We start from the raw sequence: 46,819 nt of genomic DNA, 5'->3' as shown, positions 1-46,819 counted from the left end.
CGGCCAGCAGCGCCTTCGAGGGCACACACCCGACGTTCACGCACGTGCCCCCGACCGTCCCGCGCTCCACCATCACCACCCGTTTGCCGAGGTTGACCGCGGCGATGGCGGCGGCGAACGCCGCCGAGCCGGAACCGATGATCGCCAGATCGGCGCGGGAATCTGTCAAGGTCACGAGGGTGCCTCCTGGTCGGGCAACCGCTGAACCGACAACGGCTGCTATTCGTGTTGACGAATATCTACCGGAACCATATTATGCGTTTATCCGAATAGTTCAAGTCTCGTGGAGGCGATCCCATGGCCCGGTCCACCACCGCCACTGTCACCGTGCCCGGTGCCGAGTCGGCGTGTACGCATCTGGATACGACGGCGAAGTTTTTTCGCGCCCTGTCGGATCCGACCCGGCTCAAGCTCCTCGAATTCATCCTCGCCGGGGAGCGCACCTCCGCCGACTGCGTCGAACACGCCGGCATCTCGCAGCCCCGGGTGTCGGTACACCTGTCCTGCCTGGCCGACTGCGGGTATGTCCTCGCGCGCCGCGACGGGAAGAAACTGCGGTACTCCGTGGGTGATCCGCGGGTAGCTGACCTGGTGATGCTGGCGCGGTCGCTGGCGGCCGACAACTCCGCCGCGCTGGGCTGCTGCCCGCGCATCCCCGCCGCGGACGGTAGTGGGCGGCGATGAACACACCCGACAACAAGGCGATGAACACACCCGACAACGACTCGGGCGGGTTCGGTGGTCTGCTCGCAGTGGCCGGTGGCGTGCTGGTGATGGTCGCCTGCTGCGCCGGTCCCGCCCTGATCGCCGGCGGCGTGCTCGCCGGTCTCGGCGGTGTCTTGACCAGCCCGTGGCTGCTTGCCGCAGGCGTGCTGGTCGTGGCCGCCGCCGTCGGCTACACCCTGCGGCGCCGCGCCCGTAAGGCCACGGGGTGTTGTCCGCCCCGACCCGGATCCCCTCGGTCGGCTCCGGCCGACCGCGACCGGACGGAAACCCCGGCATGACCGTCTCGAACTCTGACACCCCGATGAGCGGTCGCGAGACCGCGCTGACACTCCCTCGCCCCCCGCACGAAAGGCCACTGTCCTCGAATGGCCACTCTGCCACGCTTTCGCCGCCCCGCCCTCGCCGCCGCCGCGCTGGCGCTGTCCGCAGCCCTGGCCCTCACCGGGTGCACCTCGACCGACACGACGGCGCAGGATCCGGTGGCGCCGGTGCAGGTCGACACCGTCACCGGCACCTCCATCAGCGTGCCCGGTGACAAGCCGACCGCGTTGTTCTTCTTCTCCGTCGGCTGCGGCGAATGCGTGGGCGGCGCGAAATCGGTGGCGCAGGCGGCCGGACAACTCGGCGACAAGGCGTCGTTCGTGCTGGTCGACATGGATCCGGGTGAATCCGCGCAGACGGTGGCCGGGTTCCAGGACTTCACCGGCACCCAGGCGCTGCCCGCCGTGATCGACACCGGCGCCACCCTCACCACACGACTCTCGGTGGCGTCGCTCTCGACGCTGGTCGTGGTCGATCCGGCGGGCAAGGTCACCTACCGCGCCACCGACCCGTCCGCCGACCAGATCACCACCGCACTGCGCGACGCGGGAGCGGCGTGATGGGCGGACTGCTGGCGCTGGCGTTCACCGCCGGGATGCTCGCCCCGGTCAACCCGTGCGGATTCGCGCTGCTGCCCGCCTGGATCACCCACACCCTCGGCGACACCACCACCGACGCGTTCCCGGTCCGCATGGCGCGCGCCCTGCGCGCCGGGACCGCGCTCACCCTCGGATTCGCGGGCACCCTCGCCGCGGCGGGCCTGGCCGGCAGCGCCGGCGCCCGCGCGCTCATCGCCGCGGCCCCCGCCTCGGCCTGGCCGTCGGCGCGGCGCTGGCGGTGCTCGGGCTGGTCATGCTCACCGGCCGTGGCCTTGGCCTGCGCCTGCCCCGCCGCGCTCAGCGCCCGCCCCGCGCATCGATGACCACCACCGGTATGGTGGCCGCCGGTGCCGGCTATGCGGCCGCGTCGCTGTCGTGCACCTTCGGGGTGCTGCTCGCCGTGATCGCCCAAGCCCAGGCCACCGCCGGATGGGCAGCGCTGCTGGTGGTGTTCGCCGTCTACGCCGCCGGGGCCGCGACGGTCTTGCTGCTGGTCAGCCTCGCCACCGCCGCGGCGGGCACCGCTGCCACCCGCTACCTCGCGGTGCTCGCCCGCCACGGCACCCGCATCACCGCCGTCGTGCTCGTCGCTACCGGCGCCTACCTCGTCTGGTATTGGTGGCCCGCCGCTATCGGCAGTACCGGTGGTGCCGCGATGGGCTCCACCGCCTGGTCCGCCGCGGTGAGCATCTGGATTCAAAACCACACCGGCACGGTCATCATTCTCGCCGTGGCGGCCGTGGCCGCCACGCTTGCCGCCACCGTCGTTGCCCGCAACACCCGGGCCCGACACCGCGACGCCACCCCCGACAACGACTGCTGCGCCCCCGCACCCGCCACAATCGAGGAGAAACACGCGCGCTGACCGCGCCGACCGGTCGACTGCCGTACCCCTTCCAGAGCGATTCGATCGAGGAAAGGCACCGAGCACATGAGCGAACGCTACGACACCCTGGTACTCGGCGGCGGCATGGCCGGCCTGCCGCTCGCGCTGCGCGCGGCCCGGCACGGCCGCGTCGCGTTCGTGGAGAAAGAACTGCTCGGCGGGACCTGCCTCAACCGCGGCTGCATCCCCACCAAGACCATGATCGCCTCCGCCGCCGTGGCGCACCAGGCGCGCCGCGCCGCCGAATTCGGGGTCCGCCTACCCGGACCGGTCACCGTCGATTTGGCCGCCGTGGTCGACCGCAAGAACACCATCGTCGACTCCATCCGCGCGGGCTCCTACCGCACCGTCGAGAAATCAACGGACCTCGACTTCTACCACGCCACAGGACATTTCACCGCACCCCGCACACTCACCGTCGACGGCACCGACCTGACCGCCGACCGGATCTTGCTGGTCACCGGCACCCGCAGCACCATCCCCGCCATCGACGGCCTCGACACCGTCCCCTACTTCACTTCCCGCACCCTGCTGGACCTCACCGACCTGCCCTCACATCTGCTCGTCGTCGGCGGAGGCTACGTCGGCTGCGAGTTCGCCCAAATGTTCCGGCGATTCGGCTCCGAGGTCACCCTCATCCAACGCGCCGACCGGCTGCTGCCCGGCGAGGACCCCGACATCTCCGCCGCCGTCAGAGAGGGCATGACCGCCGACGGCATCACCGTGCTCACCGGCACCACCTGCACCGCGGCCACCGGCACCACCGGGAACATCCGGCTCGGCTGCACCGGCAGCGAAGCCGACGACATCACCGGCAGCCACCTGCTGATCGCGACAGGACGCACCCCCAACAGCGACAATCTCGGCCTCGAGTACCTCGGTCTCGAACCCGACCCACAGGGCTTCCTCACCGTCGACGCCTCCCTGCGCACCGACGCCGAAAATGTTTGGGCGCTCGGCGATCTGCGCGGCGGGCCCATGTTCACCCACACCGCCCGCGACGACGCCGACATCGTCTACCGCACCATATTCCGAAGCCAGGACCGCACCACAACCGGGCGCATCGTGCCTCACGCGGTGTTCACCGACCCCGAAGTCGGCGCCGTCGGGCTCACCGAACCTGCCGCCCGCGCCGCCGGCTACGACGTCGTCGTCGGGCGCCAGGACTTCACCGGCGTCGTGAAAGCCCGCGCCATCGGCAACACCCGCGGCCTGGTCAAATTCGTCGCCGACGCCGCCACCGACCGTATCCTCGGCTGCCACATCGCCGGACCCGACGGCGGGAACCTCGTTCACGAGGCCGTCATCGCCATGACCACCGGCGCCACCTACACCCAACTCGCCCAAGCCATCCACATCCACCCCACCCTCGCCGAAGCGGTCAACACCGCCGCCGGCGGCGTCCACCGCGAAATCGGCGCATAGACACCCCATGAGCATCGCCCGGTACTCGGGTGAGGCCATTTTCCGACTGCCACGGATAACACCCTGTTATCTGTAGCATCATGACATCCGGCCTGCGCCGACTCCGCTCCGGCGGTGCGCGACGCGGACCTGTTATCTGCGGCAAGCCCAGTGAGGGAGGTACCACCGTGCCGTCCGGGATCACCGTCCGCGCCGCCGGCGACAGCTTCCTCGACTCGATCGGCTCCCCGAACACCCGCCGCGCCTACGGCATCGCCGTCGACAAGACCACCGCCACGCTCGGCGAGACCCGGCGGCTGGCCGACGTCGCCGACGATGAGATCGGTGAAACCCTCGAAACCCTGTGGGGCTCCTCAGCAGTCAACACCTGGAACGCCCGCCGCGCCGCGGTCGCGTCGTGGCTGGCGTGGTGCCGCGAGCACGGCCACACCGCCCCGGCGGTCCCGGCCTGGGTGAAACGCTCCACTCCACCGGACTCCACCACCCCGGTGCACTCGCGCACCGCGATCGACCGGCTCATCGCCCGCCGCGACATCGACCTCCGGGAGAAGACGCTGTGGCGGATGCTCTACGAAACCTGCGCCCGCACCGAGGAACTGCTCCAGGTCAACATCGAGGACCTCGATCTGGCCGGGCGGTGTTGCCCGGTGAAGTCCAAGGGCGCCAAGCCCCGCACCCGCCGCCGCGGTGCCACCTACCACGAGTACGCGCACGAGCTCGTGTACTGGGACGCGGGCACCGCCCGGCTCCTGCCACGCCTCACCAAGGGCCGCACCCGCGGACCGCTGTTCGTCACCCACCGCCGACCGGGCCCCGGAAAGGCCGCCGCCGACCGGGACATCTGCCCCGACACCGGGCTGGCCCGGCTGTCCTACGGCCAGGCCCGCGCCGTGCTGGATGCCGCCACCGCGACGAATGGGCCCGGCACCGGTTGGGATCTGCACGAACTTCGGCATTCCGGCCTGACGCATCTCGGCGAGGCCGGTGCCAGCCTGGTGGAGCTGATGGCCAAGTCCCGCCACCGCAAACCCGAGAACCTACGCCGCTACTTCAAACCCTCACCGGCAGCCATGCGCGGCATCACCAGCCTCATCGGCCCCGACCGCAGCCACCGATAGCGGCCACCAACAAGAGCGTCCGTCTACCCGCTGACCAGGCACTACGCGAACTTCGTTGTTTTTTGCGCCATTACTACCGTGACCCCGACATGCACAGAGCCAACAAGAAATCTCATTCCCAAGCGCTCCGCGTCCTGGCCAACCGGCTCATCGGCATCCTGCACGGCTGCCTCAAAACCGGGAAACCCTACGACGAAACCACCGCCTGGGCACACCGCAACGACCAAGCCGCTTGACAACTTGGACCCCTGGGATGTCTTCGAGGCTCCTCGCTTGCGCTCGTCGCACCTCGGCCGGCGGGGTCCACGCTCAGTGGGACAACCCGGAGTCCTTGCTGCCGTAAGCATCTCGCAGCTTGGGTTTGACGACCTTGCCGCCGGCGTTGCGGGGTAGCTCGTCGATGATGACCAGATCCTTCGGATGCTTGAATCGCGCGAGGTTCTCGTTGAGATGGGATTCGAGATCATTCAACGTCAGATCGTCGACGCCATCGGCGAGCACGACGACCGCGACCGGTACCTCGCCCCATTTCTCGTCGGCGCGCCCGATGATCGCGGCCTCGGCGATCGCCGGATGGGCGTAGAGGGCGTTCTCCACCTCCGCGCAGTAGATGTTCTCGCCACCGGAGATGATCATGTCCTTGGCGCGGTCGACCACGTACAAGAAGCCCTCGTCGTCCTGACGGACGAGATCGCCGGAGTGAAACCAGCCTCCGCGGAAGGCGTCGGCGGTGGCCTGCGGATTCTGCCAGTAGCCGACCATGAGATTCGGTCCGCGGTAGACGATCTCGCCGACTTCGCCGGGTGCCACGTCGTTCATCATGGGGTCGACGATGCGGGCCGTCACCGCGGGCACGACCTTGCCGACGGATCCGATCTTGCGCAGCGCATCCTTGCCCTCGAGGATACACGTCACCGGGGACATCTCGGTCTGGCCGAACGCGGTCATGTTGAGTGCCTGCGGGAAGGTGTCGTTCATCGCGTTGAGCACCGTGTCTGATGCGGGCGCCGCACCCCAGCTGATCGTGTGCAGTTTGAGGTCGCGGGGCCGGGCCGCTTGTGCGGCACAGATGGCCTGCCACTGAGCCGGCACCATGAACACCGACGTCGTGCCCTCGCGTTCCATCGTGTCGAGCATGGTGTCGGCGTCGAACGCACCGAGGGGGTGGATCACCGCCCGCACACCTCGATACAGCACCGGCGCGAAGCCGGCGATGCCTGCGATATGGAACAACGGCGGCACGATCGAGGCGACGTCGGCGTCGGAACCGCCCTGCTGTGCAGTCGCGATGGTCGTCACGGCCTGCGCTTGCAGATTCTGATGGGTCAGCATGGCGCCCTTGGGTTTACCGGTGGTACCCGAGGTGTACATGATGAGCGCGACGGTGTCCTCGGGGACGTCGACCTCGGGCAGGTCCGAGGCATCCTCGGCGAGGATGGTCTCGTAGTCCAGGTGTGCCGGATCGTCGCTGCCGTCGACGACGATGACGTTGTCGATGCCGCCGGTCGACGCACTCACCGCGCCGGCGAGCGGCGCGAGCAACCGCTCCGTGAGGATCACCCGGGCACCGCTGTCGGTGACGAGATAGCCGACCTCGGCCGGACTCATCCGGATGTTCACCGGCACCGGGATGGCGCCGATCAGGTTGGCCCCCAACACCGCTTCTACGTACTCGGTCCGATTGAGCAGGGCCATGAGGATACGGTCGCCGAAGCGCACTCCGCGACGGTGCAGCGCGGCCCCGAACGCACGAGACCGGTGTTCGAGATCGCGCCAGGTGGTGGCGTGGTCGAGGTAGGTGATGGCCGTGGCGTCGGGGGTCATGAACGCGTGACGGCGGACCTGGTTGTTCCAATGGTTGCGGCGCGAACGCATCGGTTCGGTCACCAGGTCGCTTGTCGTGTCGACAGTGGCGGTCATTGCCATCTCCCCTTAGTCCCAACTCGCGGGGTGCCGCACCATCGCGGTCCCCGCCTACTGTGTGATCGAGGTACTTGTGTCCTCGATCACACAGTAGGTGGACGGGCTTGGGTTTCGCCGGGGATCGGGCGTGCTCAGGAGATCGAGGCGTGCGCTCCCGAATCCGACCACGCTGTGCTGCTCTGGATCGCGCCGATGATCCTGGGACGCAACTCGGCCGCGCGGATCACCGCGTCGACCGACCCGACCTCCACCGCGCGTTGGATGCTGTGCACCGCGTCGAACTCGGCAGCGACCTCACCGATCTTCTCCGCGCGGACCGTCTGCCGGGTGTCGGCGAGCTCGGCACCGAGCTCTGAGCGGTCGACACCGGTCGCACCCGAAAGCTGGGACTCCAGTTCGCGCACCCGCGGATCTGCCGCCACACGCTTGCCGACCTCACCGGCGAACACGACGGCGGCTGCCGGGGCGCCACCGAGCACCGACGCGAACGAGCCCTCGATCGCCAGCACGGTCATGTTGGGATTGAGCGCCTTGGAGAACACCACGAAGGCACCGCCGTGATAACGCGAGATCACGCAGAACACGATCGGCCCGCGGAAGTTCACGATCGCGCGACCGATCTCCGCGCCGTACTCGAGCTGCAGCTTGCGCAACGACTCCGGCGAACCGTCGAAGCCCGACAGGTTGGCCAGCACCACGAGTGGCCGGTTGCCAGAGGCGACGTTGATCGCGCGTGCCGCCTTCTTGGACGACTGCGGGAACAGAGTACCCGCGGTGTAGGTATCGGGTCCGTCCGTGGGTGTGTAGCCACGACGCTGCACTTCCTTGGACTCGATTCCCAACAGACACACCGGGATTCCGCCCATGTGCACGTCCTGGACGACGGCGGTCTCGGCGTCGGCCATGCCGGCCCAGCGTTCGAGTACCGCGTGGTCCTGGTCGGCCACGGCGCGCATCACGGTCCGGATGTCGAAGGGCTTCTTGCGATCCGGGTTGGTCGAGCTGGCGAAGATGTCGCCGACCTTGGTGAAATCGCTGCCCGCCAACACATGCGGATAGTCGGAGATGTCGCGTTCGGTGGGGTCGCTGGTGAGCGACCGGCGTGGGGTCTGCTCGCCCGGCACGACGAAGGTGTGGTCGTAGTGCGACATCAGGATGTCCCGGGCGGCACCGAGATTCGGTGCCCAGTACTGCGCCTGACCGTTGGGACCCATCACGCGGTCGTAGCCGCCGATGCCGAAGTTGTCCTCGGCCGAGACACCACCGGAGAAGTCCAGCGACTGCTTGCCCGTCAAGACCATCGCCGAATCGGGGGTCATCACGAGGATTCCCTTGGTGTGCATCAGCATCGTGGCCTCGGCGTTCCAGTACGGCTGGGCACCGACGTTGATACCGGCGACCACGATGTTGATCTCGCCACCCGCCTGGGTGAACTCGACCACCCGCTTGAGCGCGCGCGCCACCGAGTCCATGTTCTCGGTACCGGAATCCATCGAGATCCGGGCACCCGACGACAACGCGTACCACTCGAGCGGAACCTGCATCTGCTCGGCGAGGTCGAGAGCCGCGATCACACGGCTGCACTCGGGCTCCGACAGCGCGCCCAGCGACTTGGTCGGGTCGCCGAGGAGCACGACTCGGGTGACGCCTTCCTGGTACTTCTCGGTTGGCGTGGTGATCACGCCGGCCACGATCGCGGCGGTGTTCTTGCCCCGCGGGCGTTCGACGGGCACCAGGCGCTGCTCGGCGTCGAGGTCGTACTCGGCGAAGTCGCCGAGCAACCCGACCAGCTCGTAGGGGTAGATGGCGTTGCGGCGAGCCGCACTGAGCACCTTCTGCCGGTACTCGTCGACCGGCTCGATCGGATCGGACGTCGCCTCCCCGACCGTGACATCGATGCCACCGGTCGGCTTCACGGTGAAACGCACCGACACCTTGTTCAGCGCACGCGTCTCCGGAACCCGTCGTCGGGCGATCAGCTGGACTTCTTCCAGACCGACGCCGGAGGTGATGCCGCGGATGTGCGAGCCGATGGTGTACAGATCCTCGTCGCTGACATCCATCGGCGGCCAGATGTACATCACGATGCGGTTGGTGTTCGCGGTGCGTCGCGCGCCGCGCTGGGCGCGTCGAATCGAGTCGACGCACGACGCGAGCGTCGTCTCCGCGGACGGGATCGTCAACAGACGGCCATCGCTCTCGCGCAGTGCGGTCAGGTCGCGGATCTGTGCGAAGGCGATCAGACGGTCGTCGGACGGGTTGTCCTTGGCCACACAGCGGAACAGGTACACCTCTTCGTCGTCCGCGGACGGCAGGCGGGTGATGTCGAACTTGTGCAGCCGCTCGAGCTGCATCCGCTGCGCGATGTAGGGATGCAGTCCGCGGATGAGTCGTTCTTCGGCCATTCCGGTGGCGGATGGGCGGAAGGTGATGTGGTGGTGCATCCGAGCGTCGCCGCTGCCTGCCACCGTGATCGTCACCCGATGGACCCGGTTGGGTAGCGACGTGGACGCGATGATCTCGTGCAGGGTGCCGGCCATCGCGTCGAAATCGTCGGGCTGTTGCTCCCAGCTGAGGTAGATGTCGGCGTCGACCGGTCCGGTCGCTCGGGCGAGCTCGCCCAGGCCGGCGATGGTGTCACCGAGCTGGTCGAAGTCCACAGCGGCCGAGACGAGGTTGAAACCGTCCCGCTCGGCGATCACGAAGGATGCGCCGCCGAACTGTTCGGTGCGGATCCCCGACAGACCCTTGTTGCCGTAGTAGCGGCGGGTCAGGACCTCGAGCATGACCGAGTTGTCGGCGCTGCCGCGCACGATCCGCTGGCCCAGGATGCGCACCAACGGTTCGGTCGAGCCGACCATCTCGGCGATGCGGTCGGCCCGATCCGGAGTGGTCGGGTTCTCGTCGAGGTAGCGCAGCTGCTTGCGGACGTCGTTGTAGACCCGTGCTCGGCTGCGACGCAGAAGCGGTTGCCCGTACCAGGCGTAGACGACGCCGCGCGCGAGGTCGGCGATCGCCGGGAAACGCACCTGCGAGGCGGCGACGAGCCGGTCGAGGGCACCTCCGATCCGATCGCGCAGTTCGTCGCGCGGTGTGGGCTCCGCCAGCCACTCACGCAGCAGCGCCGACATCACCGCGACCGAGTCGGCCGGGTTCTGCAGGGCGAGGAAGATGCGGAAGACCGCCGCCTCCAACTCAGGGGTCCGGTCCAGTTCGGTGACACCGTAGTGCGCGAGCGCCCGGCCGAGCTGATTGTGGAATGCCTCGGGAAGTCCGTCCCGCTCGACGTCGAGGCTCTGCAGATAGGTGTGGAAGTTCTCCCGGGCGCTGTGCACGTGTTCGATGCCGAGGTCCTGGCCCGACGGACGGTTCTGACTGAGCTCGGCCAGATCGGCGAAGACCGTGATCAGCTCCAACTCGTCGGCCAGGGGGCGTCGGCCACTCTCCAGCGCCGCGTGGCGGACGGTGAGGTAGTCGTCGAGGGGACGATGCGGGTCCTGCGGGTCGACGTCGTAGCCCAGCAGCTGACTCCGCAGATCCTCCTGCGTGCGCGTGGTGCGTTCGTGCGGTTCGACGTCGGTGGGTTCGGCGGGCAGCGCGATGTCGACGGCCTCGTTGACCTCTTCGGCCGGTTCGTCGTCATCGTCGTCGGCCAACGGTTCGAGCCGAAGCAGGGTCGCACCGGTCTCGACCTGGGTGCCGACCGACACCAGACATTCCTTGAGCCGCGATCGCACCGGAGCACGCAGCACGGTTTCCATCTTCATGCTCTCGAGCACGAGGACCGGAGCACCGGCCTCGACCTCGGCGCCGGCTTCGAGCGGGGTGGCGACCACGAGCGCCGGGGCGGGCGATCGGACGACGCCGCCTTCATCGCGGCTCACCCGGTGGGTGACACCGTCGACGTCGATCAGGTGCACGGGACCGTGGGTGTCGGTGACGAGGCGGTAGCGCACGTGGTTCACGACCATTTGTGCCGCATGCTCGTCGAACCGTTCGAGGTCGACGTCGGCCGTGTGTGTTTCGGCACCGGCCTCGATGGCGATCCGGAAGCGGTGCGCGCCGATCCGGGCGACGCGAACGCGGTAGGTGACGCCGCGGAGTTTGAGATCGAGTGGTGCGCCACTGTCGTGCTGAACCTGCGGCCGGCCGCCGGCGGCGGTGGACAGCAACCGCTGCCGCTCGACCGACTCGCCCTCCTCGTAGGCGTCGATGGCCGCGGCGGCCAGCGCGATCGCCGAATGCCGGTGTGCGACGAGTCCGCCTTCGGCGCGGACCCGGTCGATCCAGCCGGTGTCGGCGCTGCCGTCGATGACGGCGGGCTGATTGAGCAACTCCAGCACAAAGCTCTTGTTGGTTGCGCCGCCCTCGATGATGACCCGCGTTTCGGCCATTGCCCGGCGCAGGCGACCGAGTGCCTCGTCGCGGTCTCGGCCGTAGGCGATGATCTTGGCGATCATCGAATCGAAGTCGGCAGGGATGGTGTCGCCCTCGCTGACACCGGTGTCGACCCGGATGCCGGGTCCCGCGGGCAGCTCGAGGCGGGCGATGCGACCGGGTGACGGCGCGAAGTCGCGGTCGGGGTCCTCGGCGTTGAGGCGGGCCTCGATGGCGTGTCCGCGTTCGGTGGGCGGTTGGCCTTCGAGCCGTCCGCCCGAGGCGACGTGCAGCTGCGCCCGCACCAGGTCGATGCCGGTGGTGACCTCTGTGATCGGGTGCTCCACCTGAAGACGGGTGTTCACCTCGAGGAATGCGAACAGCTTCTCGCCCGGGTGATACAAGAACTCCACCGTCGCGGCACCGCGGTAACCGACGGCCACCGCGAGGCGCTCGGCCGACGACTTCAGGTCGGCCACCTGCTCGGGCGCGAGGACCGGCGATGCCGACTCTTCGATGATCTTCTGGTTGCGACGCTGCACCGAGCAGTCACGCACGCCGAGGGCCCACGCGGTGCCCTGACCGTCGGCGATGACCTGAACCTCGACGTGGCGCGCGCCCGTGACCAGGCGTTCCAAGAACACGACTCCGCTGCCGAAGGCTCGTGACGCTTCGTCCCGGGTGCGTTCGTAGGCGTCGACGAGGTCGGCGTCGTTGGTCACCACACGGATGCCGCGTCCGCCGCCTCCGGCGGTCGCCTTGAGCATGAGGGGGTAGCCGATCTCGGCGGCCGCGGCCTTGGCCTCGTCGACGGTGTCGACGGCGCCACGACTCCACGGCGCCACCGGCACGCCGACCTCCTCGGCGATCAGCTTGGCGCCGATCTTGTCACCGAGCTTGCGCATCGCCTCGGGCGATGGTCCGACGAAGGTGACGCCGATCCGTTCACACAGCTCTGCGAAGAGTGGATCCTCGGCGACGAAGCCCCAACCCACCCACGCGGCGTCCGCGCCCGACTCGAGCAGTGCGCGCTCGAGGACCTTGAGATTGAGGTACGGCCGCGACGCGGCGGGACCCAGGTCGTAGGCGAGGTCGGCCTCACGGACAAAGGTTGCCTCGCGGTCGACGTCGGTGTGCAGCGCGACGACCTCGATCGGAATACCGGTCTCCGCGGACAATCCTCGGACGGCATGGATCAGTCGCATGGCGGACTCACCGCGGTTCACGATGGCGATGCGGGTGAACATGGCCGGGTCCCTTCTCTCGTTCGTCAGGTCGGCGAATCACGCGCCGAGGGCGGACCCGGACGATTGTTTCGAAGATTTTTCGTACGCGCGAGTACGGTCCCGGCGACGTGTGTCGGGAGGACACATGTCGCCGGGACCGGTACGGCGAGATTCGACGACTATGCCGCGAGAAGGTCGTCGATCTGGTTGATGGCTCCAGAGGAGCCTTCGAGGACGCCCATGTCGAGGACCTTCTGTAGGTCGTCGGCGGAGGCGTAGGTGCTGACATAGGTTGCGACAGTGCGGCCGTCGTGCTCGGAGAAGGTGTAGTCGCTCGTCGACACCGGCATCGAATCGACCGGATTCAAGTCGCCGTCGGCGAACCCGTCGGTGAATCGGAAGCCACTGGGTTCGTCGACGGAGATGATGTCCATGTATCCGCCGAACTTATCCCCTTCCGGGCTCGTCATGTAATACGTCACACGACCGCCCGGACGGAAGTCATGGTCGACGACGGTCGCCGGGTAGGTGGGCGGTCCCCAGATCTTCTCGAGCTGACGCGGGTCGGCGTAAACCTGCCATATCCGGCTTCGGGGGGCCGCGAATTCGGCGGTGATGGTGATGGTGAGTGTGTCGATGTCGTGGGCGACGCTGGTGACCGGCATGGGTCAGTCCTCCTGAGTGGGGTCGGTGGCGATCAGTTCGTCGATGCGGGCAATCCGGCCGCGCCAGACCTGCTCGAGTTCGGTGAGCATGTCCGAGACCGCACGTACCGCGGACACGTCACCGCTCGCGATCTGCTCGCGACCGCTGCGCCGCTTGTTGAGCAGTCCGGCGCGTTGGAGCACGGCGACGTGTTTCTGCACAGCGGCAAAGCTCATGTCGTACTTGGCCGCCAGTGCCGTGACCGAATGCTCCCCCGCCAGCACGCGCCGCATGATGTCGCGGCGGGTGCGGTCGGAGAGTGCATGGAACAGGGCGTCGGCCCGGTCCTCATCCGCTTCGCTCACCGTTCCAACATACAACCAATTGGTTGTATGTTGTCAAGCCCTCGATCGCAGAAGCCCGGCTATCGTGACTCGTGGGAACGTGCCGCCACCCGTCTCGGCGCGGCGCGGTTACCGGTGGGTAGGACCCAACGTTCGGCACGATTCGACCCACAACGAGATACTGGTAGCGCCGAGACGCTCGGACGCATGCGATCCATGTGGTGAGTGAAGAGAAACCGGAGACAAAGGCGGGTTATGAACGCGAAGCAGCCGACCATCATCTACACCCTGACCGACGAGGCGCCGATGCTGGCGACCTACGCCTTCCTTCCGGTCATCCGCGCATTCGCCGACGCGGCCGACATCAACATCGAGACGAGCGACATCTCGGTGGCCGCCCGCGTGCTGGCCGAGTTCGGTGACTACCTCACCGAAGAACAGCGGGTGCCCGACAATCTGGCCGAATTGGGACGGCTGACCCAGGATCCTGACACCAACATCATCAAGCTGCCGAACATCAGCGCGTCGGTCCCCCAGTTGCTCGCCGCCATCAAGGAGCTGCAGGGCAAGGGATACAAACTCCCCGACTTCCCGGGCAGCCCCAAGACCCCCGAGGAAGAAGAGATTCGGACGCGTTACACCAAGTGTCTGGGCAGTGCGGTCAATCCGGTTCTGCGCGAAGGTAATTCCGATCGTCGGGCCCCCAAGGCGGTCAAGGAGTACGCGCAGAAGCATCCGCACAGCATGGGCAAATGGTCGATGGCGTCGCGCACCCACGTCGCCCACATGCGTCACGGCGACTTCTACCACGGCGAGAAGTCGATGACGGTCGACGGCGACCGTGAGATCAAGATGGAACTGGTCACCGCCGACGGCGAGACGATCGTGCTCAAGCCGAAGGTGTCGCTGACCGACGGCGACGTCATCGACAGCATGTACATGAGCAAGAAGGCGCTCATCGAGTTCTACGAAGAGCAGATGGAAGACGCCTACAAGACCGGCGTGATGTTCTCGCTGCACGTCAAGGCGACGATGATGCGCGTCAGCCATCCGATCGTGTTCGGGCACGCGGTGCGGACCTTCTACAAGGAGGCCTTCGCCAAACACGGTGAGCTCTTTGATGAGCTGGGCGTCAACGTGAACAACGGTCTGTCGGATCTGTACAGCAAGATCGAGTCGCTGCCCGCGTCCAAGCGCGAGGAGATCGTCGACGATCTGCACAAGTGTCACGAGCACCGGCCCGAGTTGGCCATGGTCGACTCGGCGCGCGGCATCACCAATTTCCACTCCCCCAGCGACGTCATCGTCGACGCCTCCATGCCGGCGATGATCCGGGCCGGAGGCAAGATGTACGGCGCAGACGGCCGCACCAAGGACACCAAAGCGGTCAACCCGGAATCGACCTTCTCCCGCATCTATCAGGAGATGGTCAACTTCTGTAAGACCAACGGGGCCTTCGATCCCACGACGATGGGTACGGTGCCCAACGTCGGCCTGATGGCACAGAAGGCCGAGGAATACGGTTCACACGACAAGACATTCGAGGTACCCAAGGCCGGAACCGCAAACATCACCGACCTGAAGACCGGCGAGGTGCTGCTCACCCAGGAGGTCGAGGAGGGCGACATCTGGCGACTGTGCATCGTCAAGGACGCACCCATTCAGGACTGGGTCAAACTGGCCGTAACCCGGACCCGTGAATCCGGCATGCCGGTTGTGTTCTGGCTCGATCCCTACCGTCCGCACGAGAACGAGCTGATCGCCAAGGTGCACAAGTACCTCGAGGATCATGACACCGACGGTCTCGACATCCAGATCATGTCGCAGGTTCGGGCAATCCGGTACACGATGGAGAGGCTGATCCGCGGCCTCGACACGATCTCGGCCACGGGCAACATCCTGCGTGACTACCTGACCGACCTCTTCCCCATTCTCGAGCTCGGTACGAGCGCCAAGATGCTCTCGATCGTGCCGCTGATGGCGGGCGGCGGGCTCTACGAGACCGGCGCAGGCGGTTCGGCACCCAAGCACGTCAAGCAGCTCCTCGAGGAGAACCATCTCCGTTGGGATTCGCTGGGTGAGTTCCTCGCGCTGGCAGTCAGTCTCGAGGATCTCGGGAAGAAGAACGACAACCCGAAGGCCGAGATCCTGGCGAAGACGCTCGACGCGGCCACCGGCAAACTGCTGGAGAACGACAAGGGACCGTCGCGCAAGGTGGGTGAGATCGACAACCGCGGCAGCCAGTTCTACCTCGCCCTGTACTGGGCGCAGGCGCTGGCCGAACAGACCGACGACACCGACCTGCAGAAGCACTTCGCACCGTTCGCCGAGTCACTCGCCGCGAACGAGGACGCCATTCTCGGCGAACTCAACGGCGCACAAGGCGAAGCCGTCGACATCGGCGGGTACTACTACCCCGACGGCGATCTGCTCAAGAAGGTGATGCGCCCGAGCACCACCTTCAACGAGGCGCTGGACGCGGTTCAGTCCTGACCTGAAGAGATCGGTGACCGGAGCGCTGACCCGGGGAGATGCAGTCTGCCGCGGAGGCGCTCCGGACAGTCTGTGTCCTGTTGGAGAGCACACAGTTGAGCCGACTCGGCATCCCGCGTCGAACTGCGAGGTGCCGACCGCGCGAGCGGCCCTCGCCCTTGCGCTTCCAAGTGTAGGATCAGCCCCACGGCCTGAAACAGTCCGGGTCACTTCAGCCCATCCTGCTTCACCGTGCTCGGAGGCGATATGACCAAGAGCAATTCCCTGTATACGACTCGAGATTCGGGAGCCCCGGCCGGTAGCGACGAACATTCGCTCACTGTCGGTGCCGGCGGTCCGATCGTTCTGCACGATCACTACCTCATCGAACAAATGGCCCAGTTCAACCGCGAGCGAATCCCCGAACGTCAGCCGCACGCCAAGGGCAGCGGCGCATTTGGAACATTCGAGACCACCGAGGACGTGTCGGCCTACACGTGTGCGGCGTTGTTCCAGCCAAAGGTCAAGACCGACATGGTGGCTCGCTTCTCGACGGTTGCCGGGGAGCGTGGCAGCCCCGACACCTGGCGCGACCCAAGGGGTTTCGCGCTCAAGTTCTACACCACCGAAGGTGTCTACGACATGGTCGGCAACAACACGCCGGTCTTCTTCATCAAGGACCCGATGAAGTTCCAGCACTTCATCCGTTCACAGAAGCGGCGCGCCGACAACAACTTACGCGACCACGACATGCAGTGGGATTTCTGGACGCTGTCCCCCGAGTCCGCGCATCAGGTCACTTGGCTGATGGGTGACCGCGGAATCCCGAAGACGTGGCGGCACATGAACGGGTACAGCTCACACACGTATCTGTGGGTCAATGCGCAGGGGGTCAAGCATTGGGTGAGATACCAATTCATCACCGATCAGGGCGTTGAATGTTTCACTCAGCACGAAGCAGATCAGATGGCAGCCGCGGACACCGATTTCCACACCCGCGATCTGTTCGAGACCATCGCGGACGGAGGCCGGCCGAGTTGGACGCTGAAGGTTCAGTTGATGCCCTATGACGACGCGGTGGGCTACCGGTTCAACCCGTTCGACCTGACAAAGGTGTGGCCGCACGGCGACTACCCGCTGCACGACGTGGGAACAATGACCTTGCACACCAACCCGACCGACAACCACGCCCAGATCGAACAGGCGGCCTTCGAACCGAACAACGTGGTGCCTGGGATCGGCTTCAGCCCCGATCGGATGCTGCTCGGCCGGGTCTTCTCTTACGCCGACGCCCATCGCGCACGGCTCGGAGTGAACTACAAGCAGATCCCGGTGAACAGTCCGCGCAACGACGTGCACACCTACTCCAAGGATGGCGCCATGCGGATCAACCCGGTGAGCGATCCGGTGTACGCACCGAATTCGAAGGGCGGGCCGGCTGCCGTGTACGCGGGTCAGCCCGAACCGCAGTGGGCAGCCGACGGTCAGATCATCCGCAGTGCCTACGTGGATCATCCCGAGGACGACGACTGGGGCCAGGCCGGCACGATGGTGCGTGAAGTGTTCGACGACGCCGCCCGAGAACGATTCGTGGACAACGTCGTCGGACATCTCTTGAACGGCGTGTCCACACCGGTCCTGGAACGGGCCTTCGACTACTGGAGTCGAGTCGACCCCGACATCGGTGCCCGGATCAAGGCGGGGGTCGCCGACAAGCAGGGCGAACCCGATCCGAAGGTCGATGAGCAGGGCAATCCGGCGCGCACGTCGATGCAGGAGAAGGTGCAGAGTTCGTGACGGCACGCGCAGTTGATCGTCGCCCGCTCGACGATCAACTGCGCGGCGATCAACCGGGATTGTGGTCGATCCGGGCGGCCGCGTCGGGCCACATCGGCGGGCACGCGAACCCCCGGATGGTCGCGACCTCGAAATGCCACCATTCGTTGGCGAATGTGCGGCAGAGACCCCAGCGGTACCCGTTCGTCTCCAGCCAGCGTGCCCCGGCGCGTGGGCCGACGTCGATGGCGTACCCGGTGACATGGGTTGATTCCTCTGGCGGCAACACCCAGCGTCGGGCGGCCGCGGGGCTGCCATAGGTGGCGATTCCTTCCCGCCACAACCGCCGCTGCTCGGCGACCGAACGCTTTCCCGACGTGATGCTCAACGGCACGCCTTGTGACTGTGCGGCAGTGGCGGCCTGGCGATAGGCGGTCGCCAGCGTCGGGTCCAGGCCTGCGGTGGTCGACGCGCTCGCAGGACTCCACCCGAACGTGGAGATCGCAAGCAACAGTGCGACGGCAAGAATCAGCCGCGCAATGTATGGCCGGCCATGAGAACGCATGCGCACAGTAAAGCCCGTCACCGCGGGATGTGGCCAACCGGCGCGTCAGGCCGACACTCTCAGCTGGGTCCGCAGGAAACGGAGGATGTGCGTCCACGCATCCCGTTGGGCGGCGGCCGTGGCTGCTGGACTCCCTCCCGAGATCAGCCCGGACGAGCGGTCGACGGTCGTCGGGATCGCCGGCGGCCGGATGAAATGTCCGACATCGTCGTAGATCCGCAGTTCATCCTGGGCGGCGAAGGGGTTGCGGGCGGCCTCGCGTCGATCGATGATCGCGGCGGCCATCGGGGCCGCGGGATAGCACCTGTCTGCGGTGCCCGCGATCACCAGCATGGGGCAGTCGATGTCCTCGACGCGCAGGGTCGCCTCCGCGACAGCTGACGCATCGCGGAGGCCGGCCTCGTACGCGCTGCTGGTGGCCAACGCCGTCGATGTCGGTGTGCGGGATATCCGTCGGCGGAGCTCGTTGCGCAGCACCTGTGGCAGTAGTCGCTCGGACTTGACCGGAACGTAGGGAAGATCCTCACCGCCGTGGGTGAGGGCGGACATCTTCTGCGGTGGTCCGTCGTCGCGCAGCGCCTGGAAGACGACATGACTCGGCGCGACCGCCACGACGGCACGGACCGCGGTGCCGGTGGTGATCAGGGTGGCCAGCGCTGTCTGGACCCCTACCGATCCGGCGTGCACGGCGACCGCGTCGCCGTCGACGTAGGGCAACTGCCGGAACGCCTCGATGCCGCCCGCGATGTCTTCGGTCGCGATGCGTGAGAAGGCGTCCGGGAGGCCGGGCTGCTGCGTGTAGTACAGCGTCGCGGTAACGTACCCGTGCGACGCGAGCAGGGCGGTCGTCGCTGCGATCGATCGTCCCACCATGGTTCCCGGCAACACCACGATCCCCGGAAGACACGGCTGATCATTGGGCGGACGATAGATCTGCAGGACCCACCCGTCGCCGGTGATGCGTTCGGTCCGCAAATCCAGCCCCCATCGCCGGGGCACGGTCTGCGTCGCCGAGTCATGAGCGGTGTTCGCGGTGATCGCGAATTCGATTTCCGTGGCGCAGTTCTCGAAGATCGCCGCAGGGCGGTCGACGGCCTTGTTCTGCATCGTCGCCCACGGCGAGTCGAGGTCGGGGATGTCGAGCCAGCCGCCGGGGCCCACCGCGTAGGACGCGCTCGACCGCCATGGCGCACCCGCCGCGTCCGCGGTCGACACGATGAGGTCGACGGTGTCCGCAGTAGTGCCCGACACCCGGAATCGCAGTGGCGAATCCACCAGGTCGCTCTCACCCGAGATATGAAGATCCATGATTTGCCCTCTCCCCCATCATCACTCGTCGCCAATGGTGTATTCCGACCGGTACAGGCCGGTACAGGCCGGAGCCACGGTGTCGAGGAGGGGCGATCTCCACGACACCGTGGTCCGGTCGGCACGCCTGGCTACTGCAGGGTGTATGTCGCCGCCATGTTCGGTGCGTCGCGGTAGACCCTGGCGATGACCTGCTCGCCCGGCTGTGAAGCCTTGGAGCCTGCGGTCCAGGTCATTCCCCACTGGTGCGCCAGCGAGGACACGTAGTGGTACGTGCTGCCGAATCGGTAGTTGTAGCTGTAGTCCACCGTCACCGAGAAATGGACGGGGTTCGTCGACCAGGCCCGTGCCACTGTCGTCTGGCCGGGCTGGAGTACCTGTGCGGGCCGGTCGATCCAGCGGTCGGGAGACGAACTGCCAGAGGAGGCGTCGGTGTACGGGTACGAGTTCAGCTGGAGCGGCCAACCGGTCTGGTTCTTGATCACGAGGGTCGCGTTCGCGCCGCCCGGCGGGAACGGTCGGGCGTCCGCTGGTGCGGACCCGACTGCGGTCAGCCCGGATACGAGTGCCACGGTCGCGACGATCAGAGCCAGCAGGTGCCGGCCTTTGGTGGTTCCCATCAGCGTTCTCCTTCTCGACTTCCCTGGGTGGGGTCTCGGCTACGGGACGTGCTCAGCCGATTCCTTTGAGCCTAGAAACGCCGGGGTCGGGTGATAAGTCCCAGTTGCGGGGGGACTTTCGGAGATTCGGATGTGTTCGTCGCCGGACACGACCTAATCACATGTCCCGTCCAGTGGGTCTGTGCGACAGTGGGATAGGCGAGAATGAAGCTTGCCGGGACCCTACACGGTGGTTGCGGGATCGATGATTGGGAGGTCGACGAATGGAAGCCGACGCAGTGGCGCGCGTGGGTGTCGTCGACGACCACCAGTCCACGGTCTGGGGTATCGAACGAATTCTGGACGGCCATTCGTGGCTCACTCTCGCCGGTGCGGCGCAGACGGTTCCCGAACTGCTCAGCGGCGACGGAGGTTTCGACCTGGTGATCCTGGATCTGCGCCTCACCGACGACAGTAGCCCGCAAGCCAATGTCGAACTGTTGCACACCAACGGCATTCACGTTCTGGTGTACACCTCGGGCGAATACCCCGATCTACTGCGCTCGGCAGCCAAGGCGGGAGTGCTCGGGATGATCCCCAAGTCGGCGCCGGAGGACATGGTGATTCGAGCGATCGAGGAAGCGGCACGGGGTGAACCCGTCCTCGGCACGGAGTGGGCTGCCGCCATCGACGCGGACCCAGACCTGAACGCGGTGCGGTTGAGTCCACAGTTGCAGCGCGTGCTGACCCTGTACGCCAACGGCGCGACGTCACGGTCCATCAGCGAGGCGATGAATGTTCAAATCGACACCGTCAACGAGTATCTGAAACGAATCCGGCAGAAGTACGCGTCGGCCGGCAGGCCGGCGAACACGAAACTCGACCTGTTCAAGCGAGCCCTGGAGGACGGGTGGGTATCGATGCCGCACCGTACGTCCGGGATGTGATGGAGGCGCAGACCGCAGACGGTGATCGAATTCTGCGGCTCCTGACCCGATTCGTCGGACTCGGGTATGCGGCCTACCTACTGGTGTCGATCCCGGAACTGGGTGCGGACGGTCAGATGGTCGACGGGTGGTGGACGCCGGTGGCCGTCGTCTTGGTCTTCGGCCCCGGGCTCGCGCTGATCGCGACCAGTTTCTCGACGATGCCCAGTTTCTCGAGAATGCGGGGTGCCACGGGCGTCGCGGCGTGCGCCGCCTTCGGCGGCTACGTGCTCGCCAATCTCTTGTGGCTGATCGCGTGGAACGGTGGGCACGTGATGTCGGCGAGGAGCACCTGGATGGTGATGTTCTCGGGTCTCGCCGGCCTGTCCGCGGCCCTGGTCGCCCCACCCGCGTGGGCGTTCGCGGGCCAGGTCGTGGCGTCGTTTCTCAGTGTCCTGACCAACCAGCTAGGACTCGTCGGGGTGGAGTCATTGGCCGCGCGGGTCGCCTACGAGACGGTGTGGGCGGTGGCCTTCAGCTCGGTGTTTGTCGCCGCAGCACTGCTCACGGTCCGCACCGCGCACCTGCTCGACGCCACGCGCCGCGACGTGGAGCGACAAGCGGTGGCCGATGCGGCGCGGGTGGCGCGCGACGAGGAACGAGCACGTTTCGACGCACTGGTGCACGACCGCGTCCTGGCCACCCTTCTCCAAGCGCATCGGACACCGGATGATCCGCGTGTCGGATCTCATGCCCGCGATGCGCTGACCGAACTGGATCGGCTGGCGCACCAGCTCGCCGTTGAAGAAGCGGTTGGGATCGACGCCCTGCAGCGGCGGCTTCGTCGTGTGTGTGCAGAGCACGCCGTGCAGCCGGAGATCCACACCGACGGCGACGTGGCCGGCGCGCGGTATCCCGCACATGTCGTCGGAGAGATGCTCGCCGCCGCCGCCGAGGCATTGCGCAACAGCTCATTGCACGCCGCCGGGGCGACCCAGGAGGTGACCGCATGGCTGGCACCGCGGGCTCTGCGATTGGTCATCGCCGATACCGGGCCCGGGTTCGATTCGCGGCGGCGTGAGAGCGGCCGGCTCGGTCTGGACTTCAGCATCACTCGACGCATGCAGCGACTTCGTGGTGGCCGATCCGTGGTGACCAGTGCGGTCGACGCCGGTACCACCGTCGAACTCGAGTGGCGCTCGTGATGCCGACGTCGCCCGTCGACCAGGATGATCCGGGCCGTGGCTCGGATCCGGTCCATGACCTTCTCGGTATGCATTCACGCGGCGCTCGCACGGTCGCGTACGGATTCTTCGCGGCCGGCTGTCTGCTGACCTTCGGGTCGCTGAAGTCCGGTGTGGGGGTCGCCGCGGCGGTTGTTCCGCTCGCGCTGCTCGCCGTCGGCGGCGCGGTGCTCCTGCGGACCCACGGCGACCCACTCCCTCGCCGCGCCACCGTCGTGGTCGCGATCGTCCCGATCGTGCAGGCCATCGCGATGCTGCCCGCCCTGCCGGTGCCCATCAACCAGCCGCTGCAGGCCGCGGTGGCCTTCGGTGGCGGCACGGTCCTGTGTGCCTTTCTGTGTGTGCGTGGACGTGTGGCGGCGTCGTGGACGAGTCAGGCGATCGTGTTCGCGGTGGCGGCGGCGTGGGCGCTGCGCACCGGAGGCGGTCTCGACCAGGCCGTTGGACAGTTGCTGTCCAGCACCGGCTTGATGGTCTCGGCGACTCTGTTCGCGTGGCTGGTGCGACCCGCCGCCGCGACCATCTATCGGCTGCGCGCTGCCCAGACCCGTCAGCTGGCCGAGCGTGCCGCCGCCGACGCGGTCCGCACCGAGCGGGCGACGCAAAAGGCTCGGCTCGATGAACTGGCTCGCCCGCTGCTCGTCACCATCGCCGAGGACGGTGGTCTGACCGGCGGTGACGTCGAACACGCACGTCTCCTCGAGGCGCGGCTGCGCGACGGGATCCGGGCACGTGCTCTCGATGTCCGGCAGGTGACTCGATCGACCTGGGCGGCACGGGCGCGCGGCGTCGACGTCCGGCTCCTCGACGACAGTCGCAGCGGGCCAACGGATGCGGACGAGGCGACGATGGCCGGACTCCACGCGGAGATCGTCACCCACCTCGACCGGGCCGTCGACGGACAGATCACCATCCGACTCCAGCCTCCGGGCCGGACGTCTCTGGCCACGATCACCACCATCACCGCCGACGGCGTGAGCATCCACGAGATCGCGGCCGCCGGTGCGGCCGAGGCCACCGCCGGAGCGGAGAACGGCATCTAGACCGGCAGCCGCGCCCCGCTCGAGCGGCGCAGATCCGAGAACGCCTGAATCGAGGTGGACATCGCGGTCGCCACCGGACGCGCATCGGCCCCTTCGGTTTTCGACACCATCACGACGTTGTCGATGTACGGCTGGATCGTGCTGGTGTTCTGCACGGTCGCAACGATGATCAGCTGGAAGCCGAACTTCCGGAACGCCGACAGGGCCTGTTGCGCGAATTGCGGATCCGACTTGGAGAAGGCTTCGTCGAGCATCAGCTGGGCGAAGATCGGACGGTTGTCATGACCGTTGGGACTCGCCAGGTTGAAGCTCAGCGCGCCCGCGAGACAGAACGCCATCAGCTTTTCCTGCTCGCCACCGGAGTTGTCGCCGGCGTTACTGTAGGTCCGAATGGTCTCGCCGCTGTCGGCGTCGTGCTCCTCGCAATAGAAGTCGAAGCGATTGCGCACGTCGAGTGCGTCCCGAGTCCATTGCCGGTCCTCGGGCGTGGCACCCGCCAGCCGTTCGCGCAGGAGCAGGATGTCGGCATACTGCTCCAGGATCGCCTGCTCGTCACCGAAACCCACCGCCGCCGCCCGGCCCGAGATCTGCCGCGCCTTCTCGCTCAGTTCGGCGACCGCAGCCAGGTGTTTGCGGCCCGGATGCAATCGCAGTCGGGTTCCTCGGTTGAATGCGACGGCACCCAGACCGCTGTTGACACGTTCGATCTGCTCGACGATGCGGCGCTCCTCCGCGTCGGCGGCCATGTGCAGGTTGAGGATTGCGCCCGGTGCCTGCTCGGTGATGAGCCGGCGCATCCGCTCGTAGGCAGATGGGAGTTCCCGCTCGTCGATCCGTCGGCACAGCGACACATAGTCGTGGATGCGCTCGTCGAAATCGTCGCTGTCGTTGGGGATGGCGTCCGGGAACTCTTCGTCGTATCGGTCGAGGATGCGGGCCAGTTCGTCACGCGAACGCCTTGTGTCCGAACGCATTCGATCGCGGTCGCGGGACACGACCTTCACCAGCTCCTGCCGGTACGACTCGGGCGCGAGCACGTCGAGCGTGGCGGCCGACTCCTCGCGGAATCCGTCGAGGGACGTCTGCGCCTGCGGCGCAATCGGTTCCGGCTTCAGGCGATCGATCAGATCGAGCAGTTGGGTGCGGCGCCGATCGTGAGTCGCGATCTTGTCGCGCACCAGGGCGGCCTGGGAGATCGCGGCACGCACCTGCTCCCAGATGTCCTCGGCCTTGCGCTGCAGCGCCTCGACATCGGGGTGCTCTTCCATCAGCAGGTCGTACTGCTCGGCCAGCTGATCCACCCGATCGTCGGCGGAATCGAGGTCGATTTCGCTCCACTGGGTGAACTGCTCGCAGAGTCTGCGGTAGGAATCGCGGCGCTGTTCACGCGACGTTCGTTCGCCGTCGAGCGTCGCACTGGCCTCGCGCGCCTGGTCGTAGGCGTGCTGTTCGGCGTCGAGTTCCTCTTGCAGCGCTGCGATCTTGGCGTCGACATTGCCGACGAACACGTACTGTGAGGGTCGCAGCGCTTGGCGGTCGTCCTTGACGGCCAGCTTCGCCGAGTCCTTGCGCAGACCACGATCGGTCACCGCTTTGGTGTGGTCGCCGAAGTCGGCGGTCGACTCGACGCATGCGTAATTGCCGAGGCGGGCAAGGATGGACAGCGCTTCCGACGAGCACGGGTGCGCCGGGTCGACGGCCCGCAAGGTGGCGCCGAGGGTGCCGGCCTCGGGGGTCGGCGGTCGACGATCCTCGGCATGGTGCAGCTGAATCCGTCCACGCATGTCGTGGTTGTTGACGAACCGAAGTGCTGCCCGGAAATGCTTGTCGGGAACGAGAAGTCGCAAGCCTGCCGAGCGCAGCACCTTCTCCACGGCCAGCCGCCAGCGCTCCTGGTCGGGATCGAGTTCGACGAGTTCGGCGACGTAACGCAATTCGGATTCGTCGATGCCCAGCGCGGTGGCGAGCACCCGCCGCATCTCGTGCTCGGCGCGCGGAAGGGCCGAACCGGCCTGCTGCACCCGGGTGAGTTCGTCGGCCACCGCATCACGCTGGGTACGCGCAGCCACCTCGCGTGCCAGGGTCTCGGCAAAATGCGCCTTGCCGGCCTCGAGTTGGCCCTCGATGTGGGTGGCGTCCTCCATCAGGGTCTCGCGCAGAGACCAGAATTCCTCGGCGTCGTTGGGCGGTGAGAAACCGAGCGCGGTCACCTTGTGCTCGTAGCTCGCCCGCCGGATCGAGGCCTCGTTGCTCACCTTCTGGGCGGTCGCGAGTTGCTCTTGCAGCGGGGCGAGGTCACCGGTCGACGTCGCGATCCGCGACAGGAGATGCGAGTGGTCTTGCCGGAGTTGGTCGTGCTGGGCGGTGAGGGCCGCCAAATCGCCGTCGAGCCTTGCAATCTGATCGTCGAGGTCGCTGACTTCGGGCGTCGCGTTGTGGAGGCGGAGGTTGTTCACGTACGAACGCACCGTCGTGGGATCGATCGTGTCGAGGACGCTGAACGTCGCAGCCTCGGCGACATAGCGTTCCTGGACGGTTTCGATGTTGGCGAGGATGGTGCGTTTGCGCCGGGCCACATCGAGCAGTTCTCGTGCCTCGACGAGCGGGTCGATCTGTTCAAGGGCGTCTTTGATGCCCGCGATGCTGGTCGGTTCGTCGAGCATGAACTCGCGAACGAACTGCGCCAGACCGCCAACACTCTTGAGTGACTTCGCTTTTCCGAGGAGCTGCTGGGCCGCCTCGGACGCGCGGATCCCGATGAGCGAGTACAGGGTGGCAAGGTATTTACCCTCGCCGGGCCCACCTCGCCAGCCTTGTTCACGGAACCGGGCCGAATTGTGATTGCCGGTCGCCCAGGCGTTGCACACCTCGGCGATGTCGGTGTCACCGTCGTGGATGTAATAGGCGCTGTGCGCGTCGGTCATCTTTCCGGCCGCCAGCCACTTGAGCACCAGTCCGGTGATCGCCGCACCCGACGTCGACGTGTAGGTCACCGCGATGGCGGCCCAGGCCGGTCCGGCGCCGCGCAGGTACATGATCTCGCGGGCCGCGTTGGCGCTGTCGCGGCGTTCACCCCACGCGCCACGCACGTACTTGCCGACGGTGCGCCGCCCGCTCGACGAACCGGCAGCGGTGGCGTCGCCGGACGCGTTGAAGTTGCGCCGGTGATCGGGCAGGAAGGCCAGCGAAATCGCATCCAACAGAGACGATTTGCCGCTGCCCGACGACCCGGTGATCAGTGATCCGTTGGGGCTGAACGGAATCGAGTGGTACCCGTCGAAGACACCCCAGTTGATCAACTGGAGCCGGGACAGGGAGTACTGGTCGACGGGTTGGTTCACCAATCGTCTCCTTCGTCGTCCTCGTCGGAATCGAGTGCGATGACCTGCGTCCCGGCCTCATCGACCGACTGGTCGTCGTCGCCGGTGTCGCCCGCGGAGATGAACTGCTCGAACTGCCGCTGCAGATCGGTGATCACCGACGCGGTCATCACGGCGGAGATGACCGGGCTGACGGTGAACGTGTCGGGATCGTCGCGGTTCTTGCGCAAGAACTCGAGTTCTTCGAGTTTGTCGATGGCGTGCTCGATGCGCTTGTCGAACAGCGCGAGATCACGATCGATCGTGTTGCTGACTCCTGCGAACAGTTCATGGATTTCTTCGCGCGTGATCATGATGTGCTCATCGCGCGCGGCACGAGCGTACTTCGCCAGGTGCAGCGCGAGTATGGCGTCGTAGGTCTGTATCGTCTCCCGCTTGAGAATCCTTCTGCCCCAACGTGAATCATATCCAGCCTGCTCGACGAAGGCGACCTGCAGTTCGTCCACTATGCGCAACCGCAGGTCGAGTTCGGACAGCCGCACCCGCAGAGCATCGGAGTACTCGGAAACCCAGGCCCAGAGTTGTGGATGTCGGTCGCCACTGACATATCGCCTCGTCACCAGGTTCTGCAGCGCCCAGCAGGCGCGGTCGGGCAATTCGCTGCGATCGCCGTCGAACCGAGGGTGGCGCGGCCGCAGATCGTCGGCCGGTCCAGTCGCCGCGGCGGGTAGGTCGTCGTAGCCGGCGAATTCGTCGGCGTCCGGTGCACCGTCATCGGTGGTTGTTGTCATAGCGCGTCGACCTCCGCGGTCGGAATCGGTTCGGTGAACATCAGGGCCGGGACCTCGATCGCCTGGTCCTCCCCCTGCAGGGAGCGGAATCGGAGCGCAACGGACTCATGTGCGTTGTTGCCGGGCTGTTTGAGCGCCCACGACCACAGGACGATGACGTGCGCCAGGTACGGCTCGTTCAGCCGTGCAAGCACCTCCGACAGTGTCACCGGGCCGTCGAGGACCGCGTTGTTGACCGTCTCGGTGAGTTCGACGGTGTCGACCTGGCCGGCGAGCGACGCGAAGGAGGAGAGGTCGGCGTCGCCACCGGCGGGCAGGGCGGGCGCCGGCGGATCGGGATGGCGGACCTCGAAGGCGAGTCGGCCGACCGACGACACCGCAGGTGTGGCCAGCGGCATCTCGTAGCCGATGCGGCGATCCGACAGGGACGCCTTCAGCAGTTCGTTTGCGGTGGCGATCGCGTCGTTGAGTTGTCGGGCCACGCCGCGACTCTGTTCGAGTGTGCCCGAGGCCACGAACCTGCGGATGCGCCGCGCGCAGCGCTGACGGGTGCGCCCGACCTCACCCATCTGTTGGGTGACCAACCCGAAGAAGTTGTCCATCACCGACCGCAGCCCGGTGTCGATGCCCGGCAGGTGGTCGGTGACCGTCTCGATGTCGGAGATCAGCCGCGCCCGCTGCTCGGGATCCTGGATCATCTGGCTGAACGCGTGGTACGACGCACTCTGCGACGACTCCAGAAGTGCCTCGTAGTCGTCGAACATCTGACGTTGTCTATCGCGGTAGGCGAGGTCGGAATCGTTCGGGTCGTCGAGCAGTTGGGTGGTGATGCGATCGAGCATGCTGCCGTACTGGCCGATGTCGGTGATCACCTGCTCCATCTGGTAGGCGATTGCTCGCGCTTCGTCCTCGGCGCTCCGCAGATCCGGGGCTCGTCGGTGGCCGGCGTCGAGGTCGGCGAGTTCGGCGTCGAGTTCTTCGATCTGGTGGGTGATCTCGTCGCGGATGTGGTCGGGATCGTCGGAGACCTGACCAGCGACCCGTCGGAGGCCCGCGGCGATGCCGTTGATGGAGCCGCCGGTCGCGACACTGTCTTCACGACGCAGCCGGCGCACATAGTCCAACACCGATCGAGCGTCGGTCGAGAGGTAGCAGAGGTTCGGGGCGCCATCGGTGGCGTTGTCGGTCACCCGGTGCAGCCATCCCTGCTTGGCCCACAGCTTGATCAGATCCAGGCCGTTCGGGGTGTCGGCGGCGCCCAGCTCGGCAACGTCGCGTTCGAGCCGGACGGCGAGATCGGTCTCGGCCAGGCGTGCGCCGAAGTCGAGATGCCGCTCCATCAAGGTGACGTACAGGGCCGAGTTGGCGGCGGCGAAGAGCCGGACCGCGGCCGAACGCTGGATCGACCTGTTGGCCTCCCACACCTCGGCAAGCGTCGCCGGGCCGGCGTCGCTGAGCTCAGTACCGTTCATCGCAGCCCTCGGAGGTGTTGGCGGTATTCCCAGAATGAGGACCCCCAGAAGGAGGACCCGAGGTAGTCTGCCACGCTCACCGATCACGACGAAATGTCGGTCCACATGGCCTACCGTTTTTCCATGCAAAGGAATTCGAGGTTGATCGTCGCCGTGCTGGTTGCGACCGCGGCGGCTGCAGCCGGATGCGCCACTGACGACACCGGCTCCACCCCGTCGTCGGTCAGAACGGAGATTTCCACGACGGTCATGACGACCACCGTCACGTCGCCACCGTCGTCGCCGAGCACATCGACGCAGGCCGTGAGCGGCTACGTCGGCACGCTGGTACCGACCCGTGGAGGCACCGAGACGACGACCTTCGACGTCAATCTGCCGCAGGTGACCGGCGGGCAGGCGCCCGTCCGAGAGCGGTTCAACACCGGGATGCGTTCGGCGCTCACCGACGTGGTCAACCAGTTGTCTGACGCCACGGTCTCCGACGGCACCTTGCTCGGTGACGAGCGCAGTCGCGTGACCACGACAACGCAGCAGGTGGTGGCCGGTGTGGCGATCTTCTCCACCTATGGCCGTGGAGCCGCCCACCCCAACAACACGGTCGCGACGATCACGATCAATGCCGACACCGCGCAGCCGATTCTCCTCTCCGAGGTCTTCACCGATCAGAACGCGGCTGCCGCACGTCTGGCCGCGTCGGTCAACCGGATCGACAGCCGGGCCAACCCGGTCGCCGCAGACATCAACAACTTCGCGAACTGGGTGCCTTTGCAGTCGGGTTTTCATGTCTACGTTCCGGTGAGTCACGCCGCCGGTGACTACCTGCCGGTGACCGTGCCGTGGAACGAGATCGCAGACCTCATGAAGCCCGGTATGCAGGTAGTTCTGGCCGGCTGAGAATTTCTTTTCGAGATTGTGTAACGCCGCGTCGAGGTGCGCCGATGTACTCGATGGTTCCCGGTGAGTCAGTCAGACCCCCGACCCGACTGGCTCGCCGGGACCGCCAACCTCGTCCCGGTGTCGTCTCGATCTGCGAAGGTTGACGCGTGGCAATCTCCGGCGCGCACATCATCGTCTTCAGTTCTGACCCCGACGCGGATCGGGAATTCTTCACCGACGTGCTGGAGTATCCCCATGTCGACGCCGGCCACGGCTGGCTCATCTTCAAACTTCCGCCGGCCGAACTCGCGGTACATCCCAGTGACACCTCCACCGCACATGAGCTGTATCTGACGTGCGACGACCTCGAGGAGACCACGGCGTCCCTTCGGGCTCGGGGCGTGACGCTCGACGAGGCCACCGACGAACCGTGGGGCCGGCTGACCGGATTCGTTCTGCCGGGCGGAAGCAAGGTCGGTCTCTATCAGCCGTTCCACCCGCGGGCGACCGAACTCGACTGAGGCGTCGCTCGCCCTCACCCATCACGGGTGTTCCGATCTACAGTTGAGTCATGGTTATGGCAGACCGCCCCGAGGTTCAGACGGCGTCCGCGCCGGTCACCGCCCTGGCTGTGGTGGGATTGGCGCAATCGATGCTGAACGGACTGGCGCAGGTCCCGTTCCGCCAACCCTGGCGCGGCCCGGCCGGCCTCCTCGACAACATCGGCCAGTCGGTGACGCGACAGACCATTCGGTCCTTCATGGGCTATTCGATGGGACTACCCATCGACGAGTTCCGCTCGATGGAGAAGATCCTCGACGACATCTGCCAGTGGGTTATGCCCCCATTCATCGCGTTGACCGACGGTGTGGAGATCACCGCGGACACTGTCGGCGGCGTTCCGGGTCTGTGGTGTCGTGCCAAGGCCAGTTCCGATGCCTACGTCGACGACCCCGCTGACAAGCAGGAGATCGGGGCGACGATCCTCTACCTCCACGGCGGGGGTTACATCGGTACGTCACCCATCATGTACTCGGCGTTCGCCGCCTCGCTGGTCAAGGCCACCGGAAACGAGGTGTTCATCGCCGACTACCGGATGGCACCCGAATTCCCCTTCCCCGCAGGCGTTCTCGACGCCGCGGACGTGTTCCGCGGCCTGCTCGACCGTGGTGTGTCGCCGGATCACCTTGTGGTGGCGGGTGATTCGGGCGGTGGCGGACTCGCCGCGTCTCTGGTGTCGTACCTGCACGCACATGATCTTCCGATGCCCGCCGCGGTTGCGCTGTTCTCGCCGGAGGTCGACCTCGATCTCGATCATCCGTCGGTCACCGAGAACGCACATCTCGACATCCTCCCCTGGAACGTCCCGGTCACCCCGTATCTGCAAGGCGTGCAACCCAATGACGCGCGGGTCTCGATCGTCGACGACCCCGACCCGGACTGGTTTCCGCCGACCTTCGTGTGCTGGGGTGCCGACGAGATGTTCCGCGACGGGATCCGGCTGTTCGTCGAACGACTCGAAGGTGCCGGAGTGCAGGTCTATGCCATGGAGGAGTACGGCATGTTCCACGTCTTTCCGATCCTCATGCCGTGGGCCGAGTCATCGAGACGGGTGTTCCGTGCGCTCGAGGAACTCTCCACACGGCATGTCAAACCCGACCTCGCTGCCGAGCAGACGCACTGAACTGCGCTCCTCGCACCTCGGCTTGGATCCGTGGAAGGCAGAGCTGGGCCCGAAATTCCGCTGTCTGAGGTGAGTTGGGCCGGTCTGCGTCCTTGCGGTCATCGTTCGACACGCTTCCACGGATCCGGGCTGAGGCCGGCGTGAGTAAGCATTTGCCGCCTCGGCGAGCGTGCGGCCATCTCGTTCGATCACACGTTGACGTCGAAGCCGAGGTCGACGTCGCAGGCGGCCTGTCCGCCGCGAATCCCCCAGTTCTCGGTGGACGCTTCGCGCACCAGGATGGTGATGTGGTCGCTCGGAATGCCCAGGGCGCCCAGACGAGTGACGATTTCGCGGTAGAGGTTGCGCTTGGCCTCTACCGACCGGCCGGCGAAACAGTCGATCGTCACCAGTGTGTACAGCTCGGGTGATGCGAGGCCGGGTGAGTACGAGAACCGGTGCGGCTCGTGCGCGATGAGCCGTACGTGCTTGTCGCTCTGCGGGATTCGGAAAGCCGCGACCAGTGCGTCGTGGACGGCGTCGATCATCGCGGCTTCGTGGTCAGGAGAGCATTCGCGTCGGGTCTCGATCAGTGAGCTGGGCATGACGACATCGTGTCACGCCGTCGGATGATCCTGAACTCGATTTTCGGCGGCGGCGCGCGAGTGGCAGACCAGCATCCGATCTGCGCCGCGCTGGAACTCGTAGTCAACCGGCCGGATCTCGGTGTCGATGTGCTCGCCGTCAAGAGCCTCGAGCAGAGCGGCGACGTCCGGGGCCGGCGTCGAACCCGATGCCACCAGCGGGAATACGCGCACCTCGCCGGAGCTGACGCGGCACATCTCGCGAAGGGCCTCGAGGTGAAAGCGCTCATCGAGTTTGTCGGCATGGCTGAACAGCAGATGCGACGACACCACGAGACCGAAACTGGCGTCGTCGAACGGCAAGTCGGGCAACGAGCCTGCGACGTAGCGCTCGGGATGAGCGGTGATGTCGTCGACGAATCGCCGGCACGCCAGCATTCGTCGGGCCAGGTGGTCGTCGGGGTCGCGGTAGAAGCTCCACTGGTAGTCGTCGTGATGGCGGCGGACGAACTCGTTGCCGCGCAGTGTCTCTGACCGGGTCAGCGCGTCGAGCGTGGCGGGGTGCTCGGCATATCTCGGGTCGCAAGCTGTGGCGTCTCCCCCGGCCGCATTGACCTCGGCGGTGAATGCGGAAGCACCTGCTGCGCAGTCGAGTACAGGCAATGCGAGGTCTGCGTCTGTCAGCGAGAACATCGCGCGATACTCGCCGAGCGGTCGGGCGGTGATCAGGATGTCATCGATCATGACCACTCACTGTGGTTGCCCCACGCCGTTGGACGTGAGCAAGGTGACGAGTTGGTCGGCAAGGCGATCTTCGCTGACGTCCACGTCGTCGTTGAGCCATGCGGCGATAGCCTGCGCGACCCCACCGACCAGGAAGTGGGAGATCAGCGGCGGCTTGCCGTGTTCGTCGGGACGAAACCGGTCGCCCGACTGCGCGCTGAACAGCGCGACGAACGCCGCGGTCGACTCGAACCGCTTGGCCACGATCACATCGTTGGTCTGATGCCGCCCGAACAGCATCTCGCCGATGCGTCGATCACCGGCGATGGTGCGGATCAGTTGGGTCACACCCACACGCGTTCCTGCGCGGAATGTGCTGCTCGCGAGCGCACCCTGCACCTCGTCGATTACCTGTGCCATCGCCCAGTCGTACACCGCGGCAGCGAAGACGTCCTTGTCGGCGAAGCTCTCGTAGAAGTACCGCTGGGCCAGCCCCGAGCGCCGACAGATCACGCGAAGTGTGAGGTCGTCGTCTCCGCGTGGATCGCCGAGAATGTCGAGACCGGCCTCCAACAGCCTGCTTCGACGCTGCGCCACACGCTCGTCGACCTCCACGCCGCTGTACACGCGGCCGCCTTTGGCACCCATCGTGATGAGTGTGGCAGATCGGGCCGCGATCACGAGGATCGTTTCGACCTCGGCGCGGACGGTCTAGCCTCGGAAGACATGTGCGCCGACCGTCGGACATCGTCTGCCTACCTCGTCGACCGATCCGGCACGCGATACGAGCTGACCGATCCGCGGTGGCGAGGGGCGGACGGGTCGCCCCTCGCTGTGAGCCGGCTGCCTGGCCTCACGTCCGCGGACATCGTCGTCGGTGAACGATCGTTGTGGCGCTACGCCCCGGTGATCCCGGTGGACCAGCGTCACCGAATCAGCTTGGGAGAAGGCGCTACTCCCATGCCCCTGCTCGATTGGGGTGAGCATCGCGTGCACTTCAAGCTGGAATGGTTCAATCCGACAGCGAGCTTCAAGGATCGTGGTGTCTCGGTGATGATGTCGCATCTGCGCTCGCAGGGTGCGCAGGCCGTGTTGGAGGACTCGTCGGGTAATGGTGGTTCGTCGGTGGCCGCCTATGCGGCAGCAGCGGGTGTGCACGCGACCATCCTGGTGCCAGAGGCGACCTCGGCGTCAAAGGTGGTCCAGGCGCGGGCGCATGGCGCCGAACTCGTGTTCGTCTCGGGAACCCGCGACGACGTCGGTGACGAGGCCATCCGGCGTTCGGCTCGCATCCCCTATGCCAGCCACAACTGGCATCCCATGTTCGTGCAGGGCGTGAAGACAATCGGCTATGAGATCTGGGAGGCATTGGGATTCACCGCTCCCGACAACATCGTCGTCGTGGCCGGCTCGGGAAACCTCGTTCTCGGCTGCGACCTCGCGTTCACCGAACTGCTGTCGGCGGGTGCCATCGATCGTCGACCGCGACTGCTCGTCGGACAACCACGCGACTGGGCCGCGATCGCCGACACCGTGAATCGAATTCACCAGACCGGGCAGCGGGCCCCGACGATCGCCGAGGGCGCCGCGATCGCTCGTCCGGTGCGGTTGCCCGAGGTCGTCGCAGCCATCGGAAGGTCTGCGGGGGCCGCCGTCGCGGTGACCGAGGATGAAATCGTGTCTGCGCTGCGCGCTCTCGCATCGCATGGTCTCTTTGTGGAGCCGACGAGTGCGGTCGCCGCAGCGGCGCTCGACCGCTTCATTTCCGACGGAATCATCCGGCGTTCGGAGACGACCGTGGTGGTGCTGACCGGCACAGGTGCGAAGACATCGGACCGGATCGCCGCTGTCGTGGGATGACGCCGCCCTTGTCCACGAGATGAGAGCGCCCTAGAATCTAGTCAATTAATTGACTACTAGGAGTTGGCTCAGATGCATCCTTTCCGTGCGGCGGTCGAGAGTGGCGACACGCAGGCCATGGCCGACCTACTGGCCGATGACGTTGTCTTCACCAGCCCGGTCGCGTTCAAGCCCTACCCCGGCAAGACCATCACCGCCGCGATCCTGCGCGGCGTCATGCGCGTCTTCGAGGACTTCCGCTACATACGGGAGATCGCCGACCCGGACGGGCGCAACCATGCGCTGATCTTCGAGACCGTCGTGAGTGGTCGCACGATCACCGGCTGCGACTTCCTGCACGTCGACGACGAGGGCAAGATCGACGACTTCATGGTGATGGTCCGGCCGCTGTCGGGCGCCTCGGCGCTGGCCGAAGCGATGGGTGCGCAGTTCGAACGGATCCAGGCCGAGGCGGCGGAAGAGATCGCGGCAAACGCAGGCTGAGCGTCGCGCTGCCGATTGGGGTGCGTCAACGATCGATCGGCACCGCGACGGCGGCCCGTGCGGCAAGCACCCCGGCCGCCCGCCGGTACCACGCGGCGTTCTCGCGTTCGAACACGCTGCCGCGAAGGCCAGTCAGGTAGGGCCCGACTCGCCGACCCTCCGCGAGGAAGCGGTCCTCGGACATCTCCCCGCGGAGCTTGCGCAACAACCCCTCGATGAACTCGGCCTTGGCCAGGGACGCCTCGGCGCGCTGGTGCAGATGCTCGATGAGCGGTCCGGGGTCACCCACATCGCTGGCGTACACCCGAACCAGCAGCTCGTCTCGGATGAAGGTCGGCTTGGAGGTGTTGCCGACGAAGTCCTCGAGTTCGGCGCGACCCGCGTCGGTGATAGTGAAGATGCGCTTGTTGGGGCGTCGTTCCTGGATGACTTCACGGCCGACGATGAGCCCGCCGGTCTCGAGCCGGCCGAGTTCGGCATAGAGCTGCTGGGGGGTGGCAAACCAGTAACTCGCCACCGAGACATCGAAGTTCTTGGCCAACTGATAGCCCGTCGCGTCGGCGTCGAGCAACGCGGCCAGGACGGCATGGCGCAAGGACATGCGTGCCTCCGTTCGTCGAAATCCGTCGTCTTTAGTCAATAATATGACTATTCACCCCTTGATCCAATCGCGTGCGCGGCGTAGTTTCGCCCGCAGGCGGATGCCACACGGTCGAAAGGGTGAGTGATGAAATTCGGTCTGCAACTCGGTTACTGGGGCGCGCAGCCTCCCACCAACCACGGTCAACTCGTGGCAGCGGCCGAGGCGTCCGGTTTCGACAGCGTGTTCACCGCCGAGGCGTGGGGTTCGGATGCCTACACTCCCCTGGCCTGGTGGGGTTCGTCCACGCAGCGGGTTCGACTGGGAACGTCGGTATTGCAACTCTCGGCGCGCACGCCGACCGCCTGCGCGATGGCGGCACTGACGCTCGATCACCTCTCCGGCGGGCGTCACATCGTGGGCCTCGGGGTCTCCGGCCCGCAGGTCGTCGAAGGCTGGTACGGACAGCGCTTCGCCAAACCGCTCGCGCGCACCCGGGAGTACATCGACATCATGCGGCAGGTGTGGGCGCGCGAAGCGCCGGTCACCAGCGACGGACCCCATTACCCGCTGCCGTTGGGCGGACCCGAGGCCAGCGGACTCGGCAAACCCCTCAAGCCGATCACCCATCCCCGTCGCGCCGACATCCCGGTGATGCTCGGGGCCGAGGGACCCAAGAACATCGCGCTCGCCGCCGAGATCGCCGACGGGTGGCTGCCGCTCTTCTACACGCCGCGCATGGCCGACACCTACAACGAGTGGCTCGACGACGGATTCGCCCGCGCCGGCGCCCGCCGTTCGCGGGCCGACTTCGAGATCTGCGCGACCGCCCAGATCGTGATCACCGACGACAAGGCGGCCACGTACGCCGCCATCAAGCCGTTCCTCGCGCTGTACATGGGTGGCATGGGCAGTGAGGACACCAACTTTCACGCCGAGGTCTACCGTCGCATGGGCTACGGCGAGGTCGTCGACGAGGTCACCGCACTGTTCCGCAGCGACCGCAAAGACCAAGCGGCCCAGATCATCCCGGACGAGGTGGTGGACGACTCCGCAATCGTCGGCGACGCCGAACATGTGCGCACTCAGATCGGCGTGTGGGAGAAGGCGGGTGTGACCACGATGCTCGTCTCGCCCGGAAGCGTCGAGCAGGTCCAACAACTCGCCGCACTACTCGACTGACGGGGGTCGACTGACGGGGGTCGGCCGCGTAGATACAGCCGCACCGATCGTGCTGGACGGCTGTGCCTGTTGGATAGACTCGAATGGCCAGCGCAATCGCCTATGGCGCCGACGACGTGCATCGACTTCGGACCGAGTCCGTTGGGCTGTCGCCGGCGGTCGATTGCCGCAAACGTCGCCGGAGGTGTCGCCAGATGGGTCTGCTCAGTGCTCCGCTGTGGTTCGCAAATGTGGCCACGGGTGCCGCACTCATGGGTGGGGAGGCCGCGGTCAAGGCGGGGCGCACCGTGTCCCGATCTCTCGTCGACGCAGCGGGTGAACAAATCACCGGGCTGACCGACCTCGCCCGCGGCGCCACCGCGGTGGTGGGCGAGGCGCTGACCGCATCGCCGGCCCGACGAATGAGTTCCCGCGGCGAGGTGCGCTGGATCGAGGTGCGCGGCCTCGATGGTGACGACCCAGACGCGTTGGCGCGCGCAGTGATCGATGCGGTCGCCGACACTGCCGGAGTTCGCGATGTGGTGTTGAATCGGGCAACCGCTCGCATGGTCGTCGTGGTCGACCGGGGGGGCCCGAGTGCGCAAGCGCTGGGCACGATCCTCGACACCGCAGAGCACGGGGTGATCGCCGACCGGAGGCGGTTGCCGGCGACGCTCCCCGGTGACGACGCGGCCCTCGGCGCGCGACTGCTCAGTTCCACGGTGGCAACCGCCGGCCTGGTGGTCGGGACCACGGCGTCGCTTCTGGGCGCACCGGGATCATTCCGCTTCCTCGCCGCCCCGGTTTCTTTGTCGCACCACACACCGGCGATCCGAAACCGCGTCACCGAATTGTTGGGCCCCGAGGCGTCGGAGTTGGTCTTCGCGTTGATCGGTACGTCGGTCGGCGTACTGCGCGTCTCGCCGACCGGGTTGTTCGCCGACGCGACCACGCGCGCCATGCTTGCGGCCGAGGCAGTCAACGGGCGCCGAACGTGGAACCGATTGGAGCACAACCTCACTCGTCAGGCATTCAAGACCGCCGACGAGCCCGGGACGCGGCCGCGAACACGATCGCTGCACACCAGCGGTGTCAGCGACGGTTATGCGAACAAGGCAGCCGCGGTCGGTGTGGGTGCCGCCGCGCTCGTCGGCGTCATGTCGGGCAGCGCCGACATGGCCACCGACACCGTGCTGACGGCGATGCCGAAACCCGTTCGGAGCGTGCGTCAGTCGTTCGCGTGCGCACTGTCCCGAGGCCTGTCGGGCCGACACGGCGCACTCGTGATGCATCCGTCGGTGCTGCGGCACCTCGACACCGTGGACACGGTGCTGATCGACCCCCGCGTGCTCTACACCGACGAATTGACGGTCACGCAGATCAACGGACTGGACGGCGATTTCCGGGCGCGGGCGTGGGAAGCCGCACGCGCCGCACTCGACGACGGACTGTTGACTCCCGGCCTCCACCCACTCGACGAGATCCCCGGAGCAGGCGGAACCGGCACCGCGTTGGTCAGTCCACTCCGCGACCCGCTCTCCTCGGCGGTGGTCACCGAGGCCCGACGGGTGGGCGCGCGCATCGTCTCGCTCGACGACCCCGGACTGCGTTCTCTCGGACAGGGTTTCGACGAGCTTCTCCATGCCGCCGGACCCGTCGACGACGCCCTCCGCCGGGCGCTGGCCACTCTCCACGATCGAGGCGCGACGGTCGCTTTCGTCACCGGCGCCACCGATATGGCGACCGCCGATGCGGAGGTCGTGGTCGGGGTCTGGCACCGGGACGCGCCCCCACCTTGGGGTGCCGACATATTTGTCCCCGACCTGGGCGGTGTGTGGCGTTTCCTGCACGCCCTCCCGGTCGCCAAGACGGCGGCGAACAAGGGAGTCCAACTGTCGGTCTCGGGTTCGGTGATCGGCGCGATCATGCTGCTGCCCGACGTGGTGGGCAGCGGACCGGCGTCGGTCAATCTTGCTGCCGTAGGGGCGCTGTGGACCGGATTCCGCTTGGGTTCGGGAGTATTCGACGAGTCGCTGCCGATACCGGAGCTGGGCCACGATTGGCATGCACTTCCGGTGAGTGAGGTCGCCCGGCTGCTCCCGCGTCCCGCACCGGACCAACCGATTCAGGAACGGCTGAGCGGTCTCACCTCGGTGTCGGTGGTCAAACCGGTCACCAACCGTGTGGCGGCGGTCTGGCGGACGGCCTCAGAGTTCGTCGGAGCGATCCGTGGGGACCTCGACGATCCGATCACCCCGATCCTCGCCACCGGTGCGGCGGCCACCGCCCTCCTCGGCTCACCGCTCGACGCGGGCCTCGTCTTCGCGGTCCTGCTGCTCAACACCGCGATCTCCGCCGAGCAGGAACTCCACGCCGAGCGCATCCTCGACGAACTGCTGGCCGTCCAGGAACCGCTCGCCAGACGCCTCGTCGGCCCCGGAACCGGCGATCGCGAGGAACAGGTCCCGGCGAGTCGGCTGCGTCCGGGCGACCTCATCGCCGTCGGCCCCGGAGAGGTGGTCCCGGCGGACGGACGGATCGTCCGAGCCGACGCATTGGAAGTAGACGAATCCGCGTTGACCGGCGAGTCGTTGCCGGTGAGCAAGTCATCCGAGCCGACACCCGGTGCGCCACTTGCGGAACGGACGGGTTCGCTGTACGCGGGAACGGTCGTCATCGCGGGACGAGGCGTCGCCATCGTGACGTCGATCGGAGCCTCCACCCAGATGAGCCGTGCGACCGCGATGACCGCACGGAAGTCCCGCAAGGTCGGGTTGGCCGCCCAGCTGTCGAAGATCACCGGTCAGGCCTTGCCATGGAGCATCGCCGGGGGCGGCGCCGTCGGATTGCTCAGCCTGCTGCGCGGCACCCCGCTGCACGATGCCGTCGCAGGCGGCGTCGCCATCGCGGTTGCAGCGGTTCCCGAGGGATTGCCCTTGGTGACCACCCTCGCTCAGCTCGCCGCGGCACGGCAGCTCACCAGTTCACATGTGCTCATCCGCAATCCACAGGCGATCGAGGCATTCGCACGGCTGGACGTGGTGTGTTTCGACAAGACCGGGACGCTCAGTGAGAACAAGCTGCGGGTGCGTGAGGTCGGTTCGGTGGACGGCGTCGAGGACGACGCTGTGCTCGCGGCCGCGGTGCACACGATCCCGCCACCGAGAGGTGAGCATTCGGTGCACGCCACGGACGAAGCGATCCGGGTGGCCGGGCTCGACATCGGAGTGCAGACCGGTGGCACCGATGCGAATCTCCTCTTCCAGTCGGATCGTCCGTACGCGGCCGCGATCATCGGTACGACGTTGTCGATCAAGGGTGCACCCGAAGCGATCACCGCCGCGTTGCGTCCGGGTGAGGCGTCGTTGATCGAGGTCATCGACGAGATGACCGCCGCAGGACTTCGAGTGCTGGCGGTCGCCGAGCGCGAGCTGACCCCCGAGCAGGCACAGGCCGCTCGGGCCGATCCCGACGTGTTCACGCAACTCTGCTCGGAGGACCTCCGCGCCCTGGGGGCGGTCGGGATCGCCGACACGGCGCGGCCCACGTCTCGTGGCCTCATCGAAGAACTGCAGCGACGTGACATCGGTGTCCGCCTGATCACCGGTGACCACCCGGTGACCGCGATGGTGATCGCGCGAGACCTCGGGATGGCGCTGAAACCCGACGAGGTCATGACCGGAACCGCGTGGGAGGCCCTCACCAGCGATGGGCAGATCGCTGCGGTACAGCGTTACCGAGTGTTCGCGCGGATGGCCCCCGAACACAAGGTTCAGGTGGTGCAGGCGCTCGAGGCTGCCGACCTGGTGACTGCGATGGTCGGTGACGGCGCCAACGACGCCGCAGCGATCCGGGCGGCCACCGTCGGGGTCGGCATCGTCTCGAGCGGCAGCGACCCGGCCCGCACCGCGGCCGACGTCTTGCTACTCGACGGCCAGATCGGCGCCTTCATCGACGCGATCGATGAAGGGCACCAGCTGTGGCGTCGGGTCCAGGCCGCGGTGTCGATGCTGGTGGGACACAATCTCGGTGAGGTCAGCTTTGCGCTGATCACCAGTACGGTGACGGGCAAGCCCGCCATGTCGGCGCGTCAGATCCTGCTCATCAACATGCTCACCGATGCGCTGCCGGCAGCGGCTCTCGCGGTGAGCCCCCAGGTCGGCGACGGTCTCGCGGACTTCGACGAGGCAGCGCTCTGGCGGGCCATCTACACTCACGGCGCGTCGACGGCGGTCGGTGCCACGCTCTCGTGGCTGCTCGCACGACCGGGCGGGACGCCGCAGCGGGCAGCCACCGTCGGCTTGGCCGGCCTGGTGCTCACCCAGTTGACCCAGATCGTCGACGAATCGCACGGCAAGCTGGTCGTGATGACCAGCGTGGGCACGTTCATCCTGATGGCGGGCGTGATCACGACCCCGGGTCTGAGCTCCCTGTTCGGGTGCACGCCCCTCGGGCCGGTCGGATGGGGTCAGGCGCTCACCGGAGCGGGCGCCGCCATGGTGGTGTCCAAGATCGCCCCGGACGTCCTCGAACGGATGGGGCAGCAGGCGCGTAGTCGCGCAGAGTCACTCGTCGTCGATGACGAGGACACCGGCGCGAACGAGCAGCGCGTAAACTTCGCGGATCGGCGGCGTGAGCACACGAACGCCGGCGGCGAGCAACGTGTCCGGGCCGATGGCACGGCCGATCTCGGTCATGCAGGACAGCCTAACCGAACAAGCGGTGGAAGTCAGTACCCCGTGCCCGAATGGAGAGAAGATTTGTTGGAAGCGACGCGGTCGTTCGTCGACTCACACCGCGACGTCTCGAAGTTGGTCGCCGAGGCGGAACGCTTCGCTGTGCAGGTGCCGGTCCTCGGACGGATCTCTGTGCCCTCCCCCGACCAGCTTGCGTTCTACGGTGCGCTCGGTCTACTGGCGGTGCTCGAGGTGATCGATTGGCCGGTGGCACTCGCGGTCGGCGTCGGGCATGCGGCAACGACGCGCCATCTCGAACAGCGCGTCGAAGAGGCCGAAGCCGAGGTCGAAGAAGTGGCCGCCGAGGTGGAAGAGGTTGTCGCACAACTTCCCCCGGGTGCGCTGAAACAATTGACCGCAACGCGTGTCGAGACGGTGGCGGCGACGAAGGCACCGGCAAAGAAGGCTGCAGCGAAGAAGGTTGCAGTGAAGAAGGTTGCGGCCAAGAAGTCTCCCGCAAAGAAGGCAGCCGCCAAGGCACCGGCCAAGAAGGCAGCACCGGCCAAGGCGGCCGCCAAGAAGGCGGCAGCGAAGAAGGCGGCAGCGAAGAAGGCGGTGCCGGCGAAAACCGCTGCAAGGAAGGCACCGGCAAAGAAGGCTGCTGCAACAAAGGCTGGGGCGCAGAAGGCAACCGTCGCCAAGAAGACCGTCGCGAAGAAGGCGCCGGCCAAGAAAGCGGCAAGGTCGACCACGCACAGCAACGTTGCGGAGAACTGATCCCAAGATCTGGGTGACTACCCCGCTGAGCTGGGCAGATACCCTCGCGCTCTGCCCGCAGAATCTAGGGGAAGAACTTCTTCCCCGGGGTTCGTAGTCGTCCGCTAGGAATTTCGCGGGGAGGACTCGAAGGGTAGGGGAAGAGTTTCTTCCCCTACTTTTTGCGGGCGTCCGTCGGACCGGTCAACGAATTTCGATGCACGGTCAACGATTTTGGGCGCACGGTCAACGGGTCAGGCGGGGACGTAGGCCGTCCGTCGTCGGATGTCGATGGGGAGTCCGTCGGCGGGTGTGGGGCCGGTGCCGTAGGTCAGTTCGAGTCGGTAGTCGGCGGGCACCGTCCACTCGAAGCGCTGCAGCATCTGGTGCATGATCGACTTCACTTCCATGCCACCGAAATAGAGGCCGATGCACTTGTGTGCGCCGCCGCCGAAGGGTGCCCACGCGAACCGGTGGACCTTGTCCTCACGACGGTCGTCGGCGAATCGCTCGGGATCCCAGTGCGTCGGGTTCGGCCACCATTCCTTGCGCAGCATCGTGGTCCACGGATGAATGCCGATCATGGTGCCGGCTGGTATGTAGTGACCCAGAATGTCGGTGTCCTGGATGGCTTTTCGGAACAACATGCCGACCGGAGCGTTGATGCGGAGCGTCTCCTTGAAGGCAAGGTCGAGGCTGGGCAGCTTGTCGATGTCGTCGTAGTCGAGGGTCGGCTTGTCCAGGGCCAGCGATTCGGCGCGCAGCCGTTCCTGCCACTCCGGGTAGCGACCGAGGAAATACGCGAGCATCGACAACGCGATGGTGCTGGTGTCGTGGGCGGCCATCATGACGAAGATCATGTGGTTCACCACGTCCTCGTCGCTGAAGGTGTCGCCCTCGGGACTTTCGCTGTGGCACAGGACGCTGAACAGATCGTCGCCGTCGCCGGCTCGCTTGGAGGCGATCTCCGACCGGAAGTAGCGCTGCAGCGCCTCTCGCCCGCGCAATCCACGTGTCCAGGTGCCGAACTTCTTGGTGTCGAAGCGGACGAGGCCCTGTCCGCCACGAACCGCGGCTTCGAAGGAGTCCTCGAGAGCGTGCGCCTCGGTCTCGTTCAGTGACGCGCCCATGAACACCTCGGTCGCCAGCGACAGGGTCAAGTCCTTTGTACGGGAGTACATCGGAAAGCCGTCTTCGATGGGCCAATTGGCGAGGGTCTTCTCGATGTGCGGGGTCATCATGCCCAGGTAGCCCTTGAGTCGGGCGGGCGTGAACGCCTGCTGCATGATGCGGCGGTGATACATGTGGTCCGGTGCATCCATCAGCATGATTCCGCGATGGAAGAACGGGCCGATCATCGGCTCCCATCCCTCCTCGCTCGAGAAGGCCTTCTCGCGGTTCATCCACGCGCATTCGATCGCGTCGGGTCCCACCAGATTCACCACGTTCATGCCGATCGAACCGGACCACGTCACGGGTCCGAAGCGTTCGAAACGGTCCATCGAACTCTTCAGCGGATCGGCCAACGCCTCCAGCGTGTTGCCGATCAACGGCAGCCCGGCCGTACCCATCACCGGCTTGAGGCCAGAACCGGCCGGCGGCTCCGCGAGCGGTCGCGGCGGACTCGGGTAGGCCTTGTTGATTCGCGCCAGCGTGTTCTGGAAAAGCTTCTTCGTATCTGCCACGTCGTACTCCCGCCCGTCCGATCGCGCGGCGGCACCACCCGCGATGACACGAATTCGTTGAACTGTTTCAAGCGTGAGTGTAGGACGCAGAATTCGACCGCGTCATCGATTCGCGGAGATCGGTCGGAGGATTGTCAGGCGACGTGTTCGAGTTCGCGCTGCGGCGCGACGTCACGCGGCAGACGCGCTGCGACCGCGCCCAACGCGACGAGGACAGCGAGTCCCCAGATGAGGTACGTCGATCCGATGAGGTGCTGCCACCACGTCCAGGTCAGCTCGACCTCGTAGCGGTTGGGTACGCGCTGGTGGGGCACGATGAGGAAGATCGCGACGCCTGCGACGACGAGGAACCACCACGCGACGGCCCCTGGCAGGACGGTTCGGATGCCCCAGACGGTCATTGCCATCATCAGCGGGGCAACCCACACCCAGTGCTGATCCCACGACAGCGGAGAACAGAACAACGCCGACATCGCGACCACGAGGAGCGCGCCGACCTCGGTTCCCGCTCGCATGAGTTGCCACGCCACCCACGCGATGAACAGGCCCACGATGAGCGCGAGGAGGAACCAGACGGCGCGTGAGTCGATGCCGAGGCGTTGCAGCTCGCCGTTGATCGACTGGTTGTTGGCAAAGATGGGGCTGCCGATGCGGTCGGTGTCGATCAGTGACTCCGTCCAGTACTGGACCGAATCCTTGGGCGCCAGCAGATAGCCGATGCCGTGGAACGCGAGCGCCGACACGACGCTGACGACAGCCGCGCGCCAATCCCGGCGGAGGACGAAGAAGAGCAGGAAGACGAAGGGGGTCAGCTTGATCGCGATCGCGAGGCCCACGAGAAGACCCCGCCACCAGCGACCGCGTCCGACCAGCGCGTCGATCACCACCAGTGCCATGAGCAGAATGTTGACTTGGCCGAAAGTCAGTGTGTCGCGCACCGGGCCCAACCACAGCGCGACCGCCGCGAACGGCAAGACCAGCCAGGTGATCTCCGCGGCGGTCCGGTCGAGGATTCGCGACATCACGAGCCGCATCACGATGAACAGCAGGCCGATCGAGATCGCGGTGAAGATGGCCGAACCCACCCAGACCGGCACGATCGTAAAGACCGTGAACAGCACCGCCGCGATCGGCGGGTAGGTGAACGGCAGGTAGGCGCCTTGCGACAGCTGCGGCAGTTGGTCGTATAGCCGTCCGCCGTCGAGGAAGTACTGCGCGCCCGTGCGGTAGACGTCGAAGTCGATGCGATACGGCGTCATCGGCTGGTTCGGGAAGACGAAGATGAACAGGAACGCGCCGATGGCGAACGCGACCAGCGCGACCCACCGCGCGGGCGCCGAACGCAGATAGCTGTTCGCCAGTGCCGTCACGACCGACCTCTCTTCCGAGTCGGGATCGTATCGCGCAGACCCGACGGTACCGGGGGCAGGTACTCCGACGTGCCTGGTGGGCGACCTTCGGGCGTGTCGAGGGTCACCTCGCGGCGGCGAGATCCACGTACTCGGCGAGGTGCTCGCCGGTGAGGGTCGACCGATCCGCGACGATGTCGGCGGGCGTGCCCTCGAAGACGATCCGGCCGCCGTCGTGGCCGGCGCCCGGTCCGAGGTCGATGACCCAGTCGGCGTGCGCCATCACTGCTTGATGGTGCTCGATCACGATGACGGACTTACCGGAGTCGACGAGGCGGTCGAGGAGCCCGAGCAGTTGTTCGACGTCGGCCAGGTGCAGTCCGGTCGTCGGTTCGTCGAGGACGTAGACCTCGCCCTTCTCCCCCATCTGTGCGGCCAGCTTGAGGCGCTGCCGCTCACCACCGGACAGGGTCGTCAGCGGCTGACCGACCTTCAGGTAGCCCAGGCCGACGTCGGATAACCGCACAAGGATCTTGTGGGCGGCCGGGATCCGGGCATCGCCGTCACCGAAGAACTCGGTTGCCTGCGCCACCGACATCTCGAGGACCTCGCTGATGTCGCGACCGCCGAGCTTGTAGTCGAGGACCTCGGCCTGGAACCGCTTGCCGTCGCACACCTCGCACACGGTGGCCACCCCGGCCATCATCGCCAGGTCGGAGTAGACGACTCCCGCGCCGTTGCAGTTCGGGCAGGCGCCCTCGGAGTTGGCACTGAACAGTGCGGGTTTGACGCCGTTGGCCTTGGCGAACGCCTTGCGGATGGGTTCGAGGAGACCGGTGTAGGTCGCCGGGTTGCTGCGTCGGGACCCCTTGATCGCGGTCTGGTCGATCGACACCACACCTTCTTCGCGGGTCACCGAACCCTCGATGAGCGAGCTCTTGCCGGACCCGGCAACGCCGGTGACCACCACGAGAACACCGAGCGGGATGTCGACGTCGACGCCCTGCAGGTTGTGGGTGTTTGCCCCGCGGATCGGCAACGTGCCCGAAGGCTCGCGCACCGACTCCTTGAGGCGCGCGCGGTCGTCGAGGTGGTGTCCGGTGAGCGTGTCGCTGGCGCGCAGACCGTCGACAGTGCCCTCGAACATCACCTCGCCGCCGTCCGTGCCCGCGTGCGGACCCAGGTCGACGACGTGGTCGGCGATGGTGATGACCTCCGGCTTGTGCTCGACCACGAGCACCGTGTTGCCCTTGTCGCGCAGTGCCAGCAACAGCTCGTTCATCCGGGTGATGTCGTGCGGATGCAGACCGATCGACG

The 46,819-nt window shown here is 66.5% G+C and carries 39 protein-coding genes (1 of these 39 running past the window's edge); 20 read left to right on the top strand and 19 right to left on the bottom strand.

Features of this window, described 5'->3' with window-relative positions; translation table 11 throughout:
- A partial coding sequence (locus tag ABZW74_RS02015) for an FAD-dependent oxidoreductase (RefSeq protein ID WP_355273391.1) occupies nt 1-175 on the bottom strand: 175 nt, incomplete at its 3' end.
- Between the two features lie 122 nt (nt 176-297).
- Between ABZW74_RS02015 and ABZW74_RS02010 the strand changes: the two genes are divergently transcribed.
- The 8 genes from ABZW74_RS02010 to ABZW74_RS01975 all read left to right on the top strand — a co-directional run bounded on the left by ABZW74_RS02010 (nt 298) and on the right by ABZW74_RS01975 (nt 5,311).
- Nucleotides 298-684: a metalloregulator ArsR/SmtB family transcription factor gene (locus ABZW74_RS02010; RefSeq protein WP_004018626.1), complete on the top strand. Its 387-nt coding sequence runs from the start codon at nt 298-300 to the stop codon at nt 682-684.
- A complete protein-coding gene (locus ABZW74_RS02005; protein ID WP_005180211.1) occupies nt 681-1,004 on the top strand; it encodes a hypothetical protein in 324 nt (107 codons plus the stop codon). The genes ABZW74_RS02010 and ABZW74_RS02005 overlap by 4 nt, the downstream gene beginning before the upstream one ends.
- Before the next feature lie 87 nt (nt 1,005-1,091).
- Nucleotides 1,092-1,607, top strand: a complete 516-nt coding sequence (locus ABZW74_RS02000) for a hypothetical protein (protein ID WP_005180213.1) — start codon at nt 1,092-1,094, stop codon at nt 1,605-1,607.
- Complete coding sequence (locus ABZW74_RS01995) at nt 1,607-1,969, top strand: hypothetical protein (protein WP_355273372.1); 363 nt, start codon at nt 1,607-1,609, stop codon at nt 1,967-1,969. Before ABZW74_RS02000 ends, ABZW74_RS01995 begins: the two co-directional genes overlap by 1 nt.
- On the top strand, nt 1,966-2,511 hold the full coding sequence (locus tag ABZW74_RS01990; RefSeq protein WP_235194085.1) for a cytochrome C biosynthesis protein: 546 nt from the start codon (nt 1,966-1,968) through the stop codon (nt 2,509-2,511). The genes ABZW74_RS01995 and ABZW74_RS01990 overlap by 4 nt, the downstream gene beginning before the upstream one ends.
- Nucleotides 2,512-2,577: 66 nt before the next feature.
- A complete protein-coding gene (locus ABZW74_RS01985) occupies nt 2,578-3,957 on the top strand; it encodes a mercuric reductase (RefSeq protein WP_005206419.1) in 1,380 nt (459 codons plus the stop codon).
- A 167-nt stretch (nt 3,958-4,124) separates the two neighbouring features.
- Entirely contained in the window at nt 4,125-5,075 is a 951-nt protein-coding gene (locus tag ABZW74_RS01980; RefSeq protein WP_005195278.1) for a site-specific integrase, read from the top strand.
- A gap of 89 nt (nt 5,076-5,164) precedes the next feature.
- Nucleotides 5,165-5,311, top strand: a complete 147-nt coding sequence (locus ABZW74_RS01975; RefSeq protein ID WP_355273393.1) for a hypothetical protein — start codon at nt 5,165-5,167, stop codon at nt 5,309-5,311.
- 73 nt (nt 5,312-5,384) lie between these two features.
- On the opposite strand, the gene fadD5 is transcribed toward ABZW74_RS01975, so the two are convergent.
- From fadD5 to ABZW74_RS01955, 4 genes are all read right to left on the bottom strand, one after another.
- On the bottom strand, nt 5,385-6,995 hold the full coding sequence (gene fadD5 / locus ABZW74_RS01970; protein WP_355273365.1) for a fatty-acid--CoA ligase FadD5: 1,611 nt from the start codon (nt 6,993-6,995) through the stop codon (nt 5,385-5,387).
- 134 nt (nt 6,996-7,129) lie between these two features.
- Nucleotides 7,130-12,622, bottom strand: coding sequence for a carboxyl transferase domain-containing protein (locus ABZW74_RS01965; protein WP_355273362.1), 5,493 nt, complete (start codon nt 12,620-12,622; stop codon nt 7,130-7,132).
- Between the two features lie 158 nt (nt 12,623-12,780).
- Nucleotides 12,781-13,266 (bottom strand): SRPBCC domain-containing protein, encoded by a 486-nt coding sequence (locus ABZW74_RS01960; protein ID WP_240857232.1) that lies wholly within the window; start codon nt 13,264-13,266, stop codon nt 12,781-12,783.
- 3 nt (nt 13,267-13,269) lie between these two features.
- Entirely contained in the window at nt 13,270-13,611 is a 342-nt protein-coding gene (locus ABZW74_RS01955) for a metalloregulator ArsR/SmtB family transcription factor (protein WP_240857233.1), read from the bottom strand.
- A gap of 234 nt (nt 13,612-13,845) precedes the next feature.
- Here ABZW74_RS01955 and ABZW74_RS01950 point away from each other — a divergent pair, with 234 nt between their 5' ends.
- Both ABZW74_RS01950 and ABZW74_RS01945 read left to right on the top strand, forming a co-directional pair.
- Entirely contained in the window at nt 13,846-16,083 is a 2,238-nt protein-coding gene (locus ABZW74_RS01950) for an NADP-dependent isocitrate dehydrogenase (RefSeq protein WP_240857234.1), read from the top strand.
- A 246-nt stretch (nt 16,084-16,329) separates the two neighbouring features.
- Nucleotides 16,330-17,859, top strand: coding sequence for a catalase (locus tag ABZW74_RS01945; protein ID WP_355273357.1), 1,530 nt, complete (start codon nt 16,330-16,332; stop codon nt 17,857-17,859).
- Nucleotides 17,860-17,908: 49 nt separating this feature from the next.
- Here ABZW74_RS01945 and ABZW74_RS01940 read toward each other — a convergent pair whose 3' ends face one another.
- From ABZW74_RS01940 to ABZW74_RS01930, 3 genes are all read right to left on the bottom strand, one after another.
- Nucleotides 17,909-18,403, bottom strand: coding sequence for a M15 family metallopeptidase (locus ABZW74_RS01940; RefSeq protein ID WP_240857236.1), 495 nt, complete (start codon nt 18,401-18,403; stop codon nt 17,909-17,911).
- A 45-nt stretch (nt 18,404-18,448) separates the two neighbouring features.
- Nucleotides 18,449-19,711, bottom strand: a complete 1,263-nt coding sequence (locus ABZW74_RS01935; protein ID WP_240857237.1) for an acyl-CoA thioester hydrolase/BAAT C-terminal domain-containing protein — start codon at nt 19,709-19,711, stop codon at nt 18,449-18,451.
- Nucleotides 19,712-19,842: 131 nt separating this feature from the next.
- A complete protein-coding gene (locus ABZW74_RS01930; protein WP_355273353.1) occupies nt 19,843-20,331 on the bottom strand; it encodes a hypothetical protein in 489 nt (162 codons plus the stop codon).
- Between the two features lie 263 nt (nt 20,332-20,594).
- On the opposite strand from ABZW74_RS01930, the gene ABZW74_RS01925 reads away from it, so the two are divergent.
- The 3 genes from ABZW74_RS01925 to ABZW74_RS01915 are packed head-to-tail and all read left to right on the top strand — an operon-like array spanning nt 20,595 to nt 23,523.
- The gene (locus ABZW74_RS01925) at nt 20,595-21,257 is read left to right on the top strand and encodes a response regulator transcription factor (RefSeq protein ID WP_240857239.1); all 663 of its coding nucleotides are present in this window, start codon (nt 20,595-20,597) and stop codon (nt 21,255-21,257) included.
- A complete protein-coding gene (locus tag ABZW74_RS01920; RefSeq protein WP_240857240.1) occupies nt 21,221-22,441 on the top strand; it encodes an ATP-binding protein in 1,221 nt (406 codons plus the stop codon). Before ABZW74_RS01925 ends, ABZW74_RS01920 begins: the two co-directional genes overlap by 37 nt.
- Complete coding sequence (locus ABZW74_RS01915) at nt 22,441-23,523, top strand: hypothetical protein (RefSeq protein WP_240857241.1); 1,083 nt, start codon at nt 22,441-22,443, stop codon at nt 23,521-23,523. Before ABZW74_RS01920 ends, ABZW74_RS01915 begins: the two co-directional genes overlap by 1 nt.
- Here the strand turns inward: ABZW74_RS01915 and ABZW74_RS01910 are convergent.
- The 4 genes from ABZW74_RS01910 to ABZW74_RS01895 all read right to left on the bottom strand — a co-directional run bounded on the left by ABZW74_RS01910 (nt 23,520) and on the right by ABZW74_RS01895 (nt 29,357).
- Complete coding sequence (locus tag ABZW74_RS01910) at nt 23,520-26,864, bottom strand: SbcC/MukB-like Walker B domain-containing protein (protein WP_240857242.1); 3,345 nt, start codon at nt 26,862-26,864, stop codon at nt 23,520-23,522. The genes ABZW74_RS01915 and ABZW74_RS01910 overlap by 4 nt on opposite strands.
- On the bottom strand, nt 26,861-27,634 hold the full coding sequence (locus ABZW74_RS01905) for a DUF4194 domain-containing protein (RefSeq protein WP_240857243.1): 774 nt from the start codon (nt 27,632-27,634) through the stop codon (nt 26,861-26,863). The genes ABZW74_RS01910 and ABZW74_RS01905 overlap by 4 nt, the downstream gene beginning before the upstream one ends.
- Complete coding sequence (locus ABZW74_RS01900) at nt 27,631-29,106, bottom strand: DUF3375 domain-containing protein (RefSeq protein WP_355273346.1); 1,476 nt, start codon at nt 29,104-29,106, stop codon at nt 27,631-27,633. The genes ABZW74_RS01905 and ABZW74_RS01900 overlap by 4 nt, the downstream gene beginning before the upstream one ends.
- Before the next feature lie 110 nt (nt 29,107-29,216).
- Nucleotides 29,217-29,357: a hypothetical protein gene (locus ABZW74_RS01895; protein ID WP_240857245.1), complete on the bottom strand. Its 141-nt coding sequence runs from the start codon at nt 29,355-29,357 to the stop codon at nt 29,217-29,219.
- Between ABZW74_RS01895 and ABZW74_RS01890 the strand changes: the two genes are divergently transcribed.
- From ABZW74_RS01890 to ABZW74_RS01880, 3 genes are all read left to right on the top strand, one after another.
- On the top strand, nt 29,356-30,000 hold the full coding sequence (locus ABZW74_RS01890) for a hypothetical protein (RefSeq protein WP_240857246.1): 645 nt from the start codon (nt 29,356-29,358) through the stop codon (nt 29,998-30,000). The genes ABZW74_RS01895 and ABZW74_RS01890 overlap by 2 nt on opposite strands.
- Before the next feature lie 149 nt (nt 30,001-30,149).
- A complete protein-coding gene (locus tag ABZW74_RS01885) occupies nt 30,150-30,503 on the top strand; it encodes a VOC family protein (RefSeq protein ID WP_240857247.1) in 354 nt (117 codons plus the stop codon).
- Between the two features lie 50 nt (nt 30,504-30,553).
- Complete coding sequence (locus tag ABZW74_RS01880) at nt 30,554-31,666, top strand: alpha/beta hydrolase fold domain-containing protein (RefSeq protein ID WP_240857248.1); 1,113 nt, start codon at nt 30,554-30,556, stop codon at nt 31,664-31,666.
- A 188-nt stretch (nt 31,667-31,854) separates the two neighbouring features.
- Here the strand turns inward: ABZW74_RS01880 and ABZW74_RS01875 are convergent, their stop codons facing one another.
- From ABZW74_RS01875 to ABZW74_RS01865, 3 genes are read right to left on the bottom strand one after another with little or no spacing between them, the layout of a single operon-like run.
- On the bottom strand, nt 31,855-32,250 hold the full coding sequence (locus ABZW74_RS01875; RefSeq protein WP_240857249.1) for a tautomerase family protein: 396 nt from the start codon (nt 32,248-32,250) through the stop codon (nt 31,855-31,857).
- Between the two features lie 12 nt (nt 32,251-32,262).
- Complete coding sequence (locus ABZW74_RS01870) at nt 32,263-32,973, bottom strand: class I SAM-dependent methyltransferase (RefSeq protein WP_240857250.1); 711 nt, start codon at nt 32,971-32,973, stop codon at nt 32,263-32,265.
- A gap of 6 nt (nt 32,974-32,979) precedes the next feature.
- Nucleotides 32,980-33,600, bottom strand: coding sequence for a TetR/AcrR family transcriptional regulator (locus tag ABZW74_RS01865; RefSeq protein ID WP_355273339.1), 621 nt, complete (start codon nt 33,598-33,600; stop codon nt 32,980-32,982).
- 78 nt (nt 33,601-33,678) lie between these two features.
- On the opposite strand from ABZW74_RS01865, the gene ABZW74_RS01860 reads away from it, so the two are divergent.
- Nucleotides 33,679-34,812: a pyridoxal-phosphate dependent enzyme gene (locus tag ABZW74_RS01860; protein WP_355273336.1), complete on the top strand. Its 1,134-nt coding sequence runs from the start codon at nt 33,679-33,681 to the stop codon at nt 34,810-34,812.
- A 72-nt stretch (nt 34,813-34,884) separates the two neighbouring features.
- Nucleotides 34,885-35,295 (top strand): nuclear transport factor 2 family protein, encoded by a 411-nt coding sequence (locus ABZW74_RS01855; RefSeq protein ID WP_355273333.1) that lies wholly within the window; start codon nt 34,885-34,887, stop codon nt 35,293-35,295.
- A gap of 25 nt (nt 35,296-35,320) precedes the next feature.
- Here the strand turns inward: ABZW74_RS01855 and ABZW74_RS01850 are convergent, their stop codons facing one another.
- Nucleotides 35,321-35,896 carry a PadR family transcriptional regulator gene (locus tag ABZW74_RS01850; protein ID WP_240857254.1) on the bottom strand — a complete coding sequence of 192 codons (576 nt, stop codon included), beginning with the start codon at nt 35,894-35,896 and terminating at the stop codon, nt 35,321-35,323.
- Nucleotides 35,897-36,022: 126 nt separating this feature from the next.
- On the opposite strand from ABZW74_RS01850, the gene ABZW74_RS01845 reads away from it, so the two are divergent.
- Together ABZW74_RS01845 and ABZW74_RS01840 are read left to right on the top strand one after the other, a co-directional pair.
- Nucleotides 36,023-37,057 (top strand): LLM class F420-dependent oxidoreductase, encoded by a 1,035-nt coding sequence (locus ABZW74_RS01845; RefSeq protein ID WP_355273330.1) that lies wholly within the window; start codon nt 36,023-36,025, stop codon nt 37,055-37,057.
- Nucleotides 37,058-37,140: 83 nt separating this feature from the next.
- Nucleotides 37,141-42,489, top strand: coding sequence for a cation-translocating P-type ATPase (locus ABZW74_RS01840; RefSeq protein WP_355273327.1), 5,349 nt, complete (start codon nt 37,141-37,143; stop codon nt 42,487-42,489).
- 233 nt (nt 42,490-42,722) lie between these two features.
- On the opposite strand, the gene ABZW74_RS01835 is transcribed toward ABZW74_RS01840, so the two are convergent.
- From ABZW74_RS01835 to ABZW74_RS01825, 3 genes are all read right to left on the bottom strand, one after another.
- The gene (locus tag ABZW74_RS01835; RefSeq protein ID WP_240857257.1) at nt 42,723-44,153 is read right to left on the bottom strand and encodes a cytochrome P450; all 1,431 of its coding nucleotides are present in this window, start codon (nt 44,151-44,153) and stop codon (nt 42,723-42,725) included.
- A 134-nt stretch (nt 44,154-44,287) separates the two neighbouring features.
- The gene (locus ABZW74_RS01830) at nt 44,288-45,523 is read right to left on the bottom strand and encodes a glycosyltransferase 87 family protein (RefSeq protein ID WP_240857258.1); all 1,236 of its coding nucleotides are present in this window, start codon (nt 45,521-45,523) and stop codon (nt 44,288-44,290) included.
- Between the two features lie 103 nt (nt 45,524-45,626).
- A protein-coding gene (locus tag ABZW74_RS01825; RefSeq protein ID WP_355273322.1) for an excinuclease ABC subunit UvrA crosses the window boundary here: on the bottom strand, nt 45,627-46,819 show its 3' end. Its footprint extends 1,210 nt past the window's final position; 1,193 of the gene's 2,403 nt are visible here — the last part of the coding sequence; the start codon falls outside the window, past its right edge; it ends in the stop codon at nt 45,627-45,629.

It is taken from the genome of Gordonia sp. NPDC003585, from assembly GCF_040610755.1.
Lineage (GTDB): Bacteria > Actinomycetota > Actinomycetes > Mycobacteriales > Mycobacteriaceae > Gordonia.
Note: the sequence above shows the minus strand (reverse complement) of the source record. Positions and strands in the feature narration are given on the sequence as shown.

Bases quoted from the DNA above. Each gene is read 5' to 3' on its own strand.
- ABZW74_RS01950 (WP_240857234.1), top strand. From the start codon at position 13,846: ATGAACGCGAAGCAGCCGACCATCATCTACACCCTGACCGACGAGGCG.
- ABZW74_RS01935 (WP_240857237.1), bottom strand. From the start codon at position 19,711: ATGGATCTTCATATCTCGGGTGAGAGCGACCTGGTGGATTCGCCACTG.
- ABZW74_RS01845 (WP_355273330.1), top strand. From the start codon at position 36,023: ATGAAATTCGGTCTGCAACTCGGTTACTGGGGCGCGCAGCCTCCCACC.
- ABZW74_RS01840 (WP_355273327.1), top strand. From the start codon at position 37,141: ATGGCCAGCGCAATCGCCTATGGCGCCGACGACGTGCATCGACTTCGG.
- ABZW74_RS01875 (WP_240857249.1), bottom strand. From the start codon at position 32,250: ATGCCCAGCTCACTGATCGAGACCCGACGCGAATGCTCTCCTGACCAC.
- ABZW74_RS01860 (WP_355273336.1), top strand. From the start codon at position 33,679: ATGTGCGCCGACCGTCGGACATCGTCTGCCTACCTCGTCGACCGATCC.
- ABZW74_RS01855 (WP_355273333.1), top strand. From the start codon at position 34,885: ATGCATCCTTTCCGTGCGGCGGTCGAGAGTGGCGACACGCAGGCCATG.
- ABZW74_RS01880 (WP_240857248.1), top strand. From the start codon at position 30,554: ATGGTTATGGCAGACCGCCCCGAGGTTCAGACGGCGTCCGCGCCGGTC.
- ABZW74_RS02010 (WP_004018626.1), top strand. From the start codon at position 298: ATGGCCCGGTCCACCACCGCCACTGTCACCGTGCCCGGTGCCGAGTCG.
- ABZW74_RS01865 (WP_355273339.1), bottom strand. From the start codon at position 33,600: ATGGGTGCCAAAGGCGGCCGCGTGTACAGCGGCGTGGAGGTCGACGAG.
- ABZW74_RS01995 (WP_355273372.1), top strand. From the start codon at position 1,607: ATGGGCGGACTGCTGGCGCTGGCGTTCACCGCCGGGATGCTCGCCCCG.
- ABZW74_RS02000 (WP_005180213.1), top strand. From the start codon at position 1,092: ATGGCCACTCTGCCACGCTTTCGCCGCCCCGCCCTCGCCGCCGCCGCG.
- ABZW74_RS01975 (WP_355273393.1), top strand. From the start codon at position 5,165: ATGCACAGAGCCAACAAGAAATCTCATTCCCAAGCGCTCCGCGTCCTG.
- ABZW74_RS01930 (WP_355273353.1), bottom strand. From the start codon at position 20,331: ATGGGAACCACCAAAGGCCGGCACCTGCTGGCTCTGATCGTCGCGACC.
- ABZW74_RS01850 (WP_240857254.1), bottom strand. From the start codon at position 35,896: ATGTCCTTGCGCCATGCCGTCCTGGCCGCGTTGCTCGACGCCGACGCG.
- ABZW74_RS01985 (WP_005206419.1), top strand. From the start codon at position 2,578: ATGAGCGAACGCTACGACACCCTGGTACTCGGCGGCGGCATGGCCGGC.
- ABZW74_RS01890 (WP_240857246.1), top strand. From the start codon at position 29,356: ATGACGACCACCGTCACGTCGCCACCGTCGTCGCCGAGCACATCGACG.
- ABZW74_RS01925 (WP_240857239.1), top strand. From the start codon at position 20,595: ATGGAAGCCGACGCAGTGGCGCGCGTGGGTGTCGTCGACGACCACCAG.
- ABZW74_RS01945 (WP_355273357.1), top strand. From the start codon at position 16,330: ATGACCAAGAGCAATTCCCTGTATACGACTCGAGATTCGGGAGCCCCG.
- fadD5 (WP_355273365.1), bottom strand. From the start codon at position 6,995: ATGACCGCCACTGTCGACACGACAAGCGACCTGGTGACCGAACCGATG.
- ABZW74_RS01870 (WP_240857250.1), bottom strand. From the start codon at position 32,973: ATGATCGATGACATCCTGATCACCGCCCGACCGCTCGGCGAGTATCGC.
- ABZW74_RS01895 (WP_240857245.1), bottom strand. From the start codon at position 29,357: ATGACCGTCGTGGAAATCTCCGTTCTGACCGACGACGGGGTGGAGCCG.
- ABZW74_RS01915 (WP_240857241.1), top strand. From the start codon at position 22,441: ATGCCGACGTCGCCCGTCGACCAGGATGATCCGGGCCGTGGCTCGGAT.
- ABZW74_RS01960 (WP_240857232.1), bottom strand. From the start codon at position 13,266: ATGCCGGTCACCAGCGTCGCCCACGACATCGACACACTCACCATCACC.
- ABZW74_RS01905 (WP_240857243.1), bottom strand. From the start codon at position 27,634: ATGACAACAACCACCGATGACGGTGCACCGGACGCCGACGAATTCGCC.
- ABZW74_RS01900 (WP_355273346.1), bottom strand. From the start codon at position 29,106: ATGAACGGTACTGAGCTCAGCGACGCCGGCCCGGCGACGCTTGCCGAG.
- ABZW74_RS01940 (WP_240857236.1), bottom strand. From the start codon at position 18,403: ATGCGTTCTCATGGCCGGCCATACATTGCGCGGCTGATTCTTGCCGTC.
- ABZW74_RS01990 (WP_235194085.1), top strand. From the start codon at position 1,966: ATGACCACCACCGGTATGGTGGCCGCCGGTGCCGGCTATGCGGCCGCG.
- ABZW74_RS01965 (WP_355273362.1), bottom strand. From the start codon at position 12,622: ATGTTCACCCGCATCGCCATCGTGAACCGCGGTGAGTCCGCCATGCGA.
- ABZW74_RS02005 (WP_005180211.1), top strand. From the start codon at position 681: ATGAACACACCCGACAACAAGGCGATGAACACACCCGACAACGACTCG.